At 31.6% G+C, this 57090-nt stretch carries 65 protein-coding genes, 1 other RNA gene and 1 riboswitch (1 of these 67 cut by a window edge); of the genes, 47 read left to right on the top strand and 19 right to left on the bottom strand.

Annotated elements, in window-relative coordinates:
- Nucleotides 1-276 precede the first annotated feature (276 nt).
- From N5D46_RS03580 to N5D46_RS03570, 3 genes are all read left to right on the top strand, one after another.
- Entirely contained in the window at nt 277-951 is a 675-nt protein-coding gene (locus N5D46_RS03580; protein ID WP_114998944.1) for an ABC transporter ATP-binding protein, read from the top strand.
- 102 nt (nt 952-1053) lie between these two features.
- Nucleotides 1054-1812, top strand: a complete 759-nt coding sequence (locus N5D46_RS03575; RefSeq protein ID WP_219035328.1) for a TIGR02757 family protein — start codon at nt 1054-1056, stop codon at nt 1810-1812.
- 61 nt (nt 1813-1873) lie between these two features.
- Nucleotides 1874-2524 carry a phospholipase gene (locus tag N5D46_RS03570; RefSeq protein WP_280049206.1) on the top strand — a complete coding sequence of 217 codons (651 nt, stop codon included), beginning with the start codon at nt 1874-1876 and terminating at the stop codon, nt 2522-2524.
- Nucleotides 2525-2567: 43 nt separating this feature from the next.
- On the opposite strand, the gene N5D46_RS03565 is transcribed toward N5D46_RS03570, so the two are convergent.
- Both N5D46_RS03565 and N5D46_RS03560 read right to left on the bottom strand, forming a co-directional pair.
- Nucleotides 2568-3083, bottom strand: coding sequence for a hypothetical protein (locus N5D46_RS03565; protein ID WP_280049205.1), 516 nt, complete (start codon nt 3081-3083; stop codon nt 2568-2570).
- A 19-nt stretch (nt 3084-3102) separates the two neighbouring features.
- Nucleotides 3103-3879 (bottom strand): class I SAM-dependent methyltransferase, encoded by a 777-nt coding sequence (locus tag N5D46_RS03560; protein ID WP_225539866.1) that lies wholly within the window; start codon nt 3877-3879, stop codon nt 3103-3105.
- Between the two features lie 118 nt (nt 3880-3997).
- On the opposite strand from N5D46_RS03560, the gene N5D46_RS03555 reads away from it, so the two are divergent.
- Genes N5D46_RS03555 through N5D46_RS03460 form a run of 20 tightly spaced genes read left to right on the top strand, consistent with a single transcriptional unit; the run spans nt 3998 to nt 25242 of the window.
- Complete coding sequence (locus tag N5D46_RS03555; RefSeq protein WP_280049204.1) at nt 3998-5182, top strand: glycosyltransferase; 1185 nt, start codon at nt 3998-4000, stop codon at nt 5180-5182.
- Nucleotides 5169-6080, top strand: coding sequence for a glycosyltransferase family 2 protein (locus N5D46_RS03550; protein WP_280049203.1), 912 nt, complete (start codon nt 5169-5171; stop codon nt 6078-6080). Before N5D46_RS03555 ends, N5D46_RS03550 begins: the two co-directional genes overlap by 14 nt.
- 3 nt (nt 6081-6083) lie before the next feature.
- A complete protein-coding gene (locus N5D46_RS03545) occupies nt 6084-7526 on the top strand; it encodes an MBOAT family O-acyltransferase (RefSeq protein WP_280049202.1) in 1443 nt (480 codons plus the stop codon).
- A gap of 3 nt (nt 7527-7529) precedes the next feature.
- Nucleotides 7530-8462 (top strand): hypothetical protein, encoded by a 933-nt coding sequence (locus N5D46_RS03540; protein ID WP_280049201.1) that lies wholly within the window; start codon nt 7530-7532, stop codon nt 8460-8462.
- A gap of 7 nt (nt 8463-8469) precedes the next feature.
- Entirely contained in the window at nt 8470-9618 is a 1149-nt protein-coding gene (locus N5D46_RS03535) for a glycosyltransferase (RefSeq protein WP_280049200.1), read from the top strand.
- 13 nt (nt 9619-9631) lie between these two features.
- Nucleotides 9632-10507, top strand: coding sequence for a UbiA prenyltransferase family protein (locus N5D46_RS03530; RefSeq protein ID WP_280049199.1), 876 nt, complete (start codon nt 9632-9634; stop codon nt 10505-10507).
- Complete coding sequence (locus N5D46_RS03525; RefSeq protein ID WP_280049197.1) at nt 10497-11819, top strand: FAD-binding oxidoreductase; 1323 nt, start codon at nt 10497-10499, stop codon at nt 11817-11819. The genes N5D46_RS03530 and N5D46_RS03525 overlap by 11 nt, the downstream gene beginning before the upstream one ends.
- Entirely contained in the window at nt 11816-12541 is a 726-nt protein-coding gene (locus N5D46_RS03520; RefSeq protein ID WP_280049196.1) for an SDR family NAD(P)-dependent oxidoreductase, read from the top strand. Before N5D46_RS03525 ends, N5D46_RS03520 begins: the two co-directional genes overlap by 4 nt.
- Nucleotides 12541-13134: an HAD-IB family hydrolase gene (locus tag N5D46_RS03515; protein WP_219034171.1), complete on the top strand. Its 594-nt coding sequence runs from the start codon at nt 12541-12543 to the stop codon at nt 13132-13134. Before N5D46_RS03520 ends, N5D46_RS03515 begins: the two co-directional genes overlap by 1 nt.
- A gap of 29 nt (nt 13135-13163) precedes the next feature.
- Complete coding sequence (locus tag N5D46_RS03510) at nt 13164-14672, top strand: hypothetical protein (protein ID WP_280049195.1); 1509 nt, start codon at nt 13164-13166, stop codon at nt 14670-14672.
- Nucleotides 14672-15814, top strand: a complete 1143-nt coding sequence (locus N5D46_RS03505) for a glycosyltransferase (protein WP_280049194.1) — start codon at nt 14672-14674, stop codon at nt 15812-15814. The genes N5D46_RS03510 and N5D46_RS03505 overlap by 1 nt, the downstream gene beginning before the upstream one ends.
- A 3-nt stretch (nt 15815-15817) precedes the next feature.
- Nucleotides 15818-16366 (top strand): serine acetyltransferase, encoded by a 549-nt coding sequence (locus tag N5D46_RS03500; RefSeq protein WP_280049193.1) that lies wholly within the window; start codon nt 15818-15820, stop codon nt 16364-16366.
- A 6-nt stretch (nt 16367-16372) separates the two neighbouring features.
- The gene (locus tag N5D46_RS03495) at nt 16373-17437 is read left to right on the top strand and encodes a glycosyltransferase (RefSeq protein ID WP_280049192.1); all 1065 of its coding nucleotides are present in this window, start codon (nt 16373-16375) and stop codon (nt 17435-17437) included.
- Nucleotides 17437-18426 (top strand): glycosyltransferase, encoded by a 990-nt coding sequence (locus N5D46_RS03490; protein WP_280049191.1) that lies wholly within the window; start codon nt 17437-17439, stop codon nt 18424-18426. Before N5D46_RS03495 ends, N5D46_RS03490 begins: the two co-directional genes overlap by 1 nt.
- A gap of 6 nt (nt 18427-18432) precedes the next feature.
- Nucleotides 18433-19551, top strand: coding sequence for an EpsG family protein (locus tag N5D46_RS03485; RefSeq protein WP_280049190.1), 1119 nt, complete (start codon nt 18433-18435; stop codon nt 19549-19551).
- Entirely contained in the window at nt 19542-20288 is a 747-nt protein-coding gene (locus N5D46_RS03480) for a glycosyltransferase family 2 protein (protein WP_280049189.1), read from the top strand. Before N5D46_RS03485 ends, N5D46_RS03480 begins: the two co-directional genes overlap by 10 nt.
- Complete coding sequence (locus tag N5D46_RS03475) at nt 20275-21378, top strand: MraY family glycosyltransferase (RefSeq protein WP_280049187.1); 1104 nt, start codon at nt 20275-20277, stop codon at nt 21376-21378. The genes N5D46_RS03480 and N5D46_RS03475 overlap by 14 nt, the downstream gene beginning before the upstream one ends.
- 2 nt (nt 21379-21380) lie before the next feature.
- The gene (locus N5D46_RS03470) at nt 21381-22175 is read left to right on the top strand and encodes a polysaccharide biosynthesis/export family protein (protein ID WP_280049186.1); all 795 of its coding nucleotides are present in this window, start codon (nt 21381-21383) and stop codon (nt 22173-22175) included.
- A 2-nt stretch (nt 22176-22177) separates the two neighbouring features.
- Nucleotides 22178-24661 carry a polysaccharide biosynthesis tyrosine autokinase gene (locus tag N5D46_RS03465; RefSeq protein WP_280049185.1) on the top strand — a complete coding sequence of 828 codons (2484 nt, stop codon included), beginning with the start codon at nt 22178-22180 and terminating at the stop codon, nt 24659-24661.
- A gap of 5 nt (nt 24662-24666) precedes the next feature.
- Entirely contained in the window at nt 24667-25242 is a 576-nt protein-coding gene (locus N5D46_RS03460; RefSeq protein WP_280049184.1) for a sugar transferase, read from the top strand.
- 54 nt (nt 25243-25296) lie between these two features.
- On the opposite strand, the gene N5D46_RS03455 is transcribed toward N5D46_RS03460, so the two are convergent.
- From N5D46_RS03455 to glmM, 4 genes are all read right to left on the bottom strand, one after another.
- Nucleotides 25297-26925 (bottom strand): carboxyl transferase domain-containing protein, encoded by a 1629-nt coding sequence (locus N5D46_RS03455; RefSeq protein ID WP_219034162.1) that lies wholly within the window; start codon nt 26923-26925, stop codon nt 25297-25299.
- A gap of 63 nt (nt 26926-26988) precedes the next feature.
- Nucleotides 26989-27582 (bottom strand): ACP phosphodiesterase, encoded by a 594-nt coding sequence (locus N5D46_RS03450; RefSeq protein WP_280049183.1) that lies wholly within the window; start codon nt 27580-27582, stop codon nt 26989-26991.
- Nucleotides 27583-27684: 102 nt separating this feature from the next.
- Nucleotides 27685-29064 (bottom strand): tetratricopeptide repeat protein, encoded by a 1380-nt coding sequence (locus N5D46_RS03445; RefSeq protein WP_219034160.1) that lies wholly within the window; start codon nt 29062-29064, stop codon nt 27685-27687.
- A gap of 92 nt (nt 29065-29156) precedes the next feature.
- The gene (gene glmM, locus N5D46_RS03440) at nt 29157-30539 is read right to left on the bottom strand and encodes a phosphoglucosamine mutase (RefSeq protein WP_280049182.1); all 1383 of its coding nucleotides are present in this window, start codon (nt 30537-30539) and stop codon (nt 29157-29159) included.
- 119 nt (nt 30540-30658) lie between these two features.
- On the opposite strand from glmM, the gene N5D46_RS03435 reads away from it, so the two are divergent.
- A complete protein-coding gene (locus N5D46_RS03435; RefSeq protein WP_125349703.1) occupies nt 30659-30973 on the top strand; it encodes a GlsB/YeaQ/YmgE family stress response membrane protein in 315 nt (104 codons plus the stop codon).
- A gap of 65 nt (nt 30974-31038) precedes the next feature.
- On the opposite strand, the gene N5D46_RS03430 is transcribed toward N5D46_RS03435, so the two are convergent.
- The 5 genes from N5D46_RS03430 to ffs all read right to left on the bottom strand — a co-directional run bounded on the left by N5D46_RS03430 (nt 31039) and on the right by ffs (nt 35472).
- A complete protein-coding gene (locus N5D46_RS03430; RefSeq protein WP_280049181.1) occupies nt 31039-31476 on the bottom strand; it encodes an acetate uptake transporter in 438 nt (145 codons plus the stop codon).
- A 2-nt stretch (nt 31477-31478) separates the two neighbouring features.
- Entirely contained in the window at nt 31479-31604 is a 126-nt protein-coding gene (locus N5D46_RS03425) for a GPR1/FUN34/YaaH family transporter (protein ID WP_280049180.1), read from the bottom strand.
- Between the two features lie 213 nt (nt 31605-31817).
- Nucleotides 31818-33662 (bottom strand): membrane protein insertase YidC, encoded by a 1845-nt coding sequence (gene yidC / locus N5D46_RS03420; protein WP_280049179.1) that lies wholly within the window; start codon nt 33660-33662, stop codon nt 31818-31820.
- A complete protein-coding gene (locus N5D46_RS03415; protein WP_125349700.1) occupies nt 33640-35292 on the bottom strand; it encodes a CTP synthase in 1653 nt (550 codons plus the stop codon). Before N5D46_RS03415 ends, yidC begins: the two co-directional genes overlap by 23 nt.
- An 81-nt stretch (nt 35293-35373) precedes the next feature.
- Nucleotides 35374-35472, bottom strand: an RNA gene (ffs, locus tag N5D46_RS03410) — signal recognition particle sRNA small type.
- A gap of 229 nt (nt 35473-35701) precedes the next feature.
- On the opposite strand from ffs, the gene N5D46_RS03405 reads away from it, so the two are divergent.
- From N5D46_RS03405 to N5D46_RS03390, 4 genes are read left to right on the top strand one after another with little or no spacing between them, the layout of a single operon-like run.
- Nucleotides 35702-36271, top strand: coding sequence for a DUF4199 family protein (locus N5D46_RS03405; RefSeq protein WP_114998993.1), 570 nt, complete (start codon nt 35702-35704; stop codon nt 36269-36271).
- Nucleotides 36272-36274: 3 nt separating this feature from the next.
- A complete protein-coding gene (locus N5D46_RS03400) occupies nt 36275-37237 on the top strand; it encodes a glycosyltransferase family 2 protein (RefSeq protein ID WP_280049177.1) in 963 nt (320 codons plus the stop codon).
- Nucleotides 37238-37254: 17 nt separating this feature from the next.
- On the top strand, nt 37255-37959 hold the full coding sequence (locus tag N5D46_RS03395; RefSeq protein WP_125349699.1) for a DUF2807 domain-containing protein: 705 nt from the start codon (nt 37255-37257) through the stop codon (nt 37957-37959).
- Nucleotides 37960-37968: 9 nt separating this feature from the next.
- On the top strand, nt 37969-39684 hold the full coding sequence (locus N5D46_RS03390) for a phospho-sugar mutase (protein WP_280049176.1): 1716 nt from the start codon (nt 37969-37971) through the stop codon (nt 39682-39684).
- Between the two features lie 82 nt (nt 39685-39766).
- Here N5D46_RS03390 and N5D46_RS03385 read toward each other — a convergent pair whose 3' ends face one another.
- The 3 genes from N5D46_RS03385 to N5D46_RS03375 form a co-directional block, all read right to left on the bottom strand.
- Complete coding sequence (locus tag N5D46_RS03385; RefSeq protein WP_280049175.1) at nt 39767-40864, bottom strand: inorganic phosphate transporter; 1098 nt, start codon at nt 40862-40864, stop codon at nt 39767-39769.
- 102 nt (nt 40865-40966) lie between these two features.
- Nucleotides 40967-42073, bottom strand: a complete 1107-nt coding sequence (locus N5D46_RS03380) for an inorganic phosphate transporter (RefSeq protein ID WP_052217794.1) — start codon at nt 42071-42073, stop codon at nt 40967-40969.
- A 22-nt stretch (nt 42074-42095) separates the two neighbouring features.
- Complete coding sequence (locus N5D46_RS03375) at nt 42096-42740, bottom strand: DUF47 family protein (RefSeq protein WP_280049174.1); 645 nt, start codon at nt 42738-42740, stop codon at nt 42096-42098.
- A gap of 273 nt (nt 42741-43013) precedes the next feature.
- Between N5D46_RS03375 and rpsL the strand changes: the two genes are divergently transcribed.
- From rpsL to rpsN, 18 genes are all read left to right on the top strand, one after another.
- Nucleotides 43014-43397, top strand: a complete 384-nt coding sequence (rpsL, locus tag N5D46_RS03370) for a 30S ribosomal protein S12 (RefSeq protein WP_019974211.1) — start codon at nt 43014-43016, stop codon at nt 43395-43397.
- A 12-nt stretch (nt 43398-43409) separates the two neighbouring features.
- Nucleotides 43410-43886, top strand: coding sequence for a 30S ribosomal protein S7 (gene rpsG / locus N5D46_RS03365; protein WP_019974210.1), 477 nt, complete (start codon nt 43410-43412; stop codon nt 43884-43886).
- Nucleotides 43887-43891: 5 nt separating this feature from the next.
- Nucleotides 43892-46015: an elongation factor G gene (gene fusA, locus N5D46_RS03360; protein ID WP_280049172.1), complete on the top strand. Its 2124-nt coding sequence runs from the start codon at nt 43892-43894 to the stop codon at nt 46013-46015.
- Between the two features lie 10 nt (nt 46016-46025).
- Nucleotides 46026-46331 carry a 30S ribosomal protein S10 gene (gene rpsJ / locus N5D46_RS03355; RefSeq protein ID WP_019974208.1) on the top strand — a complete coding sequence of 102 codons (306 nt, stop codon included), beginning with the start codon at nt 46026-46028 and terminating at the stop codon, nt 46329-46331.
- A gap of 247 nt (nt 46332-46578) precedes the next feature.
- Complete coding sequence (gene rplC, locus N5D46_RS03350; RefSeq protein WP_038335606.1) at nt 46579-47208, top strand: 50S ribosomal protein L3; 630 nt, start codon at nt 46579-46581, stop codon at nt 47206-47208.
- Entirely contained in the window at nt 47199-47828 is a 630-nt protein-coding gene (rplD, locus tag N5D46_RS03345) for a 50S ribosomal protein L4 (RefSeq protein ID WP_038335460.1), read from the top strand. The genes rplC and rplD overlap by 10 nt, the downstream gene beginning before the upstream one ends.
- 10 nt (nt 47829-47838) lie before the next feature.
- Nucleotides 47839-48123, top strand: coding sequence for a 50S ribosomal protein L23 (rplW, locus tag N5D46_RS03340; protein ID WP_038335466.1), 285 nt, complete (start codon nt 47839-47841; stop codon nt 48121-48123).
- Between the two features lie 15 nt (nt 48124-48138).
- The gene (rplB, locus tag N5D46_RS03335; RefSeq protein WP_038335472.1) at nt 48139-48963 is read left to right on the top strand and encodes a 50S ribosomal protein L2; all 825 of its coding nucleotides are present in this window, start codon (nt 48139-48141) and stop codon (nt 48961-48963) included.
- A gap of 3 nt (nt 48964-48966) precedes the next feature.
- Nucleotides 48967-49245 carry a 30S ribosomal protein S19 gene (gene rpsS / locus N5D46_RS03330; RefSeq protein WP_019974202.1) on the top strand — a complete coding sequence of 93 codons (279 nt, stop codon included), beginning with the start codon at nt 48967-48969 and terminating at the stop codon, nt 49243-49245.
- 9 nt (nt 49246-49254) lie between these two features.
- Nucleotides 49255-49671 (top strand): 50S ribosomal protein L22, encoded by a 417-nt coding sequence (gene rplV, locus N5D46_RS03325; RefSeq protein WP_019974201.1) that lies wholly within the window; start codon nt 49255-49257, stop codon nt 49669-49671.
- A 4-nt stretch (nt 49672-49675) separates the two neighbouring features.
- Entirely contained in the window at nt 49676-50398 is a 723-nt protein-coding gene (gene rpsC / locus N5D46_RS03320; protein ID WP_019974200.1) for a 30S ribosomal protein S3, read from the top strand.
- A gap of 36 nt (nt 50399-50434) precedes the next feature.
- The gene (rplP, locus tag N5D46_RS03315; protein ID WP_038335490.1) at nt 50435-50854 is read left to right on the top strand and encodes a 50S ribosomal protein L16; all 420 of its coding nucleotides are present in this window, start codon (nt 50435-50437) and stop codon (nt 50852-50854) included.
- Between the two features lie 22 nt (nt 50855-50876).
- Entirely contained in the window at nt 50877-51065 is a 189-nt protein-coding gene (gene rpmC, locus N5D46_RS03310; RefSeq protein WP_038335494.1) for a 50S ribosomal protein L29, read from the top strand.
- 16 nt (nt 51066-51081) lie between these two features.
- Nucleotides 51082-51336 (top strand): 30S ribosomal protein S17, encoded by a 255-nt coding sequence (rpsQ, locus tag N5D46_RS03305; protein ID WP_019974197.1) that lies wholly within the window; start codon nt 51082-51084, stop codon nt 51334-51336.
- 8 nt (nt 51337-51344) lie between these two features.
- A complete protein-coding gene (gene rplN / locus N5D46_RS03300; RefSeq protein WP_019974196.1) occupies nt 51345-51713 on the top strand; it encodes a 50S ribosomal protein L14 in 369 nt (122 codons plus the stop codon).
- A gap of 9 nt (nt 51714-51722) precedes the next feature.
- Nucleotides 51723-52037 carry a 50S ribosomal protein L24 gene (rplX, locus tag N5D46_RS03295; RefSeq protein WP_038335509.1) on the top strand — a complete coding sequence of 105 codons (315 nt, stop codon included), beginning with the start codon at nt 51723-51725 and terminating at the stop codon, nt 52035-52037.
- Nucleotide 52038: 1 nt separating this feature from the next.
- Entirely contained in the window at nt 52039-52602 is a 564-nt protein-coding gene (gene rplE, locus N5D46_RS03290) for a 50S ribosomal protein L5 (RefSeq protein ID WP_038335516.1), read from the top strand.
- A 6-nt stretch (nt 52603-52608) separates the two neighbouring features.
- Entirely contained in the window at nt 52609-52878 is a 270-nt protein-coding gene (rpsN, locus tag N5D46_RS03285; RefSeq protein ID WP_019974193.1) for a 30S ribosomal protein S14, read from the top strand.
- A 71-nt stretch (nt 52879-52949) separates the two neighbouring features.
- On the opposite strand, the gene N5D46_RS03280 is transcribed toward rpsN, so the two are convergent.
- Genes N5D46_RS03280 through thiM form a run of 5 tightly spaced genes read right to left on the bottom strand, consistent with a single transcriptional unit; the run spans nt 52950 to nt 56479 of the window.
- Nucleotides 52950-53585, bottom strand: a complete 636-nt coding sequence (locus tag N5D46_RS03280; protein WP_280049171.1) for an HAD family phosphatase — start codon at nt 53583-53585, stop codon at nt 52950-52952.
- The gene (gene tenA / locus N5D46_RS03275; RefSeq protein WP_280049170.1) at nt 53570-54232 is read right to left on the bottom strand and encodes a thiaminase II; all 663 of its coding nucleotides are present in this window, start codon (nt 54230-54232) and stop codon (nt 53570-53572) included. The genes N5D46_RS03280 and tenA overlap by 16 nt, the downstream gene beginning before the upstream one ends.
- Nucleotides 54216-55052: a bifunctional hydroxymethylpyrimidine kinase/phosphomethylpyrimidine kinase gene (gene thiD / locus N5D46_RS03270; protein ID WP_280049169.1), complete on the bottom strand. Its 837-nt coding sequence runs from the start codon at nt 55050-55052 to the stop codon at nt 54216-54218. The genes tenA and thiD overlap by 17 nt, the downstream gene beginning before the upstream one ends.
- A complete protein-coding gene (thiE, locus tag N5D46_RS03265; protein WP_038335526.1) occupies nt 55027-55686 on the bottom strand; it encodes a thiamine phosphate synthase in 660 nt (219 codons plus the stop codon). Before thiE ends, thiD begins: the two co-directional genes overlap by 26 nt.
- On the bottom strand, nt 55676-56479 hold the full coding sequence (gene thiM / locus N5D46_RS03260) for a hydroxyethylthiazole kinase (RefSeq protein ID WP_038335529.1): 804 nt from the start codon (nt 56477-56479) through the stop codon (nt 55676-55678). Before thiM ends, thiE begins: the two co-directional genes overlap by 11 nt.
- Nucleotides 56480-56561: 82 nt before the next feature.
- Nucleotides 56562-56654: riboswitch (TPP riboswitch) on the bottom strand.
- 287 nt (nt 56655-56941) lie between these two features.
- Here thiM and rpsH point away from each other — a divergent pair.
- On the top strand, nt 56942-57090 hold the 5' portion of the coding sequence (gene rpsH / locus N5D46_RS03255; protein WP_019974187.1) for a 30S ribosomal protein S8. Its footprint extends 253 nt past the window's final position; the window shows 149 of its 402 coding nt (coding positions 1-149); the start codon lies at nt 56942-56944; the stop codon falls past the right edge of the window.

Here is a 57090-nt window from a genome sequence, read left to right as displayed (position 1 = left end):
TTTTCAATTACAAAAATAAAAATATTGTTGATGTATTCTAAATTTTGCCATATTAATTTTATCAGCTTATGCTAAAAAAGTGGTTAATATTGTTTATTTAGAGGTTACAAGATACGAATATTAATGATTTAAAAAGTCAAAACAATTGTTATATAATTTTTAAATCGTAACAAGTACACTAAAAACTAGTTTAATTTGGATGTCTTTATTTTGAATTCAAAAAAAAACTTATCACTTATAATTTAAGACTTAGTACTTAATTTATATCTTTACCTCATGATAAAAGCAGAAAATATTGTTAAGAAATTTGGTGAATTAGAAGTGCTAAAAAATGTTTCTTTATCGATTGCAGAAAAAGAAATCGTTTCTATTGTTGGTGCTTCTGGAGCAGGAAAAACAACTTTGCTTCAAATTTTAGGAACATTAGAAAAAAGTTCTGAGCCAAAGAAATATAATACTTCTATTCAGATTGCGGGACAAGATATCACGAAATTAAACGATCGCGATTTATCTAAATTCCGTAATGAAAACATTGGATTCATTTTTCAGTTTCATCAATTGTTGCCAGAATTTAATGCAATAGAAAATATTTGTATTCCAGCTTTTATCAAAAAAACAAAAAAAGCTGATGCTGAAAAACGTGCAAAAGAGTTGATGTCCTATTTAGGACTTTCGCAACGATTAACACATAAACCGAATCAACTTTCTGGAGGAGAACAGCAACGTGTAGCAGTAGCTCGTGCGTTGATTAATCAACCTAAAGTCGTTTTTGCTGATGAACCTTCTGGTAATTTAGATTCTAAAAATGCTGAAGAATTGCACGAATTATTTTTCAATCTTCGAAACGAATTTGGACAAACTTTTGTCATTGTGACACATAACGAAGAATTAGCAAATATGACCGATCGAAAATTGGTAATGGCTGATGGTTTGTTTGTTGATAGTATGTAAAATCTTTTCGATTAAAATGATTTAATAAAGTTAATACATAATCGCTTAGGATTGAAATTCTAATTCTCTATAACATATTATACTTCTTAGTATATTTGCTAAATGACAGAAATAAAGGATTTTTTAGACGAAAAAGTTCTTCAATATAATACATTAGACTTTATCGATTCTGATCCAGTACAAATTCCGCACAGATTTTCTGCGAAAGAAGATATCGAAATTGCTGGTTTTTTAGCAGCAACAATTGCGTGGGGAAATCGTAAAATGATTATCAATAATGCGAATAAAATGATGCAGTTGATGGGGAATTCACCTTACGATTTTGTAATGAATTTCTCTGAAAATCATTTAGACAATTTGGATGGATTTGTTCATAGAACATTCAATAGTGAAGATTTGAAATTTTTCATGCAATCGCTTCGTAACATTTATCAAAATCATGGCGGATTGGAACAAGTTTTTGCAAAACATCAAACTTCAGATTCAATGCAAGCATCAATTTCGAATTTCAAACAAACTTTTTTCGAAATAGAGCATCCAACTCGAACAACCAAACATATTTCAGATCCGTTGAATAATTCGGCTGCAAAGCGAATCAATATGTATTTGCGTTGGATGATTCGTGATGACAAACAAGGTGTAGATTTAGGAATTTGGAAATCTATTCCAACTTCTATTCTTTCGTGTCCTTTGGATGTGCATTCGGGAAATGTCGCACGAAAATTAAATATTCTGACTCGAAAACAAAATGATGCAAAAGCATTGAAAGAACTCGATACAAAATTACGAGAAATGGATGCAAATGATCCTGTGAAATACGATTTTGCTTTATTTGGTTTGGGTGTTTTTGAAGGGTTTTAACTGAACTGAAAATAATTTTATTTAGAAAAAATAGAATTAAATTCGCTAAAAATAAGTTTGTATGAAAGATTTGAATGGAATAAAATATATCGAACGTTTACCTGTTGTTTCGACTGAAAAAACGCCTCTTTTTGTGCTGATACATGGATATGGAAGCAATGAAGAAGATTTGTTTTCGTTTGTACAAGATTTGCCGCAGAATGCGCATATTGTAAGTGTGCGTGCGTTGCATGATATTGTGTATGGCGGATATGCGTGGTATGATATCAATTTTGTGAACAATGAAAAATGGATGGATGAAACGCAAGCGATAGAATCTCGTAATAAATTGGTCGAATTTATTGATGCAATTGTTCTTCAAGAGAATTTAGATGCAGCAAATGTAACATTGATGGGCTTTAGCCAAGGTGCAATATTGAGTTATGCGATTTCGCTAAATAATCCTGAAAAGATTAAAAACGTGGCGATTTTAAGTGGTTATCCAGAAGCTAAAATTATTGGAGATTTTGATCAATCAAAAGATTTTTTGAACTTAAACTTCTTTGTTTCTCATGGGACAGAAGATGTTGTACTGCCAATTGAATTAGGACGAATGGGTGACGAGTTTTTAAAATCGTTGAATATTAATTTCGAATACCACGAATACAGAAGTGGACACGGAATTGTTCCTCAAAATTATTATGATTTGATGGATTGGATCAAAAGATTTTAACATAGAGCTGAATTTAATTCAGCTTTTTATCATTATAAGAGATCTAAATAAATTTAACTTCTATGGCGTCGCCATGATATTCCTTGAATGAGGCGTCATAGAATTCGATATTCGTATAACGAAATAATAATTCGGTAATTTCTTTTTTCAGAATTCCTTTTCCGTAACCGTGAATTAAAATCAATCGAATTTGACTTTCGAACATAGCACGTTCCACCTCATTTCGAGCAACATCTAATTGCGTTTGTATAATTTGCGCATTATCCAAATCACGCCAATTATCAACCAGATTTTCGATATGCAAATCAATTTCTCGCGTTAAATACGGATGACGATGAGATTTGCGAAAAGTCTTAAACTTTGGTTTCGAAAATTCTTTGATTTCCTCATCGCGGTATTCATCATAATCAATTTCAATCGCTTTGATAATTTCTTCTTGATGATATTCATACTCAAAACCAACCGCATCATTAAAGTAGACAAAATCACCTTTTAACTTGGTAATTGTCCCTGAAATATTATCATCTATCACTTTAACTTTCGTTCCAATCTTGAACATCTTTAAATTTTATATGGATTTAATCTTTAATAATTAAACCAGCAAATTTATCATCAAAACTAACAATTATTGGTTTTAGATTTTTCTTTATACAAAAATCCATAAATGCAGAATTGTCAGAAATATCATCACTCATAAATACTCCTTTTGCTTTTACTTTTGGCCAAATGGTATTGTATGCCCACATTCTACCTTTGTAAGCTTTGTCAGAATCATAGTGGATGAAATCAAAAGTATTTTGTTCTTTAAAAATTTTAGGAAGAGATTCTTGATCTGCATAACGGAATAATTTCCAATATTTTTTTAAAGATTCTGGTATAACAATTCCTACAAAGTCATCATTGTTTTTAGTAACGTACGGCATATCTGAACTATACAAAACACCATTTCTGTTTTGTAAAGACAATAAAATAGCCAAAGAAGACCATCCGTAGGCAACTCCAGTTTCTAAAACATTTTTAGCGTTGAGATGTTCTGTTATTACATAAATAAGGTTCAGCGCTCCAGCACCACCCATTTTAACAGGAGAATTTTTCTCTTTTTCAAGAGCATAAGAAGTTTCATCTTTAAATGAATTGAAGATGTCAACTTTGGGGTCTTTATTGTTGAACAATTTCACGGCTTCTTCTTGAGTAATTGAGTTTTTTATACACCAATCAGTAGCAAGATCTTTACCTTTAGTAGCAGAGTTTCTGTAAAAAATATTTTTTATAATTTTTCTTCCAAGCTCGGGATATAAGGCAGGTCTTTTAATATAAGAGATAAAACTTGTAGAAATTTCAGAGATAAATGACATTTGTTTAGATTTTATTTTTTGAATTACAAATATATATTTATTATCAATAATATGTTAATGTTTTTTATTTAATAATATATTATTGAAAAATGTTACTTTTGTTCACTAAACTAACCAAATGTCAAATCAACCTAAGAAAATAAAAGTACTTTTTAGGCTTCGTTCGTTAGAAATGGGTGGAGTTCCGAGAGTAGTTTTAGATTTATTGCGCAACTTGCCGAAAGATAAATTCGAATTCACATTGATGCTTAATTTATATCAAGGTGAATTGGTCAAAGAAATTCCAGCAGATTTAAAAGTAATTGTTGTAGAAAAAGGAAAAGAACAGATGAGTTCTAATTCTTTTGTTCAAAAAATGCAGCTGATTTGGCGCCGAATGAAATTAGAAGTTTACGATAAATTTCCTTCAATTTTATACAAATTAAAAGTTCCAGAAAAATACGATATTGAAGTTTCGCCTGGTTATGCAGAATTTGATATGGTGTTAAATTCTCCTGATAAAAAATCAAGAAAAATAGGCTGGTTTCATACAGATGTTGGATATGATAAAGATCAAGAACGTGTTTTGAGTAGAATTGAAAAAATGAAACGTTTTGATTTTATGATTTTTGGCTCGAAGCAAACACGTCAAGTAATCGAGGATTTGTATCAAGTTACCTATCCAAAATCGACTGTTATTTATAATGTGATAAAAGTGGATGAGGTTTTGAAAAAAGCCGAGCTTTTTGAGTATTCTTATGAAACAGATTTACCCGTTTTTTCTTCTATGGGAAGATTACATCATCGCAAAGGTTATCATACATTGATGAGGGTGCATAAACGATTATTAGATGATGGTTTTAATCATAAAATAGCGGTAATTGGTGGAGGAAACGAAATGGAAAATTTGATCAATCAACGTAAAGAACTAAATGTTGAAGATTCTTTTTTATTGTTAGATTCTCAAACCAATCCTTATCCTTATATTAAAGCATCTGATTATTTTATTTTGCCAACACAATCCGAGTCATATCCATTGGTTATAGGCGAAGTAATGTGCATGCGAAAACCAATTATTTCGACAAATGTTGGTGGAATTGCAGAAATGATAGATAATGGAGTAGATGGAGTTTTAATTCAATATAATGAAGATGAAATGTACGAATCGATGAAATCTTTTATGACAAATTCTACCTTAGTGTCTAAAATTGTTGATGGAACTGCAAATGCGTACAATAAATTTGATGAAAAAGAGATTTATCGTCAAGTTTCTGAAGTTTTCGAACAACAATATCAAATCAAACTTGAGAATGAGCGAGGTTAAAATTACCATTGTCACGCCTTCATATAATCGTGCGCATACGTTAACGCGTGTGTATGATTCATTAAAAAATCAAACATTCAAAGATTTTAAATGGATTATTATGGATGATGGTTCTACTGATAATACTAGAGAAATTGTTGAAAATTTTCAATCAGAAGGTTTAATTAATATTGAATATTTCTGGAACGAAAATCAACATAAATTCATTACTGTTTTTGAAGGAATTAAAAAAGTGAAGTCTAAATATTTTATGATTGTAGATTCGGATGATTCTTATCCTGAGAACGCTTTACAAACATTATTTGATGAGGTAGAGAAAATCAAAAACCAAGAAGAATATATTTCTGTAATGGGATTGTCGCAATATACAGATGGAAAAATCGTTGGTAATCAATATCCAAATAATGGATTTGATGGTTCAATTTTCGATATGCGTTACAAGTATAAAGTGCGTGGAGATAAGTTTGGGATTTTTATAACAAAGACTTATCAACAATTGTTGAAAAAATTTGATTATTCTCCTTACAAAAACAAAGGATATATTCCTCAACCTGTGTTTTTTAACACGTATGATGCTGATGGTTTGAAGACTAGGTTTGTGAATAAAGTTGTTCGTAACTATCATTTAGATGAAGCGGATGAAAATTCTGTTTCCAATACACGTTGGTCGGGAAAAAACACATTTGGATTGATGGAAGGTTATCGTTCTTTTCTGAATTCTTATGGGACGAAACTTTTCAAATATCCAAAAGCTTTAATCCGTAATTTGGTTGGATATCAAGTTTATTCGATAATTAATCATCGAAACTTATTCAAAATAAATAAAGGATTGAAGCATTTTAAATTGTTATCAATATTACTTTATCCGTTGTCGTATATTTATTATAAATTGAAGTAAAATATGTTATTTAATTCTATTTCTTTTGCGATTTTTTTACCTATCGTATTTGCACTTTACTGGTTGTTAAGAAAGAATTTGAAATTTCAAAATATCTTACTTTTAGTTGCGAGTTACTATTTTTACGGATGTTGGGATTGGCGTTTCATGTTTTTATTAGCTTTTTCAACATTTTTAGATTACTATTCCGGAATTAAAATAGAAGAAGCGACTTCTCAAAGTCTAAAAAAAATATGGTTAACAATAAGTATAGGGATTAATCTTGGTTTTTTAGGATTTTTCAAATACTATAATTTTTTTGTAGATTCTTTTGCAGAAATGTTGGGAGGATTAGGTTTAGAAGTTCATCCTTGGACATTACAAATTATCTTACCAGTAGGTATTTCGTTTTATACTTTTCATGGTTTATCCTATATCATAGATATTTATTATGGAAGACTAAAAGCTGAAAGAAATATTGTTGATTACTCAGTTTTCGTAAGTTTTTTCCCGTTATTAGTTGCAGGACCTATAGAAAGAGCAACACATCTTTTACCACAGATCAAAAAGAAAAGAGTGTTTGATTATTCGCAAGCAGTTGATGGTATGCGTCAAATTCTCTGGGGATTATTTAAGAAAATGGTAATTGCGGATAATTGTGCTATTTACGCTAACGAGATATTCTCTAATCCAGAATCTCAATCTGGATCTAATTTAGTTTTAGGAGCAATTTTCTTTACATTTCAGATTTATGGAGATTTTTCTGGATATTCGGATATTGCGCTTGGTGTGGCTCGTTTGTTTGGTATTAATTTATTAAAAAACTTCAACTATCCTTATTTTTCTCGTGATATAGCAGAATTCTGGCGACGTTGGCACATTTCGTTATCAACGTGGTTTCGCGATTATTTGTACATTCCGTTAGGAGGAAGTAAAGGAGGAAATTGGATGCGTGTGCGTAATACATTTATTATATTTATAGTAAGTGGTTTTTGGCACGGAGCCAATTGGACGTTTATATTTTGGGGATTTTTGAATGCTTTATTTATAATGCCTTCAATTCTTTTGAAAACGAATCGAAATAATTTAGAAATTGTTGCTCAAGATCGAGTTTTACCAAGTTTCAGAGAATTATTTAATATGATTTTGACGTTTAGTTTAACCGTTTTAGCTTGGATATTTTTTCGTGCGAATTCGGTTACTCATGCGTTTGAATATATTGGAGGAATTTTTAATCAATCGCTATTTTCATTCCCAACTTTAAGAAAAAGTGCTTTAGCTACATTAATTTTAGTTGCATTTTTATTGGTGATTGAATGGATTGGTAGAAGAAATAATTATGGAATTGAGAAGTTTTTAACTTCTAAACCAAGATGGGTAAGATGGTGTTTTTATGCTTTTGTTGTGATGTTAATTGGTTTGTTTTTACAAACAGAAGAAAGTCCATTTATTTATTTTCAATTTTAAAAGATGAAGAAATTTTTAATTAACATAGGTCTATTTTCATTATTTGCAATTGTATTTTATATTGTTGTTATGCCTCTTTGGAGCTCTGTTTTACCATTTTATATGTCAAAAAATGTGAGAAGTTGCATGGGGTGTTACGGACATACTTTTACACGAATGCAAGATGCACAAAAGATTAAAAATGTAGATGTTTTAATCGTTGGTTCTTCACATGCGTATCGAGGAATTGATCCTAGGGTTTTGCAAAAAGAAGGTATTTCTGCTTTCAATCTTGGTTCTAGTTCGCAAACGCCAATCAACACAAAAGTTTTGTTGCATCAATATTTAGAACAAATTAATCCCAAAATCGTTGTTTACGAAGCTTATGCAGGTACAATGAATATTGATGGAGTTGAGTCTTCTTTGGATATTCTAAGCAATAATAAAATAGATATTAATTCTATTAAAATGGCTAATGAAGTGCATAATTTATTAGCGTATAATACTTTAATTTTTTCTGGGTTTCGTCAAACTTTTGGTTTAAATAAAAGATTTAAAGAAGCTATTCAGCAAGGGGATGATACTTACATTTCTTCAACAGGATATGTCGAATCAAAATTTAAAAATAATATTTTTAATAAAGAAAATTATACAAGTTGGGATTTAAGAGACAGTCAAAAAGAAGAATTGATTAATAATATAGAATTTATTAAAAGTAAAGGGATTGATGTTTATATTATTCAGGCACCTATTACAAAAACGCTTTATAACTCAATTAATAATAATAAAGATGTAGATGTTTTTTTAAGTAATTTAGGTAATTATAAAAACTATCAAAATTTAGTTGAATTAAGAGATTCGACTGATTTTTATGATAACAACCATTTGAATCAGATTGGTGTCGAGAAATTCAATGCAATTTTAAGCAAAGATTTAAAAATTCTTTTAAAGAAATAGTAAATTTATGATCAACCAACAAAAAAAAATACTTTTTGTTTATTACAAGCTTTTCAAAGCTGGAGGAGTAGCGCGCGTATTAGTTTCTTTAGCAAATGAATTAGTTGCAAAAGGAAATGAAGTTTCGATTGTGATTATGATTAATGATACAGCTAGTTTTTTTGAGCTTGATAAGCGTGTAAAAATCATCGTGATTGATACTTTTTCGCATTGGGGATTTCAAAAAATAAATGTTAATCTGAATAAATATTTTCCAAAATTACCTTACAAAAATAACATCAAAAATTATGTGTACGATTTTGGGCAATGGGAAATGTTACATAAATGGATGAACAAGAATGGGCAAAATTATGATGTAATTATTTCTTCTTGGTACAAATTGTCTGCACAATTAGCTCTTAATAAAAAAGTTAGAAATAAAACGATTGCTTGGGAACATGCTAATTTTGAAGTTGGTGGAAAATTATGGAAAGATACTTTACGAAAACATTATAAGAAGTTGAAAGGTGTTGTTTGTATTAATTCAAACTCTTTAGAACATTATAAAAGTATTCATAAAAATGCTCATTTGATTCCCAATTTAATAGGAGAACCTTTTGAGTCTTTTGATCAAAATTTGATTTCTCAAAAAGAAAATACCTTAATTTATGTTGGTCGATTAGATGCAGACAAAAATGTTGGTGAATTGATTGATATTGTAAATGAAATAGATCTTAAAGATTTTAAGTTCAAAATTATTGGAGATGGTCCAACAAAAACTCAATTGGAGGATAAAGTGAAATCTATAGAGGTTCTAAAAGGTAAAGTTCAGTTTTTAGGAAGTCAATCTATTTCAGAAATTTATCAGGAACTTTCTAAAAGTAAAATATTTTTATTTACAAGTAAGACAGAATGTCTACCAACAGTTTTGATAGAAGCGAATTTAACAGCTAATGCGTTAATTTCTTATGATTGTAATTATGGTCCTTCGGATATTGTGAATGAAAAGAATGGTTTTTTAATTCCAATGAATGATAAACAATTGTTTAAAGAGAGATTGCAATTTTTGATTAATAATCCTATGATATTGAATAATCTACGTATATCAAGTTATGAAGAGTCAAAGGAATGGGGAAAAGAAAAAATATTAGATAAATGGATAACTATTTTAAAATAGATATAATAATTAAATGCTAAACTATTTAAAACTTATACGAGTTAACCAATGGGTAAAAAATCTATTTGTTTTTTTACCAATATTTTTTTCGGGAAATTTATTGAATATCGATTTGTTTATTGTGTCGTTTTATGGCTTTTTAATCTTTTCGTTTGTGGCAAGTAGTATTTATATTATCAATGATTATGTCGATATAGAAAAAGATAAAAAACATCCCGAAAAGAAAAATAGACCATTGGCAAGTGGTAAAATATCGAAGCAAAATGCTTTAATTCTATTTGTTATTTTAGTCATTGTAACATCAATTCTGATTTATTTTTTTGGAAATAAATATGTCGCAATTCTTGTTGGAATTTACTTTTTTATGAATTTGGCTTATTCATTCAAGTTAAAACAAATTGCAATTCTTGATGTGATGATTATAGCATTTGGATTCTTACTAAGAGTTTTTGTTGGTGGTTATATGACTAGTTTAATTGTAACGGATTGGACAACTTTGTTAGTATTTGATTTGGCACTAATTTTAGCTTTAGGAAAACGTAGAGGGGAATTAATTAATGCCGATTTACAAGGAATTACAAGGAAATCTCTAGATGGTTATAATCTCAATTTTCTTAATTCTGCCTTGGCTATAACTTGTACTGTCGCTGTAATTTGTTACATGATGTTTATTCTTTCCCCAGAAACACAATCCAAATTTCACCATTATATTATTTATACCTTTATCTTTGTTTTTGCAGCCGTTTTGCGCTATTTGCAACAGACGTTTGTATATGCTAAAACAGAATCTCCGACTAAATTGATTTTTAAAGATCATTTTCTTCAAATTTTAATTGTTATGTGGGGAATCTGTTATGTTTTATTGATTTATTTTAACAATGGAAAATAAAAAATTAATCCCAGTTGCCAATTGGGGACTGTATCCATCTATAAAAGCCAATGTTGTCTCTCCAACTACAATTCTAGAATTTCAGGAAGCAATTCTTTCAAATGAAGAAGTTATTGCGAGAGGAAATGGTCGTTGTTATGGAGATGCATCATTACAAAATACAATTATTTCAACTTCGAAATGGAATAAATTTATCGATTTTGATCGCGAACATGGCATTATAGAAGTTGAATCTGGTGTTTTATTATCAGATATTTTAGAAGTTTCAATTCCGGCAGGATATTTCATTTCAGTCACTCCTGGAACCAAATTTATTACAGTTGGCGGAGCAATTGCATCAGATGTTCATGGAAAAAATCATCACATCGATGGTTGTTTTTCTGATCATTTAATTCATTTCGATTTAATGATCGAAAATGGAGATATTTTACATTGTTCAAGAAATGAAAACACAGATTTGTTTTGGGCAACAATAGGAGGAATGGGATTGACAGGAATTGTTATTTCTGCTAAATTTATGTTGAAAAAAATTGAGTCAGCATATATTCGAAATGAAGCAATTCAGGCAAAGAATTTAGATGAAATTTTCGAACTATTCGAATCTTCTGAATCTTGGACATATAATGTTGCGTGGTTAGATTGTTTACAAAAAGGAACTTCTTTAGGAAAATCGATTATGTTGCGAGGCGAACATGCGACTTTAGATGAGTTACCTCAAAAATTTAAAAAGAATCCTTTAAAAATTAAGAAGAAATTAAACTTAAATATTCCATTTTTCTTTCCAAATTTTGCGTTGAATCCTTTATCAATTAAGATTTTCAATTGGTTATATTTTAATAAACAAGGTAAAAAGCATTTGAAAAATTATGTGGATTACGAAACATTTTTTTATCCGTTAGATGCTGTTCATAATTGGAATCGTATTTATGGGAAAAATGGTTTTATTCAATATCAATTTGTGATTCCAAAGGAGACGGGAAAAGAAGGAATGCGAAAGATTTTGGAAACAATTGCTGCTAGTGGAAATGGTTCTTTTTTAGTCGTATTGAAATTGTTTGGTGATAATAATCCAAAAGCGTATAATTCGTTTCCAATGAAAGGATATACCTTGGCTTTAGACTTTAAAGTGAATAATAAATTAGAAAAATTAATTGCAAGTTTAGATAAAATTGTGATGGATTATGGAGGACATATTTACCGAACAAAAGACGCGATGTCTAATCCTGCTTTGACAGATTATTTACAACATATCGATTCTCCAAAATTCGAGTCGATGCAAAACGAACGTATCAATAGATTTAAACAAAAATGATAGTAATAGGATCAAATTCTGATGTAGCAATAGCTTTTGTAGAAAAGGTTTTGAAAGAAGGTAAACGTTTTCCGATGGTTTATTTATTTACATCAAACATCGAAAAAACAAAGAAGTTAGCCAACCATTTTTATGCAAAATATGAGCAAAAATGCGAGATTGTTCATTTCGATTTAACAAAAGAAAACGATTATTCTTTAATTTCTCATATCGATTCTGAATTATTGTTTTGTGCAGCTGGATATTTAGGAAAAAATTCGGAAGAAGGTTTATATGATGATTGGAACACGAAACAAATAGTAGAAGTTAATTACTCAAAATTAATTGTCTTAATTAATCATTTTGCGCAGAAATTCGAAGCAAAAGGTTCGGGAACTATCATTGGATTGTCGTCTGTAGCTGGTGAACGTGGTCGTCAAAGCAATTTTATTTATGGATCTGCAAAAGCTGGTTTCACAGCTTATTTAGCTGGTTTGAGAAATTATTTATTCCATAAAAAAGTTCATGTAATGACAGTTATTCCAGGATTTATGGATACGCAAATGACAGCTGATATTGAAACACCAAAACCATTAACTGCTCAACCAGATCAAGCGGCTAATATTATTTATAAAGCTTATGTCAAAAAGAAAAATGTTGTTTATGTAACATTTTTGTGGTGGGGAATTATGATGATAATTCGTAATGTTCCTGAATTTATTTTCAAAAAAATGAAAATGTAATGAATCGCAATTTATACCTTTTTGATTTTGATGGAACATTAACTTGTAAAGATACCTTATTCGATTTTTTAAAATTCTCTTTTTCTAAAGTTTATTTCGTTAATTATCTGATGTTTATACCGTTGTTTGTCGTTTCAAAATTAAAGATAATTGATGCTGGTTTTGTAAAAGAAATGTTTATTTCGAAATTTTTGAAAGGAAAATCTTATGTTGAAATTAACCAATTAGCTCAAAATTATTTCGAAAAAAATCATCAAGAATTAATTTATTCAAAAGCTGATGAATATATTAAATCGTTAAGTAATTATAATGACAAATTTATCGTTTCAGCTTCTGTCGATTTTTGGATTCAACCTTTTGCTGATTATTATGAAATGGGACTAATTTGCACCAAAGCAAAATATGATGAACAAGGTTTTTTTACAGGGAAATTTGCTTCACCAAATTGTAATTATCAAGAAAAAAAGAATAGAATCGAGAAAGAGATTGATTTGTCTTTGTACGATCAAATTATTGCTTTTGGTGATACAAAAGGTGATGAAGCAATGTTTTCGATCGCTACAAAATCTAATTTTAGATATTTTAATAAATAAAACTATATTTGTACGACCAAACTATAGCTATGAAAGATTCTTTGAATAAAAGTAAAATTTTTATTGCTTCAATATTGATTTTACTTCTTAAATCTATCTTTTTCTTTACTCGCCATATACAAGAAGATGCTTTAATTTCGTGGCGTGTTGCTCGAAATATCATCGAATATGGTGTTTACGGTTATAATGGTGCTGAAAAAATTTCGGCCTCTACCACGCATCTTTATGTTTTTGTAGGAGTTATTTTTCAGTCTTTTTTTGGAGAAGGAAACTTCATTTATCCACTCCTTATTTTCAATACAATCTTATTGACAGTTGGTATTTATTGGCTTGGAAAACTATTTTTTAATTCTACAAATAAGATTATTTTATTCATTTTATTTGTTAGTTTTTTACCGCCAGCTATAAAGATGTCAATCTTAGGAATGGAATTCGGAATGCTTTTCTTTTTCTATATGGCATTGATAAAATATGGTTTTGTAGAAAGAAAAAATTGGGCATTTATTCTGTTTCCAGTTTTAATCCTTTGGACGCGTATTGATACGTGTATTTTCTTAGGATTGTTATTTATTTACGATGTAATTCAGCAACGTAAATGGAATAACGCATTGATGATTGGTGGTATTTTAGCTGTTTTATCTACAGTAGCTTTCAATTGGTTTTATTTTGGAGAAATTGTAAATAATACAATTACTTCAAAAAAGAATAACTACTCAAATCCAACTATTTTAGAAAGATGGAATGAAATCAAATTCTTTGGACCAAATTATTTCGGGATTGTAAAATTTCCAACATCTATCTTTAACTTTTCAACTATAATTTTATTTCTAATATCTCTAATTTGTTTAGTTATATTAAATAAAAAATGGAATATTGATAAACGAAAAGTTGTTTCGTTTTTGTTCTTGTTTGGACTTGTTAAAACGTTCATTTTTGGTGCGGCTAATTCATGGTTCGATTGGTATTATTGGATTCCACAAATCTGTCTATTCTTACCTATTATATTAATTGTTTTAGATTCCAAAGAGTATAAAACCTTTTCAATAGTATATTTTATTATCTTTTTTATTCCATTTACGTTATATCAAGCGGTTCATTCTATCGCAACGGGACACGGAGAATGGAATCATGCACGTAAAATAGGTTTGTATTTAGATTCGATTGAACCTAACAAAGACAATTATATATTCTTAGAACCAGCAGGTTATATTCCTTATTTTTCTAAATTGAAAGTAATTGATTATGTTGGGTTGGTCGATAAAAGATTAACAGAAGAAAATATCGTGAAAAATGGTAAAGAAGTAGGTTTTTCTAATCTTATAAATAAAGCAAAACCGAAATATATTTTGGAAGATTTTAAGCCAATGTTCAAAGGCGAATTAGCTGATAAATCTATTTATGAAGATTATGAGTTAATCAAAGAATTTAAAATTGCTGATGTTGCAAAATCGGATAATCCAATTTTAGATAAAATCTATAAATTCAAACCTTCTGGTCGAGATTTCTATTTATATAAACGTAAATCGACAGCGAAATAATGGCAGAAAAGAAGAAAATATTAATACGTATTGGCTCACTTCGTCATGGAGGTGCTGAAAAAGTATTGGTCACTTTTCTCAAAAATCTTTCACCAGAAAAATACGAAATTGACTTGTTGTTAAATCTCTATTCGGGTAAGTATTTAAAAGATGTTCCGTCTTGGATTAATATCTATTATTTGAATAAAGGTGAAATGATTACGACAAATCGTCCGCAGGATATTCCGCAAAAAGCTTTTCGAGTGATTTATCAAAAGATTTTGTCAACGTTTCCAAAGTTGCTTTATAAATTTATTTTACCAAATAAAAAATACGATATAGAGTTTGCGGCAATTCATGGAATGGCAGATGAAATCTTGAATTCTCCGATTAAATCTTCTAAAAAGATAGTTTGGATTCACAATGATTTGTCGAATATTCCTGAATATACAACAGAACGATTGAAAAATTTTTTCAAGTTTGATCAGATTCTAGTGATTTCAGAAAAAATTAATCAATTATTTTTAGGTTTAGCAAATTCAGATGAACAAAAACAAAAAGTGGTTCGAATTTATAATCCTATTGATGTCAGTGAAATTAAAAAGTCAGCATTAGAACCTTGTGAGATTCAGAAAAAAAAGGAGCAACTAACATTTGTTTCAATCGGAACAGTTTTTCCACAAAAAGGATTTGATCGTCTATTGAGAGCACATCGCAGATTGTTAGATGAAGGTTTTCAACATCAAGTTTGGATTGTTGGTGATGGTTATGATTTGCCGAATATCAAAAAATTGGTTGAAGAATTAAAAGTTGAAGAAACAGCACATTTGATTGGTTTCAAAGAAAATCCATATCCTTATTTTGTTCAAGCCGATTATTATATTTTGTCCTCTCGCTACGAAGGTTATCCAACTGTTTTATTTGAAGCGATGGTTTTAGCAAAACCAATTATTGCAACAGATGTTTCGGGAGTTAGGGAAATGTTGAATAATGGCGAATTAGGATATATTATCGATAATGAAGAAGAAGCAATTTATGATGGAATGAAATATTTTATTCAAAATCCTGAAATTGCTCAAAAATATCAACAAATCATTGAAGGAAAAATACTACCTTTTGAGTTAGGTAATGCAGTAAATTCAATTGAAAAATATTTAAACTAAATTATGAAAACAATTATTCAGAAAGATTTTTATCGAAACTTTGGATATTGGACGAATTCTCCTTTTTTGAAAGGTTTTATGAGTCCAGGTTTTCGTTTTATTTATTGTTTAAGAAAAGCTCAACAATATTCTACAAAACATCCTTTAGGATTGATTTATCGTTTATTGTTGCGTCGTTATTCGATTAAATATGGCTATCAAATTTCTGCAAAAACAGAAATTGGAGCAGGTTTAAATTTAGGTCATTGGGGAACTATTGTTGTTAATCCGAAATGTAAAATAGGAAAAAATTGTAACATTGCGCATGGCGTTACCTTAGGTCAGACAAATAGAGGAAAATTGAAAGGTTTTCCAATTTTGAAAGATGATGTTTGGGTCGGTACAAATGCCGTAATTGTTGGTGGAATTACAATTGGAAATAACGTGTTGATTGCGCCAAACAGTTATGTAACGCAAGACGTACCAGATAATTCGATTGTGACAGGAAATCCAATGCAAATTATTTCGAACGAAAAAGCAACGGAAGGTTATATTAATAATAGAATTGATTAAAATTTTTTGAAAACAATACTTTTCATATTGCCAGACCTTAATCAAGGAGGTGCGGAGCGAGTAATTACAACGCTTTGTAATGAATTAGATCGAACAAAATTCTGTCCAAAATTGGTGTTGTTCAAAAAAGAAGGTTATTATTTGAATCATTTGAAAGATGATGTTGAAATTATTGAATTAAAGGTTTCTCGTATTCGTTATTCGATTTTCAAAATTATTCCGTTGATTAAAAAGTTGAAACCAGAAATCGTTTTTACAGGTTGGGGAGAAATTTCCGCTTTTTTATCACCAATCATTTCATTTTTTCCGAAAACGAAGTTTATTACAAGAGAAACAAATGTGGTTTCTGAACATGTAAAACGTAAAGAAATTTTATTCTTTTATCGATTTTATAATAATTTTCATCAGATTATTGCACAAAGCGACGACATGAAAAATGATCTGATTGAGAATTTTAGAATTTCGGAAAATAAAATTGTGAAAATTAATAATCCAGTTGATTTTGATTTAATTAATCGATTAAAAATAGAAAGTATTACTATCGGTTTTGACACGAGCTATAAAAATATTGTAGGAATAGGAAATCTTTCACCACGAAAAGGTTTTGATCTTTTATTAAATGTGATGAATGAATTAAAAGGAGAAAATATACATTTAACGATTCTTGGTGATGGAGCTTTTAAAGATGAACTAGCTCAACAAAAAGGAGAGTTAGGTTTAAATAATGTAACGTTTAAAGGAAAAGTTTCAAATCCATTTGTTTATTTAAAGAATGCAGATTTGTTTGTGCTTTCTTCTCGTTACGAAGGTTTTCCGAATGTTTTGTTGGAAGCTGGAGCTTGCGGAACTTATAGTTTGGTAAATAATTGTACGGGAGGAATCAATGAAATTGTGCAAGAAGGTATTAATGCAGAAATTTTTCCAATTGAAAATTCGAAGGGTTTTGCAGAAAAAATGAAAGAAGTTTTACAAGAGAATCATTCAAAAGAACAAATAATTTCGAGTATTTATTCTCGATTTAGTAAAGAAAAAATAATTCAACAATACGAATCAATTTTTGATAAAATATAATGTCAATTCAGCCTAAAATATCAGTCATTGTACCAGTTTATAACACCGAAAAATATCTTTCGAAATGTTTAAATTCGATATTGAATCAAACGTTGAAAGATATTGAAGTGATTGTTGTGAATGATGGTTCTAAGGATAATTCGCAAGAAATTATTGATGAATTTGTTTCTAAAGATTCGCGCATAATTTCTATTCAGAAAGAAAATGGAGGATTAAGTGATGCGAGAAATGCTGGTATTGATAAAGCGAAAGGTGAATTTATTGCTTTTATTGATTCTGATGATTACATTGATTTAGCGATGTTGGAGAAAATGTATGAATTGGCGAAAAGAGATGAATCTGAAATTGTTTTGTGTGATTTGGTAAAAGTTGATGAAAATGGTAAAGAATTTCGTGATTTACCGCAATCGCCTCAATTGCCAGAAAAAATAATTTTAGCAGAAGATTTTACCATTTTTGGTGAAATGAGTTGCTTTGCTTGTAATAAAATCTTCAAAAAATCGTTGTTTGAAAATCATCGATTTAGAAGAGGAATTCATTTTGAGGATATAGAATTGATTCCGAAATTAGTTTTAGATTCGAGTGTTATTTCTAAAATTAATGAACCTTTTTATAAGTATTTTGAACGACAAAACTCTATAAGCAAAACACATACAGAAAAAGGTTTGGATATGTTTGTAGCTGTAAATGAGGTGGCAAATTATTTTTATCAGAGTAATTACAATACATTTGTAACTGAGTTAAAGCGTTTTCAAATCATACAAGGTTATTATTCGTATTTAGCTTATTTGGCTTATGTGAAAGATAATAATTTGAAGCGTAAAATGTTAAATGTTTTGAATGACTTTTTAAAGGCGAATAACTTAACAAAAAAAGAACTTAAAAACTATATACGTTTCGATAGAAATTATTTAAATTCATTACCATTGAAAAAAAGAATTTTTTACCATTTAGCCATGATTTATCCTCAACTATTACTTAAATTTTAATCGGTAGTGAGTTTTATTTATTTATTCATATTTGCATTTCTACTTGTCGCATCTTTTTTAGAATTTTCTAATAAAAAGGTTAGTACACAATTATATGTATTAATTGTTGTGATAATGTGTTTAACTGCTGGATTAGGGTATGCATTGAGTCCTGATTGGATTGCTTATTATAATACTTTTAATTTATTAGCTGATGTAAATTGGTCTGAATTTGATCGTTTTGCAGAAATGGCAAGTATGGAAAAAGGATACCTAGGTTTAAACAAAATTCTTGTTGATTACGGTTTCGATTTTGGTATGCTTACGTTAGTAGTGGCAACTACTTCGCTTATTCTAAAGACAACAACTTTCTATAAATATGGAGGATTTCCTTTTTTAGTACTATTTATTTATGCGATGCCAAACTTCATGTTCGAAGAGCACGTTCATATTAGACAAGGATTGGCAAATGCAATTGCATTATATTCCATTCGATATGTAATTGATCGTAATTTAATCAAGTTTTTAATTTGTATTACAATAGGATTTCAATTTCATGAGTCGATCATTGTATTCATTTTAGCATATTGGATTGCTCCAATGAAGTTTGATGAAAAATTTATAGGTTGGTTAGTTGTTTTTTCTATCATAGGTTTCTATACAGGACTAAATTCTATTATTGAGGTTATTATGCAATATATGCCAATTGGACAAGATAAGTTTGAGGATTATCAAAGTCAGTTATATAATGAAGGTGATGGTGTAGCAGTAGGTGATTTCGTGAAGATTATTTCAATTCTTTCAATTATTATTTATAATAAATATGCTGTAGAAGATAAATTATATTGTTATTTCCGTAATCTTTTTGTTTTTGGAGTATTACTTTACTTCTTTCTAGGAAAAGGAATTTTTGGTATTAGATTACCAGGATTTTATTTAGTTTTCTTAGGGCTTACAGTAGGAAGATTAGTGTATTCTTTCAACGGAGAAAAGTTTAAACGGAATTTTATTTATGTAAGTTTTGTTTCTTATACTATTTTATTGATTTTTTGGTTTCAAGTTAAACAGGGACATAAATCGAATTTTGGTAATTATAGAACATTTTTTAATAAAGAGGCAGTTTACGGATTATGGAAATGGAAATAGTATCAATTATAACACCATGCTATAATTCAGAAAAATATATAGCTGATACTTACAATTCTATAAAATCTCAAAGCTATAAGAATTGGGAATGGATTATTGTAGATGATTGTTCATCAGATAAATCTGTCGAAATAATTAAATCTTTTAATGATAATAGAATAAAATTAATTATTCAATCTAAAAACCAAGGAGCTGCCTATTCTAGAAATTTAGCATTAAATAAAGCACAAGGCAGATTTATAACATTTCTCGATAGTGACGATTTGTGGTTACCAAATTTTTTAGAAACTACAATTAATTATTTAATAGAGAATAATGAAGAGTTAGTTTATTCAAGTTATAAGCGTGTTGATGAAAATTTAAAGCCATTGTTAACAGATTTTATTGCTGTAGATAAAGTAGATCGAAATCGAATTTTATACAATTGTCCTATTCCGATGTTAACATCTGTATATGATTCAAAACGAATTGGAAAAATACCAGTTCCAGATGTAGAACTTCGAGAAGATCATGCCATGTGGATAGATTTGTTAGGTAGAATAAAATATGCAAGAGCTATCAATGAATCTTTAGCTATTTACAGAATTCGAAATAACTCTGTTTCTCGAAATAAATTACGAATTGCTAAAAAACAATATGATGTCTATAGATATTATTTAAAAATGAATATTTTCAAATCATCATATTATACATTTTTTTGGGCTATGAATGGATTAAAAAAATATGGAAAATTTTAAATTATTAGAATATTTATATACGCTAAACATTTCTCCTTTATATATTAACATAATGGGAGCCTATTTTTTTGCATTAATCATTACATTGATCTCAATTCCGAAAATTATACGTATCTCCTACAAAAAACAATTGATGGATGTGCCTGGAGAGAGAAGTTCTCATGAAAATAAAGTGCCAACTTTAGGAGGTGTAGCTTTATTTTTTGGGATTGTTGTATCCACCTCAATATTTGCAACTGAATTAGGTGTTAACTATTCTTTCTTTTTATCTGCAATTACAATATTATTTTTTATTGGATTAATGGATGACTTATTAGTTGTAGCTCCTGATAAAAAATTATATGGTCAGATTATAAGTACTATTTTAATCATTTTTGGTTCTGGTATAATGATTAAGTCATTTTCAGGGTTATTTGGAATCTATGAAATTCCTTACTTTATTGGAGTTATTTTAACCATTTTTGTTTTCATAGTCTTAATAAATGCGTTTAATTTAATTGATGGAATTGATGGTTTAGCTGCAGGAATTGGTATAGTAATTAGTTTGTGTTTTGTTTATATATTCTATAGAATATTTGATTACGGAATTGGAATTTTGGCGATTAGTACACTAGCAGTTTTATTAGGTTTTGGAAGGTATAATTTGTCTAAAAAGTTTAAAATATTTATGGGAGACACAGGTTCTATGGTGATAGGATTTATCTTAACTTTTATGGCAATTCGTTTTTTATATATTAGTGAAACCTCTAGTTTAGGATTAAAAACGGGTCCTGTTTTACTTCTTTTTATTTTTGTAATTCCAATAGTAGATACATTATCCGTTTTTACAATCCGGATTCTTAGAAAAAGAAATCCTTTTTCGGCTGATAAAAACCATCTTCATCACCAGTTTTTAAAATTAGAATTAACTCATATTCAAACTTCAATAATATTAGTATTAATTAACATTTTTTTTATATTCATTGGGTATTATTTTAGAAATATTGAAATTAATAAACTATTTTTGATCTTTATTGTTTTATCAATTAGTTTTGTTGTCTCTCTACGATACGCTGTAGTATTAAAAAAGAATAAAAAAATATCATTATAAAAATGCATTACTTAAAATCAACTTTAACCAAAACTGTAATTTTATTGATCCTCATGAATTTATTTTCGTGTATATCATTAAAAGATGTTCAATTAATTCAACCTGATCCAAATTTAAAATTAGATACAAATGGTAAAATAACTTTTGATAAGCCAGAATATTATATTCAGAAAGGGGATCGAGTATTAATAAATGTTTCTTCAGCATCTAGAGAATCAATGGGGATACTTAGTGATTTTATATCTTCAGGGAATAGAACTTTTGCACAAGGAGAAAATTCTGGAGTGGTAGTTAGAAAAGATGGAAATATAGAATTACCTAGAATCGGTTTTGTTCATTTAGAAGGATTAACTATAGAACAGGCGCGTAAGAAAATCCAAGATGAGTTTTATAAAATCTATGATGAAAAAGGAACTTTTATCGACGTTAATTTAGCAGGTATTGAGTATACTATTGTAGGAGAGGTTCAACAAGGTACGTATAGAGCAAACAAAAGAGACTTAACAATTTTAGAAGCTTTTTCAAAAACAGGATCGAATAATATTTATGCTGATTTAAAGAATGTTCGAATTATTAGAACAGATTTAGATGGAACAAAGCAGGTTTATGTCGATTTAACAAAAGAATCTATTATGAATTCTGAGTATTATTGGATTCAGAATAATGATATTATTGTTGTTAATCCTCGTAAAGAAAAAGTATGGGGTGTAGGACTAAATCCTCTTACTGTTGTTACTACTATAATGGGAGCAATTGCAACAATTTTAGGAGTTTATTTATTCTTTGATAAAATATAATAATGGCAGATACAACAATTAATCAAAAAGTTAAGAAAAAACAATCTGACTTTATTGATGTAGAAAGGCTTATCCCAAGATTATTGAATGCTTGGCCATTATATATAATTTCGATGCTAATTGCGTTGGCGGTAGCATATTATCTTAATAATTGGAAGCTGAACAAAATTTATACAGCAAATACAACATTTAAAATTAAAGATAATAGTTCTGCTAATAATTCATTAGCCTCTAACTCTATTAACTTTATTTGGGGAGGAAATGCAAATAAAATTGATGGGTTAACGTATACATTAACTTCTCGTATTCATAATGAGAAGGTTGTAAAAAGAGCAGAATCTTATATTTTCTATACGGAAGAAGGACGTTTAAAAAAATCTAATATATATAAATTAGATGCTCCTTTTCATGTTCATATTGATACATTACATCAACAAGTTGCATATGTTGATGTAAAAGTAAAACCTAAAGATCATAACTCTTTTTATTTTGAAGTCGAGAACAAAAATGGTTCTTTATATCAGTTTACTAAAGATAGTATTATAAAGTCTGACGAGTTGAATTTACCTAAAATTGGTTATTATAATCAATGGATGGTAGGTAAAAATTATAAAATCATGTTGACTCGTTCAAATGTACCATTTTCTGAGAGCTCAATATCATTTAAATTAGTCACAATCAAAGATGCAACAGGAAGAGCTGTACAGAATTTTAATGTCACAAATCCATCTAAAATTTCAAGTATAATAGCTGTTTCAAAAAATGCTGAAAGTTTGAATGAAGCAGTTGATATTTTAAACAATTCAATTCAAGTTTTAATAGAAAATGAATTAGCAGAAAGAAATTTATCAGCCTACCAAACACGTAAATATTTACAAGAACGAATCGCAGCTGTTAAACTTAAATTAGATAGTGCGACAGATAATTTACAAGAGTTACAGAAGAAAACAGGAGTTTATAATTTCGATTCAAAAAAAGGTGAGCTTTTAGGTAAACTTACTGAATTAGATAAAGAACGTGTAACTGTAGAAGAGAAAATTAATGCATTACATCGTTTAATGCCTAAAAAATCGAGTAGTGTTGATAATTTAATTGCACTTAATATAGCTGGTCTAGATGTTTCTTATTATATGACTAACGTCGATCAATTAGAGGGTCTTGAAAATCAACGTGAACAAATGCTTAAAATCTATAAATCTAATACAGATGAAATTAGAGAAATAGATCGCCAATTAGTTAAAACAAGAAATAATATTTCGAATGTAGTTAATGCACATTTACAAAAGCTGAATACAGATCTATCAATGATTAACGCTAAGTTAACGGAATCCGAATTCAAAGCAAAAGATTTACCATACGAAGAAATTGAATTCGTGGAAGCAAATCGCGGATTTGAATTAAACAGTACATTATATTCAACTTTAATTAATCAATTAAATACAACTGATTTATCTTTAGCATCTATCGTATCTGATATCACGATTATTGATCCAGCTAAAAATCAAGGTCAAGGTTCTATTTATCCAAATCCGCAGCGTAATTATTTAATAGCTTTGGGAATTGGTTTATTGATTCCTTTGATTTATGTTGTGATTAAAGAATTATTAGACTTCAAAGTTCGTGTTTTAAAAGATATTACAAGTCGTACACATATTCCAATTATTGGTTTAGTTGGTCCTTTGGGAGATAATTCACCTTTAGTTGTAATCAACAATCCAAAATCAGGAATTTCTGAATCGTTTAGATCAATTCGTTCTAATCTGAAATATTTATACAAGAATCCAGGACTTGAAGATCATAACAAAACGATTTTAGTGACATCATTTATTGGAGGTGAAGGTAAAACTTTCAATGCGATGAATATTGCGAGTTCACTTGGTTCTATGGATAAGAAAACGGTTCTGATTGGATTAGATTTACGTAAACCAAAAATCTTTGATGATTTTAACATTAATAATAAAACAGGAGTTACAGACTATGTTGCGGGGGATTTAGAGTTAAATCAAATTACACAACGTACAATTTTACCAAATTTAGATATTATTACAGCAGGTCCAATCCCTCCAAATCCTTCAGAATTGATTTTGAGTAATCGAATGGATCAATTATTTGCTGAGTTGAAAGAGAAATATGAATTCGTAATTATAGATTCACCGCCAATAGGATTAGTAACAGATTCGTACGATTTGATGCGTTACGCAGATTGTACATTGTATGTAACACGTTACAATTATTCGGAGAAAAACTTTATCAATGCAATTTCGAATAAATACGATGAAGGTGAAGTTTCGAATGTCGGAATTATATTCAACGATTTCCAAATTAAAACTGGTTACGGTTACGGATATGGTTATGGATACGGTTATGGATACGGTTACGGATATGGCTATGGTTACGGATATTTTGCTGGAGATGAGAATTTTGATAATTCATCATTCGGAAAAATAAAACGTTTAGCTTCTCGAATTAAAGGTAAATTCTTTTAATTCAAATGATCTTAAAGAACATATTTGATTATATACTTGCATTAATCCTACTAATATTTTTAGTGGGATTAATTGTTTTGTTAATTATCATAAGTTCTATTGATACCAACCAATTTGGTGTTTTTACACAAAAAAGAGTTGGGAAAGACGGAAGATTTTTCAATATTTATAAAATCAGAACGATGAAAGGGGTTTCTAAATCGACAATAACAACGGATCAACATCAAATTACCAAAATTGGAAAGATTCTTCGAGATTATAAATTGGATGAATTACCTCAATTGTTCAATATTTTAAAAGGAGAAATGAGTTTTGTTGGACCTCGTCCTGATGTCGCTGGTTATGCGGATAAATTGATTGGAGAGGATAGATTGATGTTGAAAGTTAAACCTGGAATTACTGGTCCTGCTCAATTGAAATATCGTAAAGAAGAAGAAATTTTATCCAATGTAAATGATCCAATCAAATATAATGATGAAATTCTTTGGCCAGATAAAGTTAAGATTAATGTAGAATATGTAAAGAATTGGAGTTTTCGACAAGATTTGATTTACATGTTTCAAACAATATTCAAAAAATAAAAAGAGAATCCTAAAATTGGATTCTCTTCTATTTTTAAAAATATTTTTGTTTTTCTAAACTTGAATAACACCTAAATTAAATTGTTTTTCAATCGGAGCATGATTTGCAGCTTCAATTCCCATCGAAATCCATTTACGCGTATCCAAAGGATCAATAATTCCATCTGTCCACAAACGTGCCGCAGCATAATAAGGACTTGTTTCATCATTGTATTTTGCTGTAATTTCGTTCAAAAGTTCTTGCTTTTTCACTTCATCAACTTCTACACCTTGTGCTTTCAAAGTGGCTTCTTTTATTTGTAACAAAACTTTCGCAGCCTGTTCACCTCCCATAACTGCCAATTGAGCCGAAGGCCAAGCTGTAATTAATCTAGGATCATATGCTTTTCCACACATAGCATAGTTTCCTGCGCCATAAGAATTTCCAACTATAATCGTGAATTTTGGAACAACAGAATTCGAAACTGCATTTACCATTTTCGCACCATCTTTGATAATACCACCATGTTCAGATTTAGATCCAACCATAAAACCAGTTACATCTTGTAAGAAAACTAACGGAATTTTCTTTTGGTTACAATTCGCAATAAAACGAGTTGCTTTATCTGCAGAATCTGAATAAATCACGCCACCAAACTGCATTCCGTCTTTTTTAGACTTCACAATTTTACGTTGATTAGCTACAATTCCAACCGCCCAACCATCAATTCGCGCATACGTACAGATGATTGATTTCCCATAATCAGGCTTATATTCGTCCAATTCCGAGTTATCAACAATTCTGTTAATAATCTCATACATATCGTACTGCTCAGCACGAGATTCAGGTAAAATACCATAGATTTCTTGCTCATCTAAAGCAGGTTTAGCTGCTTCAATTCGATTAAATCCAGCTTTTTCATAATCACCAATTTTACCAACGATAGATTTTATTCTATCCAACGCATCTTTATCATCTTTTGCTTTATAATCAGTCACACCAGAGATTTCGCAATGTGTTGTTGCTCCACCTAAAGTTTCGTTGTCGATGTCTTCTCCAATAGCAGCTTTTACCAAATAACTTCCAGCTAAGAAAATAGAACCCGTTTTGTCTACAATCATTGCTTCGTCGCTCATAATTGGTAAATATGCTCCACCAGCAACACAACTTCCCATCACAGCAGAAATTTGAGTAATTCCCATTGATGACATGATTGCATTATTGCGGAAAATTCGACCAAACATTTCTTTATCAGGAAAAATCTCATCTTGCATTGGTAAATAAACACCTGCGCTGTCCACTAAATAAATAATTGGTAATTTATTTTCCATCGCAATTTCTTGCGCACGCAAATTCTTTTTACCTGTAATTGGGAACCAAGCACCAGCTTTTACAGTTGCATCATTCGCAACAACAATACATTGTTTGCCAGAAATGTAACCAATTTTTACAACAACACCTCCCGAAGGACATCCGCCGTGTTCTTTGTACATTTCATCGCCTGTTAAAGCACCAATCTCAATGTTCGGTTTTTTTTCGTCTAAAAGATAATCAATACGTTCTCTTGCAGACATTTTTCCTTTGCTATGCAACGCATCAATTCTTTTTTGACCTCCGCCAAGGTAAACTTGTTTCAGTTTTTGGCGTAGTTTAGAAAGTAATAATTTGTTATGATCCTCTCTTTTATTAAAAGTTAAATCCATTGTGGTTTTCTGTTTGTTTACAGCCCTAAACTAATGAATTTTATCGAATTCTTAAAATGAAATTTAGACTTGAGAATCAACGAATACAAAGTTCATGCAATGCGTTTGGATTTGAGGAAAAAATGACAGAAAATCAGTTTCTAGATTCGCATAACTTTTTTCAAATTCGGGAATGATTTGATGCAAATTATTCTGAAATTTAGCCCGACTTCCAATTCCTTTCAGTGTTTTTTGAACACCTTCTATGGTCGAATAATTTTCGAACCAATCATATTTTAGCAAATAAAAAATGGTTTCTTGTAGTTTTTTTGGAAGCGAATTGTATTCATCCTTAAATAATTGATAACAATCTGTTTTAAATTTTTCGAAAGGAGTTTCAGAATAATTATTCCAATATTTTATTAAAAAATAATCATAAATCACATCAATAATAATTGGTGCAAATTTGTGCTGTGTTTCGTGAAAATAACTAGAGCTTTTCTTCACCGTTTCGTGAGAATCTGTAAATGTATCAATCGAACGATGCAATAAAATGCCTTTCTGAATATCTTCTGGAAAATCTAAATATTGTTTTCCCTTTACAGTTTCTCCAAGCAAATTCCCGATTTGAAGCGATTGATTTCCGAAAGATAAATATTGATGTGCGACAAAGTTCATAAGGCTTGTTTAGTTTCATAAAGTTAAGTTTTTTTGTACAAACCTGTGTTATTTTACTGTGAAGAAAAAAGCCATCTTTTTAGATGGCTCAAGAATTATATTTTATTCGTTATTTCCAGAAATTTGATTGATTTTTTCTTCTAAAATCGGATAATATTCGATCATAGAATCTTTTAAATTTCGATCCAGACTTAATGCATTTTGCAACGCTTCATTTCCTAATTGATCTTGCTCTGTAATATAATAAACATTACTTAATTGATAGAAAAATTCGGCACGATTAAAATTCTTCAAAGCGCCTGTTAATAAGACTGCAATCGCTTCCTCGTATTCGCCAACAGCAATTAAAGTTTCGACGTAAGCAAACCAAGTATTGAAAACCAAAGGTTTTAATTGAACCAATTTCGAAAGGTTTTTTATAGCTTCCTCAAACTTCATTTGTTTCAGAAAATAGTAAGTTGAATCTGTATAATATTCGTAACTATCACCATTCAATTCTATTGCACGCTGAATGTAATATTCGGCTTCTTCAATATTTTCTAATTTGTTGTAAAGCGAAGCTGCTTTTGCCCAAACTTTATCCAATTGTGGATCTTCTTTTATCGCAATATGATAAGCTTTTAATGCTTTTTGTGGTTTCTCTAACTTTTCGTACAATTCACCAATTTTCATATGCGTAACAGCTGGCGAATCATCAAATTCTAATGTTTCTTCTAGTGTTTCTATTGCTTTATTGTATTCTCCTAATTCTTCCAATGAAACTGCTTTGTTAGCATGACCAACAATAGAGTTAGGATTAATCGCGAGCACGTAATCCAACGCATTTATAGCTTCGTCATACATTTTTTTGTGATTGTACAACAGACCAAGTTGCAACCAAGAAACTTCCGAATATGGATTATCGTCAATAAAATCTTTCAGAAATTCGATGCATTCATCAGGATTATGAATTTCCTCGTAACATTGAATGATAGAATAGAAAGTATAATCGTTTTCTGGATTGAATTTCAATGCTTTTCTGAAAGCAATCAACGCAGAATGAACTTCATCTAAATTCAAATATTCATTTCCGATACAATTGCAAATAAAATCAGTTTCTTCGTCGTCTATTTGCAAAGCTTCTTCATAAAAACTTATCGCTTTTCGAGGCATATTTTTCATTCCCCAAAAACGCGCTTGTACCAAAAGATAATCTAACTCGTTTGCAGCTAAATCCTTTAAATCTTTGATGAGTTTTGCAGCTTTTTTTAAATCCTCAATTGTAAGAAAATATTCAATTCTCTTGATTTTGATATCTATATTCTCGGGATGCATTTTTTCTGCAAAATCCAACGCACGTTTCGCATATTCGCTATCATTTACTTCAAGATAGAACTCTATAATTTCGACCAAATCCTCCGAATCGTAATATCTATATTCACGATTGTCAAGCATTTGCTCAAAACCTTCAATTAGCTCGCTATTAAAAAAATCTTCGTCCATAGTGATAGACTAATTTACAAAATAAAATGTGCAAAAATCATAACGAATTGTTAGAGTTTTGCACATTTGTTAAACAATTAAAATAGATTGTTTTAGATAATATTTTTGATGCTTTCGATCATTTTATCAGCTAATTTATTTGCATTTTCTTCTGAAGTACTTTCAGTATAAATACGAATAATTGGCTCTGTATTTGACTTTCTTAAATGAACCCATTCTGTAGGGAAGTCGATTTTAACTCCATCAACCGTATTGATTTCTTCGTTTTTGTAAACTTCTTGAATTTTCACTAACAATTCGTCCACATTGATTTCTGGTGTTAATTCGATTTTCTTTTTCGCCATAAAATATGCTGGAAAAGAAGCTCTAATTTCAGAAACTGATTTATCTTGTTCAGCTAAATATGTCAAGAATAAAGCAATTCCTACTAAAGAATCGCGTCCATAGTGCAATTCTGGATAAATAATACCACCGTTTCCTTCTCCACCAATTTTTGCGTCAACGTTTTTCATTTCAACTACAACATTCACTTCTCCAACTGCTGATGGTGAATATTTTTGACCATATTTTTCAGAAATATCGCGTAAAGCACGAGAAGATGATAAGTTAGAAACTGTTGCTGAAGGCGTTTTTGATAATACATAATCTGCGACTGCAACTAATGTGTATTCTTCTCCAAACATTTCACCTTTTTCGTCGATAATTGCTAAACGGTCAACATCTGGATCTACTACAATCCCGAAATCAGCTTGTTCGTCGATTACTTTTTTGCAGATATCACCTAAATGTTCTTTTAAAGGCTCTGGATTATGAGGAAAATGTCCGTTTGGCTCGCAATACATATCGTAATGAATGACACCTAAACGTTGTAACAACTTAGGAATTGCAATTCCTCCAGTTGAATTTACCGCATCAATCGCAACTTTGAAATTTTTCTCTTGAATCGCTTTTGCATTCACTAATGGCAAAGCCAAAATTTTCTCGATATGTAAATCAATTGCATCATCAAAAGTTTCATAAGAACCTAAATCATCAACTTCAGCAAATGTATAATCATCTTTATCTGCGAAAGCTAAAATTTGTGCGCCATCTGCAGCAGAAACAAATTCTCCTTTTGCATTCAATAATTTCAATGCATTCCATTCTTTTGGATTGTGAGAAGCAGTTAAAATAATTCCTCCATCTGCATGCAAATGTGTCACCATAACTTCTACAGTTGGCGTTGTAGATAAACCTAAATCGACAACATTAATTCCTAATCCTTGTAAAGTTGAACAAACTAATTGAGAAACCATTTGTCCAGAAATACGAGCGTCGCGCCCTACAATTAATTTATATTCTGATTGATTTGATTGATTCTTAAGCCAAGTTCCGTAAGCAGCTGCGAATTTTACAGCGTCTATAGGAGTTAAATTATCTCCCGGTTTTCCTCCGATTGTTCCACGAAAACCTGAAATAGATTTGATTAGAGACATAAATTTTATTTTATAGTGATACAAATTTACAAATTACAAAAACTTTTCTTACCTTTTTGGAACGATTTTAGTTAAGATTTACTTAACAATTTTTAAAACCATAAAAAATAGTATTAATTATGATGACAACTTCATTTATTATGTTAGGTATTACCGGAGTTTGGAGCTTTTTGGTATACTTAGTGTTCGGTTTAATTTGTGCTGGAATTGCTAAAGCAATAATGCCAGGTAAAGATCCGGGAGGATTTTGGGTAACTGCACTTATAGGTATTATTGGTGCATATTTAGGAGCTTATATGCGTACAATTTTAGGAATTTCTCATGATGGAGAAGTAAGTTTTTTCAGTCCATTGGATTGGATTTTTTCAATTTTAGGATCATTATTAATCTTATTTATTTGGAAAAAATTATTAGCTCCAATGTTTAATAAATAATTCATTACAATTATAAAAAAATCCTTTATCAGTCTCTGATAAAGGATTTTTTTTATTCATACTATTTATAGAGGAAGAATTGCTTTTTCGTATTTCTGATTAATCATAATTGCAGAAGCTTCGTAAAAAGCAATAAATCCACAGATGATTCCTGTCCAACCAGCAAAATGTAAAATGCTTTGACTCCCTGTAAAGTTACCTGCTGCCAATAAAAAGAATAATAAGGTTAATGAACCAAATAATAATTTTCCGACCAAATTACCTTTTAATGTTTGTAAAAAGTTGATTAATGTAAATAATCCCCACATTCCTAAATAACATCCCATTGAATTTCCGTCCGGTTTTTCTACGCCAAACATCGGTGCTAACCATGTAAATACAAGTGTTAACCAAAAAGCGCCATAAGACATGAATGCAATACTACCAAAGTTGTTTCCTTTTTTCCATTCCATAACGCCAGCCACAAATTGTGCTCCACCTCCAAAGAAAACACCCATTCCCATAATCATACTATTAACAGGAAAAAACCTGCATTGTGTATGTTTAATAAAACAGTTGTCATTGCAAAACCAAATAATCCTAAAGGTCCAGGATTTGCTGTTTGATCTTTAATTGAGTAAATATTATTCATGTTATTTATTATTTTGAGACAATAATAATCTGAAAATAATAAATAAAAAAGAATTTATTCATAAAAAGTGTATAACGTACACTATAAAAGTATTTTTAAGTGAATAAAATATTGGTATGTAATAAATTGAATACTTAATTTTTTATTGTCTTGAATAAATAAAAAATCCGTTAATTATCATTAACGGATCTTTGAATTTGAAATATAGTTTGATTATTTCTTTTTGTTCTTTTGTTGTTGCTCTTGCATTTCTTGAGCTTGTTTCATCATTTCTTGCATTTTCGAAGCAAACTTACCTGTTTTTTTAGGTTTCGTTTTATTTGTTTCGATGATTTGATGAATCTTCGCTTCGTGAATCATATATTTCTTAATATATAACACGATGAAAATATTAATCGCATTGGATACTAAATAATACCAAGATAGACCTGAAGCGTAATTGTTAAGGAATACAAAGAAGAAAACTGGCATTACATACATCATGTATTTCATGAATTGCATGTTTGGCATTCCTTCTTGTTGTGGCATTTGGAAGTTATCCATAGATCCAGAAACTTTAAAATAAATCATCATTGCAACAATATATAATAAAGCGAATACACTTAAGTGACCATTAAGGAATGGAACCCATTCTGGTAATTTGATTAAATCGTCGAAGGCTGTTAAATCATCTACGAACCAGAAAGGAACACCTCTCAAGTCGATTAAGTTCGGGAAGAAACGGAATAACGCATAGAAAATAGGAATTTGTAATAATGCTGGTAAACATCCTGCTAATGGATTGATTCCTGCATTACGATAAATTGCCATTGTTTCTTGTTGCTTCTTCATCGCATCTTTCGGATCCTTGTATTTTTCGTTGATTTCATTCAACTCTGGACGAACAACTTTCATCAATGCAGATTGACGGTATTGTTTGTACATAATTGGAGATAAAATCAATTTTACAACGATTGTCATCAAGAAGATTACCCATCCGTAAGTGATTCCTACAGAAGCTAACCATTTGAAAACGTTCAAGAAGAAATATTTATTCAACCAACCAAATAATCCCCAACCAAAATCAATTAAGTTTTGGAATCCTTTGTCGTTGTAATCTTTCAACATTTTATAATCCAATGGAATAAAATCCCATGTGAATTTTGAATTGATTTCACTATTTTTCAACTCTAATTTTGAGTTTAAGTGATAGTGTTTACTGTAAGTTAAATCCTCTTTATCAGAGTTTTTAGAACCACCTTTTGTTGTTTTAAACCCTTCATCATTTGATAAAACTGTTGCGAAGAATTGTTGTTTGTTGGCTACCCAAGAAATAGCTTCCTCTTCTTCCCATTCGTCAGAACCAAATAATTCGTATTCGATGTCTTTGTTTCCTTTGAACTGAAAATAAGTATGCGACCAATATTTTTCTTGATCTTTCCCTTTTTCAGTACTGAAACCATCCATTGTCCATGCTAAATCTACATTTTTCTCAGAAGTGATATTAGATAAACCTTGCGTTTTAATTTCGAAATCGATACCATAAGAATCGCCTAATGTATAGATGTATTGAATTTGACTATTTTGAGCATTTGCTGTAAACGTTACAATTGTATTGTTCGCATTTTTCTGTACTTGAGGTACAAATACTAAATCCGAAACATTAAGAACAGCTCCTTGTTTTGTTTTGAATGATAAATTGAACTTACTTGATCCATCTTTTATCAAATGTAAAGGATCTTTGTGTCCATCTTTTTTGTCATTGTAAGCTGTATATCCAACGATTTGTACGTCAGAAATTTGAGCTCCTTTTGGCGAAAAAGTAACTTTTAATTTATCATTACTAACTTCAATATCTTTTGCTAATGTAGGATCTACAGTTTGAAAAGCTTGTGTTGTAGCTGTTTTATTTAATTGTTCCTGTTTTTTTGCTTGCTCTTGCTTTTGAACTAATTCTTTTTTCTGAGCTTCGACCTCCGCTTCCGAAGGTTTGTTTAGAAAATAGAATACGCCAAAAAGAATTGCAATTAAAATAAAACCAATCGTTTGGTTAAAATCAAATTTTTTCTCTTGTTGCATTTAATAAATCATTTTGTTTATTCAATAAAGAAGCTTCGATAAAACTTATAAATAAAGGATGTGGCGAAGCAACTGTACTTTTATATTCCGGGTGGAATTGTACACCTATATAATATGGGTGTTGATTATGTTCTAAAATTTCTACTAATTCTGTTTCAGGATTTTTACCAACTGGAATAAAATTGTTTTCAACAAATTCATCATAAAAATCATTGTTGAATTCATATCTATGACGATGACGTTCTAAGATTTCGGTTGTGTTGTAAATTTTCTCAATTTTTGAATTAGGAGTTAATTCACATTTCCAATTTCCTAAACGCATTGTTCCTCCTTTGTCCGAAACATCTTTTTGATCTTCCATCAAACTGATAACTGGATAAGGCGTTGTTAAATCCATTTCTGCTGAATCTGCTTTTTCGTAACCTAAAACATTACGCGCAAATTCGATTGCCATAATTTGCATTCCCAAACAAATTCCTAATGTTGGAATATTATTTCTTCGTGCATAATTTGCAGCAATTATTTTACCTAAAATACCACGATCTCCAAAACCTGGTGCAATCAAAATTCCCGAAACGCCTTTCAACTGCTCTCCAACATTGTCTTCTGTAATATCACCAGAATATACCCAACGAACTTTTACATTCGTTTCGCAAGTTGCAGCAGCATGTGTAAATGCTTCTGTAATTGATTTATAAGAATCGTGTAACGAAACGTATTTACCAACTAAAGCAATTTCTATTTCGTTTTTAGGATTTTTATGATTTGATAAGAATTTGTTCCAAACTGTAAAATCTGGTTCTTGATCAGTTGGCAAATCTAAGCCTTTTAAAACAACTTCGTCAAAATTTTGTTTATGTAATAAGAATGGAACCTCATAAATTGTGTCTGCATCCATACTTTCGATTACATTTTCTTTGCGAACATTACAGAATAAAGCCAATTTAGCTTTTACATCTTTTGGTAAATGACGCTCCGTACGTGTAACTAAAACATTGGCATGAATACCATTTTCCATTAATGTACGAACAGAATGTTGAGTAGGTTTTGTTTTTAATTCTCCCGCAGCAGCTAAATAAGGGACTAATGTTAAGTGAATAACAGAAGAATTATGTTCTCCTAATTCCCAAGTTAACTGACGGATAGATTCGATATAAGGTAAAGACTCAATATCTCCAACCGTACCTCCAATTTCAGTAATGATGATATCATAATCACCTGTATTACCTAATAATTTGATACGACGTTTTATTTCGTTTGTGATATGAGGAACAACTTGAACTGTTTTTCCTAAATAATCTCCACGACGTTCTTTTTCTATAACTGTTTGATAAATACGACCTGTAGTAACTGAGTTAGCACGAGACGTTGCACGGTTCAAGAAACGCTCATAATGTCCTAAATCTAAATCGGTCTCTGCACCGTCTTCCGTAACGTAACATTCTCCATGCTCGTAAGGATTAAGTGTTCCTGGGTCTACATTTATATAGGGATCCAATTTCTGAATTGTTACTCTATATCCTCTTGCTTCTAGTAGCATTCCTAATGATGATGCTACGATTCCTTTTCCTAACGACGATGTTACTCCTCCGGTAACGAAAATGTACTTTGGTGCTTTGTTTGTTTCCATTGAATCTTTAAATCAATGGTTGCAAATTTACGAATAAATAATGGGGTAAAAAAAAGTGGGAGTGAAATTTAGAAAAATAAAAATAGGCAAGCGATCTACATCACACCGCTACGACCGTATACCTTTGCTACGTTCCCGTCCTGGAGGATTCAACAGGAGCTGGTTGTGTAGGACTTGCCTGATGCAAAGGTAAGAAAGTTTTGTAAAAATAAAAGTGTTTATTGAAAAAACTTTCTTGTTGCTTAGGTCTGATTGAATTAATAGATTGATTTACAAATAAAAATTAGAACTAAAAAAGTAATTGATATTGTAAAAAATAATTGAAGAAAAGAATTTATGAAGATAAATTCCTTTTTAAATCATACAATTTAATAGAGAAAGAATTACGAGATATAATTATCTTTGCAGAATGATTAGTTTTAATAAAATTTTCAAAAACTCTTTGGTGCTTACAGCAATTACATTAGCATTGTTTTTCGCGCTTTACTTTTATTTTTCTTTAAACGGAACAGTTTCTGTAAAAGATTATTACACTTACAGCTTCATGATTTGCTGTTTTATTGTATTACCTTTGTATGCATTATATTGTTTTTTAATAATTTTCAATTTATCGAAAAATAAAGCAAAAAATCATCAAACTTCAGAAGAATTAATGACTTTCAAAGAAGGTTTCAAAGTTGGTTTCTACACGATTTTCTTTGCAGGAATCATGAGTTTGATTGTTATTTTTGTATTCTTCAATACTTATGGAGAATGGGCACAAGATAGTTTGAAACAAGGGTTATTAGATACTTTCACGTCTAATATGTCTGATCCAAAAGTCGCAAAAGATATCGAAACATTTAGAAATTCGGATGATTATAAAACACTTAATTTATTTACTGTGAAAAACTTCTTCGGATTATCCTCAATTTTCTTATCTTTCTACATCGCAATTGCAGCGATGTTTTCACAATTCTTAAAAAAACGTGTTTTTTAACATATGGATATTTCAGTTGTTGTTCCTTTACTGAACGAACAAGATTCCTTAGAGGAATTATTCTACAGAATCAAAAAAGTCTGTGAACAGAATGATTTTACATTCGAAGTTATTTTCGTAGATGACGGAAGTACAGATGATTCGTGGCAGATTATCGAATATATTGCCAACTTCAATACAGAAGTGAAAGGAATTAAATTCCGTAAAAATTATGGTAAATCTCCAGCACTTAGCGCGGCTTTCAAAGAAGTGAAAGGTGATGTTGTGATTACTATGGATGCAGATTTACAAGATTTTCCTGAGGAAATTCCGTCGTTATACAAAATGCTGAAAAACCAAAAAGCAGATATTGTTTCGGGTTGGAAAGAAAATCGTCAAGATAATAAGTTGACAAAAAATCTTCCTTCGAAATTATTCAATGGTGTTGCACGTAAAACGTCTGGTGTAAAATTGCACGATTTTAATTGTGGTTTGAAAGCTTATCGTTGGGAAGTAACGCAAAATATCGAATTGTATGGAGATATGCACCGTTATATTCCTGTTTTAGCGAAAAACGCTGGATATTCGAGAATTATTGAGAAAAAAGTAAAACATCAAGCGCGTAAATATGGTGTTTCAAAATTTGGAGCAAATCGTTTTGTAAATGGTTTCTTAGATTTGATTACACTTTTCTTTGCATCAAGATTCGGGAATAAACCAATGCATATTTTCGGTTTATTGGGAACATTGATGTTTATTTTAGGATTTTTTGCTTCATTTTATTTAGGAATTGAGAAATTATATAAAGTTTATATTTCACATACACCAGCCAGATTAATTACAGATAGTCCTTATTTTTATATCTCGTTAGTTTTTATGATTTTGGGAACGCAATTATTTTTGGCGGGATTTTTGGGCGAGTTAATTGTTCGTAATAATCGCGAAAAACAATTGTATTTAGTTCAAAAAGAATTGAATTTAAATTAATCAAATAACCAACTACTATGAAGAAAATATTTTTATTAGGATTTTTAGGTTTAGTTGCAACTTCGTGTTCATCATCAATTGATGGAGAAGGTGCTGCAACGGCTCAAAAAGAATATACAGCTGATAATATCAAAGATTTGAGCGTTTCGTGTAATTGTAATGTTATTTTAGTTCCAGGAAATAAATCTGGAGTTAAAGTAGAATCGCATCAAAATATTATTGATAATTTAGAAGTTGAAGCAAAAAATAATGCGGTTACAATCAAAGAAAAATCAAATGTAGACCATTATAGTGCCTATGATTTGTACGTTTATGTGACACGAGATTTAGAAAAGATTGATGCAAATAAACAAACTTCTTTGACTACTTCTGGAACATTGAATGTTGATGAATTGACTATCTCTGCGAAAGATCAAGCGAGAATTAATCAAACTTTTTTGATTACAAACAACTTTGATTTGAAAGCAGATGATCAATCAAATATTATGTTAGAAGGAACTGCTGGAACTATGAAAGTGAAAGCTTATGGCGAAGCACAATTGAATTTGTTCAAATACGAAGTCAACGAAGCTAATTTCACAACTGATGATAATGCTTTGTTAGATATCAATGCGCGCCAAACGCTTTATGGTTCTGCAAAAGGAAATTCAATCGTTAATTTTATGGGCGATCCAAATAAGGACACAAAAATTGCTGACCGTGCCCAAGTACTAAAAAAATAAAAAATAAGAATGACTTCAAGTTTAGATAATGCTAAATTATGGCTTTCTGACGCTTATGATGCGGAAACAAGAAAGGCTGTTCAAGATTTAATTGATAATAATCCAACCGAATTAGACGATTCTTTTTATAAAAACCTTGAGTTTGGAACAGGAGGAATGCGTGGTATAATGGGAGTTGGAACAAATCGTTTAAACAAATATACACTTGGTGCAGCAACACAAGGTTTAGCAAATTATATAAATCAACAATTTCCGAATAAAGAGAAAAAAGTTGCGATTGCGTACGATGTTCGCCACAATTCGGATACGTTTGCAAAAATGGTTGCAGATGTTTTGACTGCGAATGGAATTAATGTTTATTTGTTCGAATCTTTTCGTCCAACGCCAGAATTGTCTTTTACAGTTCGTCATTTAGGTTGTGATGCTGGAATTGTGTTGACAGCTTCTCATAATCCTCCGATTTACAATGGTTACAAAGTTTATTGGAATGATGGAGCGCAAATTGTTCCACCGCAAGATGGAGAAATTATCAACGAAGTAAATAATGTAAAAGTTGAAGAAATCAAATTTCAAGGAAACGATGCATTGTTGACATATATCGGAAAAGAAATTGATGAAGCTTTTATTGATGCTTGTGTAGCGAATGGAAGTTTTACGCAAGAAGGTAAAGAAGATATAAAAATTGTTTTCACTTCTATTCACGGAACTGCAGTTGCAATTACGCCAAAAGCTTTTGAAAAAGCTGGTTTTACACAAGTTTATCAAGTTGCTGAACAAGCAATTCCAAGTGGAGATTTTCCAACAGTAAAATCGCCAAATCCAGAAGAACCAGAAGCGTTGACTATGGCTGTTGCTTTAGCGAATGAAATTGGTGCTGATGTTGTGATTGGAACTGATCCTGATGCGGATCGTGTGGGTGTTGCAACGCGTAACAACGAAGGCAAAATTGTTCTATTGAATGGTAACCAAATGAACACTGTTTTGGCTTATTATTTATTAGAAAAATGGCAAGAAGCAGGTAAATTAGTTGGAAAAGAATTTATCGGATCGACAATCGTGACGTCTGATATTTTCTATGATATTGCTGCGAAATTTAATGTGGATTGTAAAGTTGGATTAACAGGTTTCAAATGGATTGCTGATATGATTCGCAAATTCGAAGGCAAAGAAAGTTTTGTTGGAGGAGGAGAAGAATCATTCGGATTTATGGTTGGAGATTTTATCCGCGATAAAGATTCTGTTACAACAGCTTTATTGGTTTCTGAAATTGCTGCTGTACAAAAAGCAAACGGAAGTTCTCTGTACAATAAATTAATGGAAATCTATCTTGAAATAGGAAAAGCATATCAAGAAGATTTAATTAGTATTGTAAAACCTGGAAAAGAAGGTGCAGAGTTAATTGCTAAAATGATGGTTGAATTTAGATCAAATCCTCCAAAAGAATTAGCAGGATCTAAAGTTGTTCGTGTAAAAGATTTTCAATCTTCTATCGACAAAGATTTAATTTCTGGTGAAGAAAAAGCGATTGAGATACCAAAGTCAAATGTATTGATTTTCTATACAGAGGATGGAAGTAAAGTAGCTTGTCGTCCTTCTGGAACAGAACCAAAGATTAAATATTATTTCTCTGTAAATGCTTCACTTTCTAACAAAGAAGATTATCCAGCTGTTCAACAAACGTTGTTAGCGAAAATCGATTTATTGAAAGAAGATTTTAGCAAATAATCATTCAAGAATAAATATTAAAATAAATAGAAAATGGCCGTCAATTTTGACAGCCATTTTTTATATGATTAAATTTTTAATGTTAGAAAAACATCGAAAATAGATAATAAAATCCTGTTGCAATAAGTGCAGAAACTGGAATTGTCAAAATCCAAGCCCATAATAAGCTAATTGTAACACCCCAACGAACAGCAGAAACTCTTTTTACCATTCCAACACCAATAATAGATCCCGTGATCACGTGCGTTGTAGAAACTGGCATTTTGATATGTTCAGTAAAAAATAATGTAATAGCTGAAGCTGTTTGCGCTGTAAAACCTTCGATAGGAGTAATTTTTGTAATTTTATTACCCATTGTTTTTAAGATTTTCATTCCTCCTCCTAATGTACCAATTGCAATAGCAGAAAAACACATGATAGGAACCCAATCATGAATATCTGTACTACTTGACGTTATAAACCAACTTTTCCAATTAAAAACATCATTCATAAACCATCCATCCATATTAGCTTTACTAATAGCTTCTTGGTTTGCAAGTAAGGCAAATGTGATAACACCCATTACTTTTTGAGAATCATTCAAACCATGACCAATACTCAACATCGCAGAAGAAACTAATTGCAATTTCTTGAACCAAGCATCTGCTTTATGTGGTTTTGCATTTCGACAAAGATTCAGCGTGATGATGTAAATAACATTACCAGCGACTAAACCAATAATTGGTGCAACCAAAATAAAAGCGATAATCGTTAAGATAATCGTACTGTTAATAGCAGAAAAATCATAACCTGTTGCAGCTAATGCACCTCCAGCTAAACCACCAATCAAGGTGTGAGATGAAGAGGAAGGGATTCCTAATTTCCAAGTTAAAATATTCCAAGTGATTGCTGCAGAAAGCGCCGCCATAACAACGATAGATGGATTAGAGCCAAATGCGACAACAACATCTTCTTTAATAATTTTTGCGATTGTGTCTGCAACTCCAAATTCTCCAATGATAAATTTGGCAATGAAGAAAGCAACAAAATTGAAGAATGCAGCCCATATAACGGCTTGAATAGGAGTTAAAACCTTTGTAGTAACAACCGTTGCAATAGAGTTTGCGGCATCGTGAAAACCATTTAAGAAATCAAATAAAATGGCTAAGCCGATAATGATAAATAATACAGTTAATTGCATGGCGCAAATTTAAAACTTTATTAAACTTATCATTTATCAATTTCGAAAATTATTTCAAAAATAAAAAAGGAGCTTAATTTAAGCTCCTTTAGAAATGATATTTTAAATAAATAACGTTACAACATAATAGATTAATGCAGCTAATAATGCTGAGACAGGAATAGTAAGTATCCACGCCCAAAGTAAACTAATTGTTACTCCCCAACGAACTGCAGAAACACGTTTCGTTAAACCTACACCAATAATAGAACCAGTAATTGTATGTGTTGTAGAAACTGGAATCCCGAAATGTTCAGAAATATAAAGCGTCATTGCTCCAGATGTTTCAGCAACTACACCTTCTAATGGCGTTACTTTTGTGATTTTAGAACCCATTGTTTTGATGATTTTCCATCCACCACCCATTGTACCTAATGCGATAACGATGAAAGATGTAATGGGAACCCATCCCCAATGTTCTACAAAATATTGAAATTTATCTTCAGCTTTTAAATATTCAGGATCAAAATCTACATTCATATGGTAAAAAATAACCGCAGCACCAATAATTCCCATTACTTTTTGCGCATCATTCATACCGTGTCCTAAAGAGAAAAGAGCAGAAGAAACTAATTGCAATTTCTTGAACCACCATTCTGCTTTTGCAGGTTTGGCTCTTTTGCAAATGTGAAGCGTGATTATGGTTAATATCGAGGCGATAATCATACCAATTAATGGTGCTAATACGATAAAGCAAATAATTGGAATTACTTTTTTGTAAACAATTACATCTTCTCCACCAGCAGAAAAACCACCGGCGTGAGCTAATGCAGCTCCAATGAAACCACCAATTAATGTATGAGAAGAAGAAGAAGGAATACCAAACTTCCATGTTAATAAGTTCCAAGAAATTGCAGCGATAATTCCAGCTAAAATAACTTCTAGTGTAATAAAATGCTCGTTAACCGACTTTGCAATAGTGTTACCAATCTTAAATTCTCCAATCCAATAAACTGAAATAAAGTAAGCAGCAAAGTTGAATGCGGCAGCCCAAAGTACAGCTTGAAAAGGCGTTAAAACCTTAGTTGCAACAATTGTAGCAATTGAGTTTGCGGCGTCGTGAAAACCATTAATATAATCAAAAACAAAAGCTAAGACGATAATAGTAATCAATAACATTCCTGGCGTAGACGATAACATGCTCGAAAACGCTGAAAAAAAATCTGTCATAATCTTTTAGATTAAGTTTTGGTTATGAATGTTTTACCGCTACAGCTTCCAATACGTTAGCAACACTTTTACACTTGTCTGTTGCAGATTCTAATGAAGATAAAACCTCCTTATACTTGATGATATTTTTAACATCAGTTTCGTTTTCGAAAATTTCCTGAACTGCTTTATCAAAAATACGATCCGATTTATTTTCTAATTTATTGATTCGTTCACATATTTCGTAAATACGATTTACGTTTCTCAAATCTTTCAATTGCTCAATTCCCTCTCCGATTAATTGACAAGCCTCTAAGTTAACAGCTGTAATTTTGCGGATAGATTTTGTAATTTTATCTACTTGATAAATATTGATACGATTCGCTGCTCCATTTAAATTATCTGCAACATAATCAATAGATTTTACTAATTGATAAATATCCTCTCTGTCGAATGGAGTAATAAAATTTTTACTTAATTCAAGATTTGTTTTTTGAGTAAGATATTCAATTTTACTTTCTATTTTAGAAATTTGAGCTATATAATCTTCACGTTCTTCTAATGGGGCATTTACGCATTCGTGTAATAATTCAGCTAGTTTGATTAAACTTTTAGAAGCTTCCTCAAACAAAGGATAGAAAACTTTATCCTTTGGAGTAAATAATTTAAAAAATGAGTTTACTGACATTTATAAATGTTTTGTGATGCAAAAATAGATTTTTTAATGTAAAATTAATATTAAATAATGATTTAAGATCATGTAGTAAGTGATTATTTTATTATAATCATTTTCTTTATCAGATACATGTTTGTTTAGGTTTGACATTTTAAAGTTAAGCTTTAATAATTTATAAATCAATTAAAAATATATTGACAAATATTTTTTTTTGAAAGAATTATGTGTATTTTTGCATGCCCAAAAAATGGGTTTAATCCAAATTTAAAAGGAAATTTAATTAGTATGCCAACAATTCAACAATTAGTTAGAAAAGGTAGAAAAAAACTAACCAAGAAGAGTAAATCGGCTGCATTGGAATCATGTCCACAACGCCGCGGTGTTTGTACACGTGTTTACACTACAACTCCTAAAAAACCTAACTCAGCAATGCGTAAAGTTGCTCGTGTTAGATTAACAAACGGGAAAGAAGTTAACGCGTACATCGGTGGTGAAGGTCATAATCTTCAAGAGCACTCGATAGTATTGGTTAGAGGAGGTAGAGTTAAAGATTTACCAGGTGTTCGTTACCACATTGTACGTGGAGCGTTAGATACTGCGGGAGTAAACGGACGTACTCAACGTAGAAGTAAGTATGGAGCGAAACGTCCAAAAGATGCTAAAAAATAAATTTAAGGAAAGATGAGAAAGACAAGAGCTAAAAAAAGACCTTTACTTCCAGATCCTAAATTTAATGATCAGTTAGTAACACGTTTCGTTAACAACTTAATGTATGATGGAAAAAAATCTGTTGCATTTAAAATTTTTTATGATGCATTAGAAATCGTAGATTCTCGTAAAGAAGATGCGGAAAAAACATCATTAGATATTTGGAAAGAAGCATTATCAAACGTAATGCCTCACGTAGAAGTTCGTTCTCGCCGTGTAGGTGGAGCAACATTCCAAATTCCAATGGAAATCCGTCCAGACCGTAAGATTTCAACTGCTATGAAGTGGTTAATTAAATACTCTCGTAATAGAAATGAGAAATCTATGGCTCAAAAATTAGCAGGTGAAATCATTGCTGCTGCTAAAGAAGAAGGATCTGCCGTTAAAAAACGTCAAGATACTCACAAAATGGCTGAAGCAAACAAAGCATTTTCACACTTTAGATTCTAATAGAAATGGCAAGAGATTTAAAATATACAAGAAATATTGGTATCGCAGCGCATATCGACGCTGGGAAAACTACCACTACAGAACGTATCTTATTCTATACAGGAAAGTCTCACAAAATTGGAGAGGTTCACGATGGAGCTTCTACAATGGACTGGATGGAGCAAGAAGCTGAGCGTGGTATTACCATTACTTCTGCGGCAACAACTTGTACTTGGACTTTTCCAACAGAACAAGGTAAGCCATTAGCAGATGCAAAAGGGTACCACTTCAATATTATTGATACTCCTGGTCACGTTGACTTTACTGTAGAGGTAAACCGTTCATTACGTGTATTAGATGGATTAGTATTCTTATTTTCAGCAGTTGATGGTGTTGAGCCTCAATCAGAAACTAACTGGCGTTTAGCTGACAACTACAAAGTTCCACGTATGGGATTTGTTAACAAAATGGATCGTCAAGGATCTAATTTCTTAAATGTATGTCGTCAGGTAAGAGAAATGTTAGGATCTAATGCTGTTCCTATTGTATTACCTATCGGTGAAGAAGCTGATTTCAAAGGTATCGTTGATTTAATCAAAAACCGTGCGATTGTATGGCATGATGAAAACAATGGTTCTACTTTTGACGTTGTAGAAATTCCTGCAGATTTAGTTGATGAAGTTAAGCAATACAGAGCTCAATTAATCGAGGAAATCGCTGCTTATGACGAAAACTTATTAGAGAAATTCATGGAAGATGAAAACTCTATTACAGAAGACGAAATTCATGCAGCTTTACGTGCAGCAACATTAGACATGTCTATTATCCCAATGACTTGTGGATCTTCTTTCAAAAACAAAGGTGTACAATTCATGTTAGATGCTGTTTGTCGTTATTTACCTGCTCCAACAGATAAAGATGCTATTCACGGTACAGATCCAAAAACAGAAGAGCCTATAACAAGAAAACCTTCTGCAGATGAACCATTTTCTGCATTAGCGTTTAAAATTGCTACTGACCCTTATGTAGGTCGTTTAGCATTCTTCCGTGCTTATTCTGGTCACTTAGATGCTGGATCTTACGTATTAAATACTCGTTCTGGTAACAAAGAACGTATTTCTCGTATCTTCCAAATGCACGCTAACAAACAAGAGCCTATCGAGAGAATCGAAGCAGGTGATATTGGAGCTGCAGTAGGTTTCAAAGATATCAAAACAGGAGATACTTTATGTGATGAAAAAGCCCCTATCGTATTAGAGTCTATGGACTTCCCAGATCCAGTAATTGGTATCGCAGTTGAGCCTAAAACGAAAGCTGACGTTGATAAATTAGGTATGGCTTTAGCTAAATTAGCTGAAGAAGATCCAACATTCCAAGTAAAAACTGATGAGGCTTCTGGTCAAACAGTTATTTCTGGTATGGGTGAGTTACACTTAGATATTATCGTTGACCGTTTAAAACGTGAATTTAAAGTAGAGGTTAACCAAGGTGAGCCTCAAGTAGAGTACAAAGAATCATTCTCTCGTCCAGCTAATCACCGTGAGGTTTACAAAAAACAATCAGGTGGTCGTGGTAAATTTGCTGATATCGTTTTCGAAATGGGACCAGCAGATGAAGGAAAAGTAGGTTTAGAATTCGTTTCAGAAATTAAAGGTGGTAACGTTCCTAAAGAATTTATCCCTTCTATTGAGAAAGGTTTTAAAGCTGCAATGAAGAATGGACCTTTAGCAGGATTCGAAATGGATTCGTTAAAAGTTACTTTAAAAGATGGATCTTTCCACCCTGTGGATTCTGACCAATTATCTTTCGAGTTAGCTGCTCAAATGGGTTACAAAGCTGCTGCAAAAGCCGCTGGTGCTCAAATCTTAGAGCCTATCATGAAGTTAGAGGTTTTAACTCCAGAAGAAAACATGGGTGATATTGTAGGTGACTTAAACCGTCGTCGTGGTCAAGTATCAGGAATGGATGATAGAAATAACGCTAAAGTTATTAAAGCTATGGTTCCATTAGCAGAAATGTTCGGATATGTAACTTCATTACGTACATTATCTTCTGGTCGTGCTACATCTACAATGGAATTCGATCACTACGCTCCAGCACCAACAAACGTGTCTGAAGCTGTAATCGCTAAAGCAAAAGGTAACGCTTAATTCAAGAAAAATGAGTCAAAAAATTAGAATAAAATTAAAATCTTACGATTATTCTTTAGTTGATAAATCAGCTGAAAAAATCGTAAAAACTGTAAAAGCTACAGGAGCTGTTGTTAATGGACCAATTCCATTACCAACTCACAAAAGAATCTTTACAGTTTTAAGATCTCCACACGTTAACAAAAAATCTCGCGAGCAATTTCAATTATCAGCTCACAAAAGATTATTAGACATTTATTCTTCTTCATCTAAAACAGTTGATGCTTTAATGAAGTTAGAATTACCTAGTGGTGTTGAAGTAGAAATTAAAGTATAGTTAGCTGTATTTTAAATAAATATAAACCCTGAGACGTGCACATCTCAGGGTTTTTTTATGAATTACTGTAAGAATGCTTTGATTGATATTTTTCGCTGTTTGTAAACTTTTGAAAAATAATCAATTGAAAGTTTGTTGTTTACAAATTAATTCATACATTTGCATGCTAATTTTAGAGAAGATCTCTAGTGGTCGAAAGTCCACATTCTCTGAAATATTAAACAAATTATTAACATATTTTAATCAAATGTCAGGTATCATTGGTAAAAAAATCGCGATGACTAGCTTATTTGATGAGAACGGGAAAAATATTCCTGTGACAATCGTAGAGGCTGGGCCATGTGTGGTTACTCAAGTCAGAACCGTAGAGAAAGATGGGTACGTTGCTGCTCAACTTGGTTTCGATGACGCAAAAGAAAAAAACACGACTAATGCTTTAAAAGGTCACTTTAAAAAAGCAGGAACTACTCCAAAGAGAAAGTTAGTTGAGTTTTACGGTGAAGAATTCGTGAACTCTTTAACTCTAGGAGGAGAAGTTAACGTTGAATTATTCAACGAAGGAGAATTTGTAAGTATTACAGGTACTTCAAAAGGAAAAGGTTTCCAAGGTGTTGTTAAACGTCATGGTTTCGGTGGGGTAGGTCAAGCTACACACGGTCAACATAACCGTTTAAGAGCTCCAGGTTCTATCGGTGCTGGTTCAGATCCATCTCGTGTATTCAAAGGAATGCGTATGGCTGGAAGAATGGGTGGTAAACAAGTTACTGTTCAGAACTTAAAAGTACTTAAAGTGGATACTGAGAAAAATCTTTTAATTGTTAAAGGTGCTATCCCAGGTCCTAAAAATTCATACGTAATCGTTAGAAGATGGAAGTAGTAGTATTAAACATCAAAGGTCAAGAAACTGGAAGAACAGTATCTTTAGACGAGGCAGTTTTCGGAATTGAGCCTTCTACACACACAGTGTACTTAGAAGTTAAACAATATTTAGCAGCTCAACGCCAAGGAACGCACAAAGCAAAAGAAAGAGCTGAGATTGCGGGATCAACTCGTAAAATCAAAAAGCAAAAAGGAACAGGTACAGCTCGTGCTGGTTCTATCAAATCTCCAGTGTTTAGAGGAGGAGGTAGAGTTTTCGGACCACGTCCAAGAAACTACTCTTTCAAATTAAACAAAGCACAAAAGAGATTAGCTAAAAAATCAGTTTTATCACAAAAGTTAGCTGAGAATGAAATCAAAGTTGTTGAAAACTTTTCTTTCGAAGCTCCAAGAACTAAAGAGTTCAAAACTGTTTTAACTGATTTAGGATTAGAGAACACAAAATCATTATTCGTATTAGGTGAATCTAATAGCAATGTATATTTATCTTCTCGTAACTTACAAAAAGTTAAAGTTGTTACAACTGAGGAATTAAATGTATTTGATTTAATCAATGCTTCTCAAATCGTATTTTTAGAAGGTTCTTTAGCAACAGTTCAAGAAAATTTAACAAAATAAGACGAAGAAAATGGGAATCATAATTAAACCAGTAATTTCAGAAAAAGCAACTAATAACAGTGAGTTGTTAGGGCAATATTCGTTTTATGTAGACACAAAAGCTAACAAAATTCAAATTAAAGAAGCTGTAGAAAAAACTTACGGTGTATCTGTAGTTTCTGTTAGTACTTTAGTATCTGCTCCAAAAGTAAAAACTCGTTACACAAAAACAGGTTTTCAAACTGGAAAAACAAATAAGTTGAAAAAAGCGATCGTTAGCTTAGCTGAAGGTCAAGAAATAGAGTTGTTCGGATAATTTAAGAATTAAAAAATGTCAGTAAGAAAATTAAAACCTATCACCCCGGGACAACGTTTTAGAGTGGTTAATGAATTTGCGGCAGTAGATAAAAATGCTAAGCCAGAAAAGACATTAGTTGAAGGAAAATCTAAATCGGGTGGACGTAACAACACTGGTAAAATGACAATGCGTTATATCGGTGGTGGACACAAACAAAAATATCGTATCATCGACTTCAAACGTGATAAAGAAGGTGCTGCAACTGTAGAATCTGTACAATACGATCCAAACAGAACTGCATTCATCGCTTTATTATCTTACGAAGATGGTGAAAAACGTTACATTATTGCTCAAAATGGTTTGAAAGCTGGACAAGTAATTGTTTCAGGTGAAAACGTAGAACCAGAAGTAGGTAATGCTATGAAGCTTAAAAATATGCCATTAGGTACAGTAATCTCTTGTATTGAATTACGTCCAGGGCAAGGAGCAGTTATGGCAAGAAGTGCAGGTACTTATGCTCAATTAGTTGCGCGTGATGGTAAATATGCTATCGTTAAGTTACCAAGTGGTGAATCAAGAATGATTTTAGTGGAGTGTAAAGCAACAGTAGGTGTTGTTTCTAACACAGACCATCAGTTAGAAGTTTCTGGTAAAGCTGGTCGTTCTAGATGGCAAGGTCGTCGTCCAAGAACTCGTCCAATGGTTATGAACCCTGTAGATCACCCAATGGGTGGTGGTGAAGGTCGTGCGACAGGAGGTATCCCTCGTTCTCGTAACGGTATTCCAGCGAAAGGTTACAAAACTCGTGACAAGAAGAAAGCGTCTAACAAATATATTGTTGAAAGAAGAAAAAAATAATTTATGGCACGTTCATTAAAAAAAGGACCATTCATCCACTATAAATTAGAAAAGAAAGTTCTTGCTAACGTAGAAAGCGGTAGCAAAAACGTGATCAAAACATGGTCAAGAGCATCAATGATTTCTCCTGATTTTGTTGGTCAAACAATCGCAGTACACAACGGAAAGCAATTTATTCCTGTTTATGTTACTGAGAATATGGTAGGTCATAAATTAGGTGAGTTCGCTCCTACACGTACTTTTAGAGGTCATGCCGGAGCTAAAAACAAAGGAAAAAAATAGTAAAGGGCCATGGGATCTAGAAAAAGATTAAGTAACGAAAGAATCAAAGAAGCTAACAAGCAGGTAGCTTTTGCGAAATTAAATAATGTTCCTACTTCTCCTCGTAAGATGAGATTAGTAGTAGATATTATCCGTGGAGTTGAAATTCAAAAAGCTTTAGGTATTTTAAAATATACTAAAAACCACGCTTCAATCCGTTTAGAGAAATTGTTATTAAGCGCTATCGCTAACTGGCAAATCAAAAATGAAGGAGCTGATGTTGAAGAAGCTGGATTATATGTTAAAGAAATCTCTGTTGATAGTGCACGTCAATTAAAAAGAATTCGTACTGCACCTCAAGGTAGAGCACATAGAATCAGAAAACGTTCAAACCATGTAACTTTGGTTTTAGGAACTAAAGAAGATAAACAAAAAGTACAAGATTAAGAATATGGGACAAAAAACTAATCCAATCGGAAATCGTTTAGGAATCATCAGAGGATGGGATTCTAACTGGTACGGTGGAAATGATTACGGTGATAAAATTGCAGAAGATGCAAAAATTCGTACTTATTTAAGAGCACGTTTGTCTAAAGCCGGAGTTTCTCGTATTTACATCGATCGTACTTTAAAATTAGTTACAGTAACTGTAACTACTGCTCGTCCAGGTATCATTATTGGTAAAGGTGGACAAGAAGTTGACAAATTAAAAGAAGAGTTAAAGAAAATCACTGGTAAAGAGGTTCAAATTAACATCTTCGAAATTAAGAGACCAGAATTAGATGCAATCTTAGTAGGGGATAGTATCGCTCGTCAAATTGAGAATCGTATTTCTTACCGTCGTGCTATTAAAATGGCAATTCAATCAGCAATGAGAATGAACGCAGAAGGAATCAAAGTTCAAATCTCTGGTCGTTTAAACGGTGCAGAGATGGCACGTTCTGAAACTTATAAAGATGGACGTATTCCTTTGTCTACATTCCGTGCAGACATTGATTACCACATTTCAGAAGCTCATACAACTTATGGTCGTTTAGGGATCAAAGTATGGATCATGAAAGGTGAGGTATATGGTAAGAGAGAATTATCTCCTTTAGTTGGATTACAGAAAAAACAAAAAAAATCTGACAACAACAGAAAGGGAGGTGAAAGATCTAATAATAGAAAGCGATAATTTAGTTTAACAACTAACATAAAGAATTAAGTAGATATGTTATCACCGAGAAGAGTAAAGTTTAGAAAAACCCAAAAAGGTAAGATGAAAGGTGTTTCTCACAGAGGAACTCAATTAGCTTACGGGACTTTCGGGATCAAATCTTTAGACGAAGCGTTTATTACAGCACGTCAAATCGAGGCAGCTCGTATTGCTGCAACTCGTTTCATGAAGAGAGAGGGTCAATTATGGATTAAAATATTTCCAGATAAACCAATTACTAAGAAACCAGCAGAGGTACGTATGGGTAAAGGTAAAGGTGCACCAGAATATTGGGTAGCTCCTGTACAACCAGGTCGTATCTTATTCGAAGTAGGAGGTGTGCCAGTAGAGGTTGCAACTGAAGCATTGCGTTTAGCAGCTCAGAAGTTACCTGTTAAGACTAAGTTTATCGTTGCACGTGATTTCCAAAATTAATAATTTCAAAAATTAAGAAAAAATGAAAGCAGCAGATATTAGAAATCTAAGTGTTGAGGAGTTACAAGCTAAAATAGCTGAAGAACAAGCGAACTACGATCAATTAAAATTGACAAACGCTGTTTCTCCTGTAGCAAATCCAATCGGTATTAGAGACTTACGCAGAACAATTGCTCGTTTGAATACCGTGTTAAACGAAAAACAATCATAACAGTAATCTGTAACTGATGGAAAGAAAATTAAGAAAAGAAAGAGTAGGTTTAGTTACATCAAACAAAATGGAAAAAACCATTGTTGTAGCTGAAACTAAGAAGCAAAAGCACCCATTCTATGGGAAATTCGTTTTAAAAACGAAGAAATATACAGCGCACGACGAAAATAACGAGTGTAACGAAGGTGACACAGTGCGTATCATGGAGACTCGTCCTTTGTCTAAAAACAAAAGATGGAGATTAGTAGAAATCATTGAAAGAGCTAAATAAGATAAGTTATGTTACAACAAGAATCTAGATTAAAAGTTGCAGATAACACAGGAGCTCGTGAAGCATTAGTAATCCGCGTTTTAGGTGGTACTAAAAGAAGATACGCATCAGTAGGTGACAAAATCGTAGTTGCGATCAAAGAAGCTACACCTTCAGGAAACGTTAAAAAAGGTGCTGTATCAAAAGCTGTTGTAGTTAGAACTAAAAAAGAAGTTCGTAGAAAAGACGGTTCATATATCCGTTTCGACGATAATGCATGTGTATTATTGAACACTCAAGGAGAAATGCGTGGTACTCGTGTATTCGGTCCAGTTGCTCGTGAGTTACGTGATAAAGAATATATGAAAATTGTATCATTAGCCCCAGAGGTATTATAATAGAACAACATGGCAAAGTTAAAAATTAAAAAAGGAGACAAAGTAGTCGTATTATCAGGATCTAACAAAGGTCAAACTGGTACTGTGTTACGCGTATTCCCTGACAAAGCTAAAGCTATCGTTGAAGGGGTTAATATTGCAAAAAAACGTGTAAAGCCAAGCGCACAAAATCCACAAGGTGGAGTTGTTGAAAAAGAAGCTCAAATCTATTTATGTAAATTGGCTTTAGTAGATCCAGAAACTGGGAAAGCAACGAAAGTAGCGATCAAAGAAGAAGGAGGGAAAAAAGTAAGAATTGCTAAAAAATCAGGAAAAGCTATCTAAGATGAGTACAACAACATACACACCTCGTCCGCAGGTTAAATATAAAGAAGAGATTGTAGCTGCTCTTAAAGAAGAGTTCGGATACAAATCTATTATGCAAGTTCCTAAATTAGAGAAAATTGTTTTATCTCAAGGTTTAGGTGCTGCTACAGCTGACAAAAAAATCGTTGATTACGCTATCGAAGAGTTAGAATTAATCACTGGTCAAAAAGCAGTAGGAACAATTTCTAAGAAAGATGAAGCAGCTTTCAAATTACGTAAAGGAATGCCAATTGGGGCTAAAGTAACTTTACGTGGTGAGAAAATGTATGAATTCTTAGACCGTTTAGTATCTGCAGCTTTACCACGTGTACGTGATTTTAGCGGTATTTCTTCTACAGGTTTCGACGGTAGAGGTAACTATAACTTAGGTATCAAAGAACAAATTATCTTCCCAGAAATTAATATTGATAAAATCAAGAAAATTCAAGGTTTAGATATTACCTTTGTAACTTCAGCGAACACAGATAAAGAAGCTAAAGCTTTATTATCTAAATTCGGATTACCATTTACTAAAGAAAAATAAGAAGTCATGGCTAAAGAATCAATGAAAGCGCGTGAGCGCAAAAGAGAAGCATTAGTTGCTAAATATGCTGCGAAACGTCAAGCTTTATTAGAAGCTGGTGACTACGAAGCATTACAAAAATTACCTAAAAACGCTTCTCCTGTACGTTTACACAACCGTTGTAAATTAACAGGTCGTCCAAGAGGATACATGAGAACTTTCGGGATCTCTCGTGTAACTTTCCGCGAAATGGCGAACGAAGGGTTAATCCCAGGTGTTAAAAAAGCGTCTTGGTAATTTACCAATAGCTTTAGAAATATTAAATCCTTACTCTTTATTGAGTAAGGATTTTTTTGTTTTTGTAAGGTTTATATTTCTTTGATCAATTCCCTAAAATCAGCTATGTAATTTGGCTGAAGACAAAAATCTGAATTGTTGTAAATTTTATAATTTAAACCAGCATGTTTTGCTGAATTAATTCCGGTGAGTGAATCTTCGATAACTAAAACTTCTTCCTTTTGCTTTTCGCATAATGATAAAGCTTTTAAATAAGGTTCTGCATTTGGTTTGCCTTTTGAAACATCATCTGCTGAAATAGTGTGATCAAAATAGGAATGAAGTTTTAATTGTTGAAAAGCATACTTAATTTGTCTTCTAGAGGAATTGGAAACAAGAACAATTTGAATTTGATTGGCTTTTAAATGTTCCAACATCTCAGCAACGTGGTCATTTAATTGTACAAACTGATGAAAGTTTTCGACATAAAATTTTTCTGTCCAATCGATTATTTCCTCGTACAAATGATTTGTAAAGCGTTGCTGATTTTCTAACATCAATTGGATTGCTTCATTTGTTGTGAAATTCATTCCGTCATTTTCTACCAAACATATCGTATCCAACCGATATATTTTAATGACTTCATCAAACATCAGCTCCCATAATTGTTGACTATTTACGATTACCCCATCAAAATCAAAAAAGATGGCATTTATTTTCTTTCCCATGTGATATTTTCATAAGATGCATTCCAAAACTGAAATTCTAATTCGCTTGCTTTGACAAAAGCTTCTAGCATTTGTTCTTTTATTTTTTCAGTTGCTCCTTCTGCAATCTTATCAACATAACTTTTCGCTTTTTTTACACCTTCACCAAATTCATCTCCACTATAGGTGTCAATCCATTTTTGATATGGATTATTTTCTTTTGTTTGATTTTTGATGATTTCATCACCAACTTCGTTGTAAATCCAAAAGCAAGGCAAGACAGCCGCTAATGCAATTTCAATAGGTTCGAATGCAGCTGTACTTTTTAAGAAATGTGAATAATGGTGACAAACAGGTTGTGTTTCGATCGTGATGTTTTGCGACAATCCAAAATCCTCAAAATAGGATTCGTGTAAAGCACGTTCAACAATCAATGCATTTTTTCCGAATTCGAAAAAGTCAATGGCTTGTTGATTGTCTTCAGATTTTGATCCAATGGCAGCTAATACTCGCCCAAAATGTTCCAAATATTTTGCATCTTGTAACATATAAAATTGAAATTTCTCTATTGGTAATGACCCATTTTGCAATTCAATTATAAAAGGCATATTTAGAATATCATTGTAAATAGGGGCAATGGTTTCCCAAGCTTTAGTTGTGAATGTCATAGGTTTTTAATTTTTGTGGATTAAATAAATGATTAAGAGGTCCATTTCCTTTTCCAATTGTTAGGTCTTTACTTCCTAATATTGCTTGTTCAACATATTCTTGTGCTAGTTGTACACTTTCTGTGAGTGAAACCCCCAAAGCTAAATTACACGCAATTGCAGAAGATAATGTGCAGCCTGAACCATGCGTATTTTTTGTCTCTATTTTTTGAGAGGTATAACTTTGTACAGGTTGTTCTTTTTGAAATAAATAACTGATAATTTTTTCTTGCTGAAGATGTCCGCCTTTTAATAAAAGATTCTGACAACCTAAATTTAAAATCGTTTCTCCATAAGAAAGCATCAATTCAGCAGAATCAATTTTATGATTTACCAAAATACTTGCTTCATCAAGATTTGGCGTGATAAGCGTGGCCAAAGGAAAAAGCTTTTCTATGCAAGCTTCAAGTGTTTCTTCTTTGATTAACCGATGTCCACTTGTCGCAACCATGACAGGGTCATAAACAATCGGTCTATTGTAATTTTTTAATTCCTCTGAAATGATATGAACCAATTCAACACTATGAACCATTCCAATTTTTATTGCATCAGGATAAATATCCTCTAATATGGATTGAATTTGTTCACGAATTGCTTGTGCAGGAATTTCGTAAATATTTTGTACGCCTTGTGTATTTTGAACAGGCAAGGCTGTCAATACATTTGTTGCATAACAGCCATGAGCGGAAATTGTTTTGGTATCAGCTTGTATGCCAGCGCCACCGCTTCCGTCAAATCCGGCAATTGTTAAGACACTATATGCTTTTTGGATGGTATTCATTTTCGTTAATAATTTGTTTTAAAATTTGGGCAGATTTTTTTGGATTTTTGCTTCCGCAAATTGCAGAAACAATTGCAACACTATCTGCACCGGCTTGTATGATTTTAGCAATATTACTTTCATTAATTCCGCCAATTGCAATCAATGGTTTTGATGTTTTAGTTTTCAAAAATTTTAATCCTTCAAAACCCCATTCAGTAATCGTATTGGTTTTTGTTGGAGTCGAAAATATTGGACTTACCCCTAAATGATGTACATATTTCATTTCATCATCATTCAACTGTTTGATAATTTCTAAAGACCAACCAATATTTTTTAGAGCTTGTGCATTTTTGTGAATTTCAGAAGGTAATATATCTGACTGCCCGACATGTATTCCCCAAGGGTTAACAGCGGTTGCGACTTCTAATGAATCGTTAATAATCAAAGGGATATTGTAGTGGTCCGTAATTTTTTTTAATATTGTAGCTTTTGAAATATACTCGCTGACAGTGCAATTTTTTTCCCGAAGCTGAATGATATCAACCCCACCTATAATTGCTTGCTCTGCAACATCTAACCAATGAAGATGCGTACAATCTTTTTCAGAAATAACTAAATACAAAGGATAAGGAAAAGTTGGATTAATCTTCATAAACTGAGATTTTCAAATTTGTTTGAATTTCTTCTGCAGATATATGGTATAACGTGTCATACAAATTCATTTGTAAGGTTCCTGGGCCATTACTTTTTTTCTGTGCCAATTCACCTGCTAAACTAAATATGGCCATGCCGCTAACCGTTTCGAGGAAAGGATTTTTATTAAGGCCAATAAAAGCACCGATGCTAGCTGTTGCTGAACAACCTAAACCAGTAACTTTAGTCATCAATTCATGACCATTTTTAATTTCAATTATCGGATTGTTGGATACAATAAAATCTGAAGCACCTGAAATGCAAACAACAGATCCAATTTTCTGGTTTAAATTGTGTGCTGCTTTTATCGCTTGATTACTTTGATGTGTACTGTCGACTCCTTTTCCCTGAACAGCTTCGAAGGTATCTAAAGTTAAAATTTCTGAAGCATTTCCTCTTATGACAGTAGGATGATAGCGAAGCAGTTCTTTTATAAGTTCATTTCTGAAAGTTGAAATTCCAGCTCCAACAGGGTCTAATACCCAAGGTTTATTCAGTTGATCTGCTTTTTTTGCTGCAATTAGCATGCTTTCTGCCCAATAATCATCAAGAGTTCCGATATTGATGACTAATGCATTTGAGATTTTGACGATATTTTCCACTTCTTTGTGTGCATGTATCATAACAGGCGATGCTCCAATTGCCAAAAGAGCATTTGCAGTATTGTTCATCACCACAAAATTGGTGATGTTGTGAACAAGCGGATTTTTTGTCCGGACAGCATGTAAATTTTGAATAATTAGATTTTCCATTAATTGATAATTTTTTAGATGAAACAATTAATGGCTAAAGAGGATTTTCTTTGAAAATAAAGCGTTGCAAATATTAAATAATTGCATAGATATTGCTTTTCCCTACGTCGGTGTTAACCGTATCAGGTTCAAAGGGACTCTCTCAATTCTTTTCAGAATACCCCTAAAGCCAAATCAAATTTATATAAATTGTTTTGACTTTCAGCTATTTTTTAAGAATAAAAATAGAAGATTACATCAAGAATTAATTGTTGAGATCGATTAAAAAGATAAATAAATATAAAGATTGAGTTTCATGTTTTGTCTTAATCCCTAGTTATAAAACGATTAAAAATAAATTATTTAGATTAATAGTTTGTAATTAAAAAATATGCAATATATTTGCAACCCAAATGCATAGTGCATTTTGGTAAAAGTTTAATTTTAAAAGTAGTGCTTACGCGCTATACTATAGAATTATTTATGTATACAGATCCAATTTCAGATTTTCTAACTCGCGTTAGAAATGCAATGATGGCAGGACACAAAGTAGTGGAAATCCCTGCATCTAAAATTAAAAAAGAGATCACTAAGATCTTATTTGAACAAGGTTACATCTTGAACTACAAATT

Origin of the sequence: Empedobacter sp. GD03865 (assembly GCF_029840775.1) — a bacterium.
GTDB lineage: Bacteria > Bacteroidota > Bacteroidia > Flavobacteriales > Weeksellaceae > Empedobacter > Empedobacter falsenii_B.
The sequence above is the reverse complement of the archived record's forward strand: the minus strand, read 5'-3'. Positions and strand labels throughout refer to the sequence as shown.

Bases quoted from the DNA above. Each gene is read 5' to 3' on its own strand.
- N5D46_RS03505 (WP_280049194.1), top strand. From the start codon at position 14,672: ATGGCAGAAAAGAAGAAAATATTAATACGTATTGGCTCACTTCGTCAT.
- N5D46_RS03390 (WP_280049176.1), top strand. From the start codon at position 37,969: ATGACTTCAAGTTTAGATAATGCTAAATTATGGCTTTCTGACGCTTAT.
- rplN (WP_019974196.1), top strand. From the start codon at position 51,345: ATGTTACAACAAGAATCTAGATTAAAAGTTGCAGATAACACAGGAGCT.
- N5D46_RS03580 (WP_114998944.1), top strand. From the start codon at position 277: ATGATAAAAGCAGAAAATATTGTTAAGAAATTTGGTGAATTAGAAGTG.
- N5D46_RS03530 (WP_280049199.1), top strand. From the start codon at position 9,632: ATGCTAAACTATTTAAAACTTATACGAGTTAACCAATGGGTAAAAAAT.
- rpsC (WP_019974200.1), top strand. From the start codon at position 49,676: ATGGGACAAAAAACTAATCCAATCGGAAATCGTTTAGGAATCATCAGA.
- tenA (WP_280049170.1), bottom strand. From the start codon at position 54,232: ATGACATTCACAACTAAAGCTTGGGAAACCATTGCCCCTATTTACAAT.
- N5D46_RS03450 (WP_280049183.1), bottom strand. From the start codon at position 27,582: ATGAACTTTGTCGCACATCAATATTTATCTTTCGGAAATCAATCGCTT.
- N5D46_RS03550 (WP_280049203.1), top strand. From the start codon at position 5,169: ATGAGCGAGGTTAAAATTACCATTGTCACGCCTTCATATAATCGTGCG.
- fusA (WP_280049172.1), top strand. From the start codon at position 43,892: ATGGCAAGAGATTTAAAATATACAAGAAATATTGGTATCGCAGCGCAT.
- N5D46_RS03560 (WP_225539866.1), bottom strand. From the start codon at position 3,879: ATGTCATTTATCTCTGAAATTTCTACAAGTTTTATCTCTTATATTAAA.
- N5D46_RS03445 (WP_219034160.1), bottom strand. From the start codon at position 29,064: ATGGACGAAGATTTTTTTAATAGCGAGCTAATTGAAGGTTTTGAGCAA.
- rpmC (WP_038335494.1), top strand. From the start codon at position 50,877: ATGAAAGCAGCAGATATTAGAAATCTAAGTGTTGAGGAGTTACAAGCT.
- thiE (WP_038335526.1), bottom strand. From the start codon at position 55,686: ATGAAGATTAATCCAACTTTTCCTTATCCTTTGTATTTAGTTATTTCT.
- N5D46_RS03540 (WP_280049201.1), top strand. From the start codon at position 7,530: ATGAAGAAATTTTTAATTAACATAGGTCTATTTTCATTATTTGCAATT.
- N5D46_RS03565 (WP_280049205.1), bottom strand. From the start codon at position 3,083: ATGTTCAAGATTGGAACGAAAGTTAAAGTGATAGATGATAATATTTCA.
- rplW (WP_038335466.1), top strand. From the start codon at position 47,839: ATGGGAATCATAATTAAACCAGTAATTTCAGAAAAAGCAACTAATAAC.
- N5D46_RS03415 (WP_125349700.1), bottom strand. From the start codon at position 35,292: ATGGAAACAAACAAAGCACCAAAGTACATTTTCGTTACCGGAGGAGTA.
- N5D46_RS03435 (WP_125349703.1), top strand. From the start codon at position 30,659: ATGATGACAACTTCATTTATTATGTTAGGTATTACCGGAGTTTGGAGC.
- N5D46_RS03430 (WP_280049181.1), bottom strand. From the start codon at position 31,476: ATGGGAATGGGTGTTTTCTTTGGAGGTGGAGCACAATTTGTGGCTGGC.
- rpsL (WP_019974211.1), top strand. From the start codon at position 43,014: ATGCCAACAATTCAACAATTAGTTAGAAAAGGTAGAAAAAAACTAACC.
- yidC (WP_280049179.1), bottom strand. From the start codon at position 33,662: ATGCAACAAGAGAAAAAATTTGATTTTAACCAAACGATTGGTTTTATT.
- N5D46_RS03570 (WP_280049206.1), top strand. From the start codon at position 1,874: ATGAAAGATTTGAATGGAATAAAATATATCGAACGTTTACCTGTTGTT.
- N5D46_RS03520 (WP_280049196.1), top strand. From the start codon at position 11,816: ATGATAGTAATAGGATCAAATTCTGATGTAGCAATAGCTTTTGTAGAA.
- rplD (WP_038335460.1), top strand. From the start codon at position 47,199: ATGGAAGTAGTAGTATTAAACATCAAAGGTCAAGAAACTGGAAGAACA.
- N5D46_RS03480 (WP_280049189.1), top strand. From the start codon at position 19,542: ATGGAAATAGTATCAATTATAACACCATGCTATAATTCAGAAAAATAT.
- rplC (WP_038335606.1), top strand. From the start codon at position 46,579: ATGTCAGGTATCATTGGTAAAAAAATCGCGATGACTAGCTTATTTGAT.
- N5D46_RS03405 (WP_114998993.1), top strand. From the start codon at position 35,702: ATGATTAGTTTTAATAAAATTTTCAAAAACTCTTTGGTGCTTACAGCA.
- N5D46_RS03575 (WP_219035328.1), top strand. From the start codon at position 1,054: ATGACAGAAATAAAGGATTTTTTAGACGAAAAAGTTCTTCAATATAAT.
- N5D46_RS03460 (WP_280049184.1), top strand. From the start codon at position 24,667: ATGATCTTAAAGAACATATTTGATTATATACTTGCATTAATCCTACTA.
- N5D46_RS03395 (WP_125349699.1), top strand. From the start codon at position 37,255: ATGAAGAAAATATTTTTATTAGGATTTTTAGGTTTAGTTGCAACTTCG.
- rplP (WP_038335490.1), top strand. From the start codon at position 50,435: ATGTTATCACCGAGAAGAGTAAAGTTTAGAAAAACCCAAAAAGGTAAG.
- N5D46_RS03400 (WP_280049177.1), top strand. From the start codon at position 36,275: ATGGATATTTCAGTTGTTGTTCCTTTACTGAACGAACAAGATTCCTTA.
- rpsG (WP_019974210.1), top strand. From the start codon at position 43,410: ATGAGAAAGACAAGAGCTAAAAAAAGACCTTTACTTCCAGATCCTAAA.
- rpsQ (WP_019974197.1), top strand. From the start codon at position 51,082: ATGGAAAGAAAATTAAGAAAAGAAAGAGTAGGTTTAGTTACATCAAAC.
- N5D46_RS03455 (WP_219034162.1), bottom strand. From the start codon at position 26,925: ATGGATTTAACTTTTAATAAAAGAGAGGATCATAACAAATTATTACTT.
- N5D46_RS03525 (WP_280049197.1), top strand. From the start codon at position 10,497: ATGGAAAATAAAAAATTAATCCCAGTTGCCAATTGGGGACTGTATCCA.
- rplE (WP_038335516.1), top strand. From the start codon at position 52,039: ATGAGTACAACAACATACACACCTCGTCCGCAGGTTAAATATAAAGAA.
- N5D46_RS03545 (WP_280049202.1), top strand. From the start codon at position 6,084: ATGTTATTTAATTCTATTTCTTTTGCGATTTTTTTACCTATCGTATTT.
- rplX (WP_038335509.1), top strand. From the start codon at position 51,723: ATGGCAAAGTTAAAAATTAAAAAAGGAGACAAAGTAGTCGTATTATCA.
- N5D46_RS03500 (WP_280049193.1), top strand. From the start codon at position 15,818: ATGAAAACAATTATTCAGAAAGATTTTTATCGAAACTTTGGATATTGG.
- N5D46_RS03510 (WP_280049195.1), top strand. From the start codon at position 13,164: ATGAAAGATTCTTTGAATAAAAGTAAAATTTTTATTGCTTCAATATTG.
- glmM (WP_280049182.1), bottom strand. From the start codon at position 30,539: ATGTCTCTAATCAAATCTATTTCAGGTTTTCGTGGAACAATCGGAGGA.
- N5D46_RS03280 (WP_280049171.1), bottom strand. From the start codon at position 53,585: ATGGGAAAGAAAATAAATGCCATCTTTTTTGATTTTGATGGGGTAATC.
- rpsS (WP_019974202.1), top strand. From the start codon at position 48,967: ATGGCACGTTCATTAAAAAAAGGACCATTCATCCACTATAAATTAGAA.
- N5D46_RS03375 (WP_280049174.1), bottom strand. From the start codon at position 42,740: ATGTCAGTAAACTCATTTTTTAAATTATTTACTCCAAAGGATAAAGTT.
- N5D46_RS03470 (WP_280049186.1), top strand. From the start codon at position 21,381: ATGCATTACTTAAAATCAACTTTAACCAAAACTGTAATTTTATTGATC.
- N5D46_RS03555 (WP_280049204.1), top strand. From the start codon at position 3,998: ATGTCAAATCAACCTAAGAAAATAAAAGTACTTTTTAGGCTTCGTTCG.
- thiD (WP_280049169.1), bottom strand. From the start codon at position 55,052: ATGAATACCATCCAAAAAGCATATAGTGTCTTAACAATTGCCGGATTT.
- N5D46_RS03515 (WP_219034171.1), top strand. From the start codon at position 12,541: ATGAATCGCAATTTATACCTTTTTGATTTTGATGGAACATTAACTTGT.
- N5D46_RS03535 (WP_280049200.1), top strand. From the start codon at position 8,470: ATGATCAACCAACAAAAAAAAATACTTTTTGTTTATTACAAGCTTTTC.
- N5D46_RS03465 (WP_280049185.1), top strand. From the start codon at position 22,178: ATGGCAGATACAACAATTAATCAAAAAGTTAAGAAAAAACAATCTGAC.
- N5D46_RS03490 (WP_280049191.1), top strand. From the start codon at position 17,437: ATGTCAATTCAGCCTAAAATATCAGTCATTGTACCAGTTTATAACACC.
- N5D46_RS03475 (WP_280049187.1), top strand. From the start codon at position 20,275: ATGGAAAATTTTAAATTATTAGAATATTTATATACGCTAAACATTTCT.
- thiM (WP_038335529.1), bottom strand. From the start codon at position 56,479: ATGGAAAATCTAATTATTCAAAATTTACATGCTGTCCGGACAAAAAAT.
- rpsJ (WP_019974208.1), top strand. From the start codon at position 46,026: ATGAGTCAAAAAATTAGAATAAAATTAAAATCTTACGATTATTCTTTA.
- rpsN (WP_019974193.1), top strand. From the start codon at position 52,609: ATGGCTAAAGAATCAATGAAAGCGCGTGAGCGCAAAAGAGAAGCATTA.
- N5D46_RS03425 (WP_280049180.1), bottom strand. From the start codon at position 31,604: ATGAATAATATTTACTCAATTAAAGATCAAACAGCAAATCCTGGACCT.
- rplV (WP_019974201.1), top strand. From the start codon at position 49,255: ATGGGATCTAGAAAAAGATTAAGTAACGAAAGAATCAAAGAAGCTAAC.
- rplB (WP_038335472.1), top strand. From the start codon at position 48,139: ATGTCAGTAAGAAAATTAAAACCTATCACCCCGGGACAACGTTTTAGA.
- N5D46_RS03380 (WP_052217794.1), bottom strand. From the start codon at position 42,073: ATGACAGATTTTTTTTCAGCGTTTTCGAGCATGTTATCGTCTACGCCA.
- N5D46_RS03385 (WP_280049175.1), bottom strand. From the start codon at position 40,864: ATGCAATTAACTGTATTATTTATCATTATCGGCTTAGCCATTTTATTT.